The sequence below is a fragment of the Streptomyces sp. Inha503 genome (assembly GCF_047215865.1).
Lineage (GTDB): Bacteria > Actinomycetota > Actinomycetes > Streptomycetales > Streptomycetaceae > Streptomyces > Streptomyces lycopersici.
The window spans coordinates 2,346,280-2,403,950 of record NZ_CP178360.1; the positions used below are offsets into that span (position 1 = coordinate 2,346,280).

46 protein-coding genes (1 of these 46 running past the window's edge) are annotated in these 57,671 nt (G+C 71.2%); 29 read left to right on the top strand and 17 right to left on the bottom strand.

Going from position 1 to position 57,671, the window contains the following annotated elements; translation table 11 throughout:
• Both ACJX2R_RS09695 and ACJX2R_RS09700 read left to right on the top strand, forming a co-directional pair.
• A protein-coding gene (locus tag ACJX2R_RS09695) for a purine-cytosine permease family protein (RefSeq protein ID WP_413099709.1) crosses the window boundary here: on the top strand, positions 1 to 426 show its 3' portion. It extends 1,101 nt beyond the left edge of the window; only the last 426 of its 1,527 coding nucleotides appear in the window; the start codon falls outside the window, past its left edge; the stop codon is at positions 424 to 426.
• On the top strand, positions 413 to 3,268 hold the full coding sequence (locus tag ACJX2R_RS09700; RefSeq protein WP_413099710.1) for a hypothetical protein: 2,856 nt from the start codon (positions 413 to 415) through the stop codon (positions 3,266 to 3,268). The genes ACJX2R_RS09695 and ACJX2R_RS09700 overlap by 14 nt, the downstream gene beginning before the upstream one ends.
• Here ACJX2R_RS09700 and ACJX2R_RS09705 read toward each other — a convergent pair.
• A complete protein-coding gene (locus tag ACJX2R_RS09705; RefSeq protein WP_413105816.1) occupies positions 3,261 to 4,316 on the bottom strand; it encodes an LLM class flavin-dependent oxidoreductase in 1,056 nt (351 codons plus the stop codon). The two genes, ACJX2R_RS09700 and ACJX2R_RS09705, sit on opposite strands and share 8 nt — an antisense overlap.
• A 412-nt stretch (positions 4,317 to 4,728) precedes the next feature.
• Between ACJX2R_RS09705 and ACJX2R_RS09710 the strand changes: the two genes are divergently transcribed.
• From ACJX2R_RS09710 to narI, 5 genes are all read left to right on the top strand, one after another.
• Positions 4,729 to 5,742: a tellurite resistance/C4-dicarboxylate transporter family protein gene (locus ACJX2R_RS09710; RefSeq protein WP_413099711.1), complete on the top strand. Its 1,014-nt coding sequence runs from the start codon at positions 4,729 to 4,731 to the stop codon at positions 5,740 to 5,742.
• Between the two features lie 283 nt (positions 5,743 to 6,025).
• Positions 6,026 to 9,769: a nitrate reductase subunit alpha gene (locus ACJX2R_RS09715; RefSeq protein ID WP_413099712.1), complete on the top strand. Its 3,744-nt coding sequence runs from the start codon at positions 6,026 to 6,028 to the stop codon at positions 9,767 to 9,769.
• Between the two features lies 1 nt (position 9,770).
• A complete protein-coding gene (narH, locus tag ACJX2R_RS09720; RefSeq protein ID WP_413099713.1) occupies positions 9,771 to 11,405 on the top strand; it encodes a nitrate reductase subunit beta in 1,635 nt (544 codons plus the stop codon).
• A gap of 18 nt (positions 11,406 to 11,423) precedes the next feature.
• On the top strand, positions 11,424 to 12,035 hold the full coding sequence (gene narJ, locus ACJX2R_RS09725) for a nitrate reductase molybdenum cofactor assembly chaperone (RefSeq protein WP_413099714.1): 612 nt from the start codon (positions 11,424 to 11,426) through the stop codon (positions 12,033 to 12,035).
• Positions 12,032 to 12,724: a respiratory nitrate reductase subunit gamma gene (gene narI, locus ACJX2R_RS09730; RefSeq protein WP_413099715.1), complete on the top strand. Its 693-nt coding sequence runs from the start codon at positions 12,032 to 12,034 to the stop codon at positions 12,722 to 12,724. Before narJ ends, narI begins: the two co-directional genes overlap by 4 nt.
• A 23-nt stretch (positions 12,725 to 12,747) precedes the next feature.
• Here narI and ACJX2R_RS09735 read toward each other — a convergent pair whose 3' ends face one another.
• Positions 12,748 to 13,938 carry an alginate lyase family protein gene (locus ACJX2R_RS09735; RefSeq protein WP_413099716.1) on the bottom strand — a complete coding sequence of 397 codons (1,191 nt, stop codon included), beginning with the start codon at positions 13,936 to 13,938 and terminating at the stop codon, positions 12,748 to 12,750.
• A gap of 168 nt (positions 13,939 to 14,106) precedes the next feature.
• Between ACJX2R_RS09735 and ACJX2R_RS09740 the strand changes: the two genes are divergently transcribed.
• Entirely contained in the window at positions 14,107 to 14,709 is a 603-nt protein-coding gene (locus ACJX2R_RS09740) for a TetR/AcrR family transcriptional regulator (RefSeq protein WP_413099717.1), read from the top strand.
• 18 nt (positions 14,710 to 14,727) lie between these two features.
• On the opposite strand, the gene ACJX2R_RS09745 is transcribed toward ACJX2R_RS09740, so the two are convergent.
• The 5 genes from ACJX2R_RS09745 to ACJX2R_RS09765 all read right to left on the bottom strand — a co-directional run bounded on the left by ACJX2R_RS09745 (position 14,728) and on the right by ACJX2R_RS09765 (position 17,699).
• Positions 14,728 to 15,585: a class I SAM-dependent methyltransferase gene (locus ACJX2R_RS09745; protein ID WP_413099718.1), complete on the bottom strand. Its 858-nt coding sequence runs from the start codon at positions 15,583 to 15,585 to the stop codon at positions 14,728 to 14,730.
• Positions 15,586 to 15,606: 21 nt separating this feature from the next.
• Positions 15,607 to 15,951: a VOC family protein gene (locus ACJX2R_RS09750; protein WP_262698640.1), complete on the bottom strand. Its 345-nt coding sequence runs from the start codon at positions 15,949 to 15,951 to the stop codon at positions 15,607 to 15,609.
• A gap of 1 nt (position 15,952) precedes the next feature.
• Positions 15,953 to 16,132, bottom strand: coding sequence for a ribbon-helix-helix protein, CopG family (locus ACJX2R_RS09755; protein WP_413099719.1), 180 nt, complete (start codon positions 16,130 to 16,132; stop codon positions 15,953 to 15,955).
• A 73-nt stretch (positions 16,133 to 16,205) separates the two neighbouring features.
• Entirely contained in the window at positions 16,206 to 16,895 is a 690-nt protein-coding gene (locus ACJX2R_RS09760; protein ID WP_413099720.1) for a siderophore-interacting protein, read from the bottom strand.
• Positions 16,896 to 17,057: 162 nt separating this feature from the next.
• On the bottom strand, positions 17,058 to 17,699 hold the full coding sequence (locus tag ACJX2R_RS09765) for a GntR family transcriptional regulator (RefSeq protein WP_262698637.1): 642 nt from the start codon (positions 17,697 to 17,699) through the stop codon (positions 17,058 to 17,060).
• A 287-nt stretch (positions 17,700 to 17,986) separates the two neighbouring features.
• Between ACJX2R_RS09765 and ACJX2R_RS09770 the strand changes: the two genes are divergently transcribed.
• Positions 17,987 to 19,552 (top strand): AbgT family transporter, encoded by a 1,566-nt coding sequence (locus tag ACJX2R_RS09770; protein ID WP_413099721.1) that lies wholly within the window; start codon positions 17,987 to 17,989, stop codon positions 19,550 to 19,552.
• 83 nt (positions 19,553 to 19,635) lie between these two features.
• The gene (locus ACJX2R_RS09775; protein ID WP_413099722.1) at positions 19,636 to 20,715 is read left to right on the top strand and encodes an NAD/NADP octopine/nopaline dehydrogenase family protein; all 1,080 of its coding nucleotides are present in this window, start codon (positions 19,636 to 19,638) and stop codon (positions 20,713 to 20,715) included.
• A 67-nt stretch (positions 20,716 to 20,782) separates the two neighbouring features.
• Here the strand turns inward: ACJX2R_RS09775 and ACJX2R_RS09780 are convergent, their stop codons facing one another.
• Positions 20,783 to 21,898, bottom strand: coding sequence for a M24 family metallopeptidase (locus tag ACJX2R_RS09780; protein ID WP_413099723.1), 1,116 nt, complete (start codon positions 21,896 to 21,898; stop codon positions 20,783 to 20,785).
• A gap of 689 nt (positions 21,899 to 22,587) precedes the next feature.
• On the opposite strand from ACJX2R_RS09780, the gene ACJX2R_RS09785 reads away from it, so the two are divergent.
• The 6 genes from ACJX2R_RS09785 to ACJX2R_RS09810 are packed head-to-tail and all read left to right on the top strand — an operon-like array spanning position 22,588 to position 34,071.
• Complete coding sequence (locus tag ACJX2R_RS09785) at positions 22,588 to 24,066, top strand: acyltransferase domain-containing protein (protein WP_413099724.1); 1,479 nt, start codon at positions 22,588 to 22,590, stop codon at positions 24,064 to 24,066.
• A gap of 2 nt (positions 24,067 to 24,068) precedes the next feature.
• Positions 24,069 to 30,101 carry an SDR family oxidoreductase gene (locus ACJX2R_RS09790; RefSeq protein ID WP_413099725.1) on the top strand — a complete coding sequence of 2,011 codons (6,033 nt, stop codon included), beginning with the start codon at positions 24,069 to 24,071 and terminating at the stop codon, positions 30,099 to 30,101.
• A 17-nt stretch (positions 30,102 to 30,118) separates the two neighbouring features.
• On the top strand, positions 30,119 to 31,147 hold the full coding sequence (locus ACJX2R_RS09795) for a 3-oxoacyl-[acyl-carrier-protein] synthase III C-terminal domain-containing protein (protein ID WP_413099726.1): 1,029 nt from the start codon (positions 30,119 to 30,121) through the stop codon (positions 31,145 to 31,147).
• Positions 31,144 to 32,637 carry a cytochrome P450 gene (locus tag ACJX2R_RS09800; RefSeq protein ID WP_413099727.1) on the top strand — a complete coding sequence of 498 codons (1,494 nt, stop codon included), beginning with the start codon at positions 31,144 to 31,146 and terminating at the stop codon, positions 32,635 to 32,637. The genes ACJX2R_RS09795 and ACJX2R_RS09800 overlap by 4 nt, the downstream gene beginning before the upstream one ends.
• Positions 32,634 to 33,743 carry a Rieske 2Fe-2S domain-containing protein gene (locus ACJX2R_RS09805; protein ID WP_413099728.1) on the top strand — a complete coding sequence of 370 codons (1,110 nt, stop codon included), beginning with the start codon at positions 32,634 to 32,636 and terminating at the stop codon, positions 33,741 to 33,743. The genes ACJX2R_RS09800 and ACJX2R_RS09805 overlap by 4 nt, the downstream gene beginning before the upstream one ends.
• A 34-nt stretch (positions 33,744 to 33,777) precedes the next feature.
• Positions 33,778 to 34,071: an acyl carrier protein gene (locus ACJX2R_RS09810; protein ID WP_413099729.1), complete on the top strand. Its 294-nt coding sequence runs from the start codon at positions 33,778 to 33,780 to the stop codon at positions 34,069 to 34,071.
• Positions 34,072 to 34,165: 94 nt separating this feature from the next.
• Here ACJX2R_RS09810 and ACJX2R_RS09815 read toward each other — a convergent pair whose 3' ends face one another.
• From ACJX2R_RS09815 to nthB, 3 genes are read right to left on the bottom strand one after another with little or no spacing between them, the layout of a single operon-like run.
• The gene (locus ACJX2R_RS09815; protein WP_413099730.1) at positions 34,166 to 34,570 is read right to left on the bottom strand and encodes a nitrile hydratase accessory protein; all 405 of its coding nucleotides are present in this window, start codon (positions 34,568 to 34,570) and stop codon (positions 34,166 to 34,168) included.
• Positions 34,567 to 35,169: a nitrile hydratase subunit alpha gene (nthA, locus tag ACJX2R_RS09820; RefSeq protein ID WP_413099731.1), complete on the bottom strand. Its 603-nt coding sequence runs from the start codon at positions 35,167 to 35,169 to the stop codon at positions 34,567 to 34,569. The genes ACJX2R_RS09815 and nthA overlap by 4 nt, the downstream gene beginning before the upstream one ends.
• Entirely contained in the window at positions 35,166 to 35,837 is a 672-nt protein-coding gene (gene nthB, locus ACJX2R_RS09825) for a nitrile hydratase subunit beta (RefSeq protein WP_413099732.1), read from the bottom strand. The genes nthA and nthB overlap by 4 nt, the downstream gene beginning before the upstream one ends.
• Positions 35,838 to 35,929: 92 nt before the next feature.
• Between nthB and ACJX2R_RS09830 the strand changes: the two genes are divergently transcribed.
• A complete protein-coding gene (locus ACJX2R_RS09830) occupies positions 35,930 to 36,820 on the top strand; it encodes an NAD-dependent protein deacetylase (protein WP_413099733.1) in 891 nt (296 codons plus the stop codon).
• A 43-nt stretch (positions 36,821 to 36,863) separates the two neighbouring features.
• Here the strand turns inward: ACJX2R_RS09830 and ACJX2R_RS09835 are convergent, their stop codons facing one another.
• Positions 36,864 to 38,354: a long-chain-fatty-acid--CoA ligase gene (locus ACJX2R_RS09835; protein ID WP_413099734.1), complete on the bottom strand. Its 1,491-nt coding sequence runs from the start codon at positions 38,352 to 38,354 to the stop codon at positions 36,864 to 36,866.
• 159 nt (positions 38,355 to 38,513) lie between these two features.
• Here ACJX2R_RS09835 and ACJX2R_RS09840 point away from each other — a divergent pair, with 159 nt between their 5' ends.
• The 6 genes from ACJX2R_RS09840 to ACJX2R_RS09865 all read left to right on the top strand — a co-directional run bounded on the left by ACJX2R_RS09840 (position 38,514) and on the right by ACJX2R_RS09865 (position 44,236).
• Positions 38,514 to 39,539, top strand: coding sequence for an AraC family transcriptional regulator (locus ACJX2R_RS09840; RefSeq protein WP_413099735.1), 1,026 nt, complete (start codon positions 38,514 to 38,516; stop codon positions 39,537 to 39,539).
• Positions 39,540 to 39,802: 263 nt separating this feature from the next.
• Positions 39,803 to 40,861, top strand: a complete 1,059-nt coding sequence (locus ACJX2R_RS09845; RefSeq protein ID WP_413099736.1) for a 3-keto-5-aminohexanoate cleavage protein — start codon at positions 39,803 to 39,805, stop codon at positions 40,859 to 40,861.
• A gap of 52 nt (positions 40,862 to 40,913) precedes the next feature.
• Positions 40,914 to 41,885 (top strand): quinone oxidoreductase family protein, encoded by a 972-nt coding sequence (locus tag ACJX2R_RS09850; protein ID WP_413099737.1) that lies wholly within the window; start codon positions 40,914 to 40,916, stop codon positions 41,883 to 41,885.
• A 45-nt stretch (positions 41,886 to 41,930) separates the two neighbouring features.
• The gene (locus tag ACJX2R_RS09855) at positions 41,931 to 42,848 is read left to right on the top strand and encodes a TauD/TfdA dioxygenase family protein (RefSeq protein ID WP_413099738.1); all 918 of its coding nucleotides are present in this window, start codon (positions 41,931 to 41,933) and stop codon (positions 42,846 to 42,848) included.
• Between the two features lie 33 nt (positions 42,849 to 42,881).
• Positions 42,882 to 44,063 (top strand): MFS transporter, encoded by a 1,182-nt coding sequence (locus ACJX2R_RS09860; RefSeq protein ID WP_413099739.1) that lies wholly within the window; start codon positions 42,882 to 42,884, stop codon positions 44,061 to 44,063.
• Complete coding sequence (locus ACJX2R_RS09865; RefSeq protein ID WP_413099740.1) at positions 44,060 to 44,236, top strand: hypothetical protein; 177 nt, start codon at positions 44,060 to 44,062, stop codon at positions 44,234 to 44,236. Before ACJX2R_RS09860 ends, ACJX2R_RS09865 begins: the two co-directional genes overlap by 4 nt.
• A gap of 43 nt (positions 44,237 to 44,279) precedes the next feature.
• Here the strand turns inward: ACJX2R_RS09865 and ACJX2R_RS09870 are convergent, their stop codons facing one another.
• Positions 44,280 to 45,404 (bottom strand): YeiH family protein, encoded by a 1,125-nt coding sequence (locus tag ACJX2R_RS09870; protein ID WP_413099741.1) that lies wholly within the window; start codon positions 45,402 to 45,404, stop codon positions 44,280 to 44,282.
• A gap of 108 nt (positions 45,405 to 45,512) precedes the next feature.
• On the opposite strand from ACJX2R_RS09870, the gene ACJX2R_RS09875 reads away from it, so the two are divergent.
• Complete coding sequence (locus ACJX2R_RS09875) at positions 45,513 to 46,421, top strand: LysR family transcriptional regulator (RefSeq protein ID WP_413099742.1); 909 nt, start codon at positions 45,513 to 45,515, stop codon at positions 46,419 to 46,421.
• A 46-nt stretch (positions 46,422 to 46,467) separates the two neighbouring features.
• On the opposite strand, the gene ACJX2R_RS09880 is transcribed toward ACJX2R_RS09875, so the two are convergent.
• Positions 46,468 to 46,950: a MarR family winged helix-turn-helix transcriptional regulator gene (locus ACJX2R_RS09880; protein WP_413099743.1), complete on the bottom strand. Its 483-nt coding sequence runs from the start codon at positions 46,948 to 46,950 to the stop codon at positions 46,468 to 46,470.
• Between the two features lie 94 nt (positions 46,951 to 47,044).
• Between ACJX2R_RS09880 and ACJX2R_RS09885 the strand changes: the two genes are divergently transcribed.
• The 4 genes from ACJX2R_RS09885 (at position 47,045) to ACJX2R_RS09900 (ending at position 50,948) form a co-directional block, all read left to right on the top strand.
• On the top strand, positions 47,045 to 48,349 hold the full coding sequence (locus tag ACJX2R_RS09885) for an amidohydrolase family protein (RefSeq protein ID WP_413099744.1): 1,305 nt from the start codon (positions 47,045 to 47,047) through the stop codon (positions 48,347 to 48,349).
• 372 nt (positions 48,350 to 48,721) lie between these two features.
• Positions 48,722 to 49,111, top strand: a complete 390-nt coding sequence (locus ACJX2R_RS09890; RefSeq protein WP_413099745.1) for a hypothetical protein — start codon at positions 48,722 to 48,724, stop codon at positions 49,109 to 49,111.
• Positions 49,112 to 49,132: 21 nt separating this feature from the next.
• Positions 49,133 to 49,468: a hypothetical protein gene (locus tag ACJX2R_RS09895; RefSeq protein WP_413099746.1), complete on the top strand. Its 336-nt coding sequence runs from the start codon at positions 49,133 to 49,135 to the stop codon at positions 49,466 to 49,468.
• A 64-nt stretch (positions 49,469 to 49,532) separates the two neighbouring features.
• Positions 49,533 to 50,948, top strand: coding sequence for an amidase (locus tag ACJX2R_RS09900; RefSeq protein ID WP_413099747.1), 1,416 nt, complete (start codon positions 49,533 to 49,535; stop codon positions 50,946 to 50,948).
• 82 nt (positions 50,949 to 51,030) lie between these two features.
• Here ACJX2R_RS09900 and ACJX2R_RS09905 read toward each other — a convergent pair whose 3' ends face one another.
• The 3 genes from ACJX2R_RS09905 to ACJX2R_RS09915 all read right to left on the bottom strand — a co-directional run bounded on the left by ACJX2R_RS09905 (position 51,031) and on the right by ACJX2R_RS09915 (position 56,455).
• A complete protein-coding gene (locus ACJX2R_RS09905) occupies positions 51,031 to 54,168 on the bottom strand; it encodes a discoidin domain-containing protein (protein WP_413099748.1) in 3,138 nt (1,045 codons plus the stop codon).
• 127 nt (positions 54,169 to 54,295) lie between these two features.
• Positions 54,296 to 55,450, bottom strand: coding sequence for a serine hydrolase domain-containing protein (locus ACJX2R_RS09910; protein WP_413099749.1), 1,155 nt, complete (start codon positions 55,448 to 55,450; stop codon positions 54,296 to 54,298).
• 63 nt (positions 55,451 to 55,513) lie between these two features.
• Positions 55,514 to 56,455, bottom strand: coding sequence for a helix-turn-helix transcriptional regulator (locus ACJX2R_RS09915; RefSeq protein WP_413099750.1), 942 nt, complete (start codon positions 56,453 to 56,455; stop codon positions 55,514 to 55,516).
• Positions 56,456 to 56,635: 180 nt separating this feature from the next.
• On the opposite strand from ACJX2R_RS09915, the gene ACJX2R_RS09920 reads away from it, so the two are divergent.
• Positions 56,636 to 57,517: an alpha/beta hydrolase gene (locus tag ACJX2R_RS09920; protein ID WP_413099751.1), complete on the top strand. Its 882-nt coding sequence runs from the start codon at positions 56,636 to 56,638 to the stop codon at positions 57,515 to 57,517.
• Positions 57,518 to 57,671 lie beyond the last annotated feature (154 nt).

Genomic DNA, 57,671 nt, shown 5'->3' on the forward strand with positions numbered 1-57,671 from the left:
ACGTTCCAGTCGTTCCTGTCGCTCATCGCCGTGATGATGGGCACCATGGGCGGCATCCAGCTCATCGACTTCATCCGGCAGCGCCGCATGGGCTGGAACACCGACCTGGCGAACCCGCGCGGCTACGGCGGCCGCGACGGGCGCTGGACGGCGATCCTGAGTCTGATCACCGGAACCGTCGTCGGTCTCGGCCTCGTGACCAGCTCCGACCCGAACTTCGCGAAGATCACGGGATTCCTCCTCACCGAGCAGGGCCGCACCGGCGTGTTCGGGTCGAGCGGACTCGGCATCGTCATCGCCCTGGCGCTCGGCGCCGCGCTCTACGCGCTCCTCACGTTCGGGCTCCGGCTGGACCCGAAGCCCGACTACTCGCTCAGGACCGCGGGAGACGCCGCCCAAGGAGCTGACACCCGTGTCCGCACATGAGGCCGCGCTGCGCCGATTCCGGAACCCGGACCCCTGGCACGCCCCCGCCGCCTACTGGTTCTGGCACCGGCTGCCCGACGAGGACACCATCCGCGCCCAGGTGCGGCAGATGCACGACGCCGGGATCCGGAGCTTCCAGGTGCAGGCGCGGCTGTCGTACCCGATCGAGGGCTACCTGGACGACGACTACCTCGCCGCGTGCCGTACGGCCGTCGAAACGGCCGCCGAGCTCGGCATGATCGTCGGCGTCTATGACGACTACAACTGGCAGACCGGTCACGCGGCGGGCCGGGCCGTGGCCGGACACGACGAGCTGCGCGAACGGCATCTGTTCTGGGTGCGGATCCCCGCGGGCGCGAGCGAGGGTTCGCTCAGCGGGATCCGCTCGGCGACCGAGAACCTCGGCCCGGCGGCGATGGACTGGCACTACGAGGGCGGCGTCGTCGCCTGGGCCGACTGGCGGGTCGAGTACGCGCTCGTCGTGGAAGCCACAGAAACCGAAGAAGCCACGGAAGCCGAAGAAGCCGCGGAAGCTACAGAAGCCGTGGAATCTGTGGAAGCCGCGGAAAGGGAGCAGGGCACGGCCGCCGCCGAGCGGCCCGAGCTCGTCGGCCGCGTGGACGGCGCCACCGACAGCTGCCGTGTCCGACTCGTCGAGCCCGTGCCGGACGGCGCGGAGGCGATCGTGTTCGTCTCCGCCCGCTGCGCGACCTCCCGGCTTGTGAACCCCGTCGACCCGGTCGCGGTCGATCGCTTCATCGAGGCCGGTTACCAGCCCTTCGCCGGCGCCCTGGGCGACTTCTTCGGTTCCACCGTGGCCTACATGTTCTTCGACCAGCCGCACGCCGTGTTCTACGACTGGGCGGAGCGCACGGGAGACCTGCGTTCGGCGATGCCGTTCCACGAGAGCCTGGCCGTCTCGATCCGGGAGCGCTGGGGCGGGCGGACCCCCCAGGTGCTCGCCGCCGTGCTCGACGGGGAAGACCCGGAGCGGCTGGGCCTCCGCGCCCAGTTCTACGAGCACTTCAGCGGCTACGCGATGGAGACGTTCCTCGGCAGGCTGCGCACCTGGAGCCACGCCCACGGTCTGCGTCAGTCCGGCCATGAAGTCCTCGGGCACGTCGGCGGCTGGGCGCTCGACACCGCGTTCGCGAACTGGGACCTGCGGGTGAACTTCGGGCTCGACCACTTCGGCGTGGACGGCTACCGCGACCTGACCGCGGTGGACGCGCAGGACGCCCTGGTGCAGCTCAGCCCCGTGTTCGGCGACTCGGTCGCCCGCCATCACGGCCGCGGCGGGACGATGGTGGAGCAGTACTTCGTCACCCCGCCCGAAGGCGGGACCCCGTGGTCCGGCCACTGGGGGCTCACCTTGCAGGAGTTGCGCACAACGGCGATCAACCACCATCTCCAGGGCATGCGCCAGATGATCTTCCACGGCTTCTACCAGACCCACGGCCATGGAGACGATCACGAGTCACTGCGGAACCCGCGCTTCGACTTCCCCCCGGGCATCAACTTCGAGCCGTGGTTCGCCGAACATCACCCGCGGTTCGCGCTCGAGAGCGCGCGGCTGAGCGAATTCCTCGAACCGGTGTCACCACAGAGCGATGTGGCGATCCTGTACCCGTTGCGTACGGTGTGGACCGCGGGTCAGCTCGGCGAGCAGGCGTCGGCGCTGGGCGGGTGGGCCCGCGCGCTCACCGAATCCCGGGTGGGCTTCCACCTCGTGGACGAACGCGATCTCGACGCCGCCACGGTGGCGGAAGGCGCGGTGTGGATCGGGGACCGCCGGTACCGGGCGCTCGTGCTCCCCGCCGTGACCACGTTGCGCTCGGCGGCGTCGCTGCGCCAACTTCGCCGTCTGGCCGAATCGGGCGTACGGGTGCTCGCCGGTGGCGCGACGCCCACCGTCTACCAGGAGGGCCCACAGACCGCCGCCGAGGACTGGGCGGACCTCGCCCCCGCCGTGGAGACGTTCCCCGCGGTCCCCGACGAGGCGGTCCTGCGCGGGCTCGCCGCACGGCGTGGACGGACTGAGCCGACACTGCGCGTGCCCGCGGGCTCGCCGGTGCGCTGGCGCGGCGGCCCGGACACGGCCGACGGCTTCCGCTTCGCGTGCTTCACCGAGAGCGAAGGGACGGTGGAGCTCCTGCTGCCCGACGGGCCCTGGCACATCGAGGAATGGGACGCCGCCGACGGCACCGTGCGCACCCTCGAAGCGGTCGGGAACCCGGTCGCGCTGCGGCTGGAGCAGAACGCGCTGCGCCTGTTGTGTGTGCGCGGGGACGCGGAGCCCGCTTCCGGCCGGGCGGACGCCACGGAGGATTCCGGGGCCGCGGCCGGTCACGGCACACCGGAGTGGTCGGCGCCGGAGGCGCTGGAATCGGGCTGGCTGCTGGAGGTCGCCGAGGACTCGTACGAGGAGGCGGGCACCCGCCGCGACATCGCGGTGACATGCGGCTGGGAGCGCCAGGGCCTTCCGGCGTTCGCGGGCACCGCCGACTATGTGCGGCGGATCGAGCTCGACACACCGGTCCCCCTGGAGCTGACGCTCCCGGCCGTCGCCGGGGCCGTGGCCGTGGCCGTGAACGGCACGCGGGTGGCGGAGCGCGCCTGGGCGCCGTACCGCGTCACGATCCCCGCCGACGCCCTGCGGCCCGGGGGGAACGAACTCCGCGTCCGGGTCGCGCCGTCGGCGGCCAACCGCTACTACGCCGGGACCGGGCTCCGCGCCGGGCCCGAGCCTTGCGGGCTGCTCGCGCCGCCACTGCTGCGCCACGCGCGCGAGACTCCGGGCCCCGGTGTGTCCCCGGACGGTTTCGGCTCCGGCCTCAGGTGAGGAGTTCCGCGAGCTGGGCCATCTCGGTGGGCGGGTCGATCACCGGCTGGATGAGGAGCTCGTCGATACCGGCCTGTTCCAGGGCGGTGATGCGGGTGAGGAGGTCGTCGCGGGTGCCGACCAGGGCCAGGGTGTTCATCAATGAGGGCAGGATCAGGTCGCGGTCGCGCGGTGCGATGCGTCCGAGGTAGTTGGGGTAGAGCTTGGTGTGCCGGTCCGGTGCGGTGGAGGTGGTGCCGCGCCGGTCGAGGAGCCGCCGCACCGCCTCGCCTTCCTCGGGGCCGAGTCGCCCGGCGAAGGCGGGTGTGTCGGCGGCGAAGACCAGCAGCGACATGACGAGGTGGCCCGTGGCGTCCCGGGCCGGGTCGCCGTGGGGGTCCTCGTCCTCGTCGAGGAGGTGGAGCGAGGTGACCACGTAGGAGTCCGGGTGGGAGTCGGGGTCATGGGGTGTGGCCCGGGCGGCGTGGCGGCGGGCGTCGTGCAGCGCGCGCCAGCCGGCGGGGTCCAGCAGGCCGAAGGAGATGAGGCCGGTGCCGCGGCGGCCGGCGACGGCGGCGGCTTTCGGTCCGCGCAGCGCGGCCACGACGAACTCGATCGGGTCGGCGGTGTTCACATGCGCCCCGGTGTGCAGGAACCGGATGTCGCCGACCCGGTCACCCTCGCGGTACTCCGTCGAACGTCCGGCGCACAGGTCCTGTAGTGCGGCGGTGAACTCCTCCAGCCTGGCCGCCGTGGTCGGCCGCATGCCCAGGGTGCGCCGGGCGGTGTTCCCGGTGCCGACCCCGCAGATGATCCGGCCCGGTGCCAGGGCGTTGAGGCCGGCCAGCCCGCTCGCGGCGGCCGGGGCCGAGCGCAGCGCCGGTGAGGTCACGCCGATGCCGAGCCTGATGCGGCTGGTGGCCTTCGCACACAGGCTCAAGGCGACGAAGGGGTCGCCGTGGACCATCGGGGTGTCGTAGACCCAGAAGCTGTGCAAGCCCAACTCCTCGGCCCGCACCGCGAGGTCTTCCACACCGGGATGCGCCGCGACGATGACGCCCGTACGCATCAAGACCTCCAGGGTGTGCGGTTGGAATCGGTCGTGCTCAGCATGGCAGCTCCCGGCGCGGGGCCGTGTCCGGTCAAGACCCTGCCGGCTCGACGACCTGACCCGCGCACTGATCGGGTCCAAGAAGGAGTCGCCCCCGCCCGGCTGATCGCCGTCCGGGGCCGGGGACAGGTGCTCGGGGTGCGTCTTCACGCCACGGTGGCCCCTTTCCCACGGTCGGCCCGGGGTGGCCCGGGGCCCCTCGGCTATCGGAACGGTCTGCGCTGGTTCAAGCGCGTACCAAGCAGGACCCGCGAGTTTCTCGGGGAACCGGTGGCCGGTGGACTCCTTGCCGCGCGCAGCCCCTTCCCACCACCGCATCCGGACTCCACCGGGGTGGCAGCCTGCTGACGTGCTGCGAACGATGAATCAGGTGACGGCGCGTAACCTGCCGCCCAGTGCCTTCGCCCCCGTGATGGCGACCGGAATCGTGTCCCAGGGACTGGCGGCGGTGGGCGCCCCCAGGCTGTCGGGCGCTCTGCTGGCCGTGGCCGTGGTGCTCTACGGCGGGCTGCTGGCGGGGCTGGTGTGGCGGGTGGCGCGATATCCGCGCGAGGTGGCCGCCGACCTGCGGGATCCCGCACGGCTCTTCGGCTTCTTCACCTTCGTCGCCGGCTCCGATGTGCTCGCCGTCCGGCTGGCCCCGGGGCCCGCGCGGGCGGCCGCGGCGGCCCTGCCGTTGCTGGCCATACCCGTTGCCGTCCTCCTGCTGGGGTGTGTGGCGTTCATGGCGCACCGGCTCGGCGCGGGCGGGATGGTCAGGCGCGCGGACGGGATCTGGTTCCTGTGCGTGGTGGGGATCCAGTCCGCCGTCCTGGCGGTGGCCGCGCTGGCCCCCGGCCGCGCCCGGCCGGCCGAAGCGCTCGGCTGGGCGGCCGGGGTGCTGCTGTACGCGGCGGTGGCCACGGTGGTCGCGTGCCGGCTGGCGCGGTTCGGGGTACGGCCCCGGGAGCTGTCACCGCCGTACTGGATCACGATGGGGGCCTGCGCGATCAGCCTGCTCGCCGGTGCCCGGCTGGTGCACCAGGGGCTCGGCACCCCCCATCTCCGGGCGGTGGTCCACGTCGCCCTGATCGCCCTGTGGGGCTGGGCCACCTGCCTGCTGCCACCGCTGCTGGCCGCCGGGGTCTGGCGGCATCTGCTGCACCGGGTGCCCCTGAGGTACGAGCCGACCTGGTGGACCATCGTCTTCCCCACGGGCATGTACGCCGTGTCCACCAGCGCACTCGGCGAGGCCGAGGGGATCCACCGCCTGGTGCTCCTCGGGCATCTCGCGGTCTGGGTGGCGCTGGGTGTGTGGTCGCTGGTCGCGGCCGGGTTGGTGCGGGCGCGCTGCCATGGGACGACGGCAGCGAATTCAAGCCAGAAACCGGGTCAAGAGAGATGAAAATCCGGCCGACGGACGCTCCTCGCCGAACCGGTGAACTCTCCCCGGTTGCCTACCAGGCAATGATGACGCTTTGTCAAGTTCCGTTCATCGTGCCGCCCCCGTAGGCACACGAGTCCGCCACAGGAAAGGCAAACCCCGAGGAAAAACCAATTCAGGTGATGCTAAACGACTCAAAAGGGTCATACGACACGGCTGATGCGCGAGTGATGCTGTCGCGCGAAACGCAATCAGGGCCCCGGCCGACCGTTCGGCGCGGAGCCACAGCCGAAGGAGCTGGACCGTGGTGCGCCGCACAGCACGAGAGAAGGCCGGAACCGCCGCCTCGGCGGTGACGGAGAGACTGCTCGCGGCCGGGACCGCGCTCCGCCGCCTCCCGACCACCCCCGACCTGAGGGCCGTCTACCGGACCGACCAGGGTGTGGAGGACTCCCCTTACCGCGAACGCTGGGCGCACGACCGGGTGGTGCGCTCCACCCACGGCGTCAACTGCACCGGATCCTGCTCCTGGAAGGTCTATGTCAAGGACGGGCTGATCACCTGGGAGACCCAGCAGACCGACTACCCCTCGGTCGGCCCGGACCGCCCCGAGTACGAACCGCGGGGCTGCCCGCGCGGCGCCTCCTTCTCCTGGTACACCTACTCCCCCACCCGGGTGCGCCACCCCCTCGCCCGCGGTGTGCTGGTCGAGCTCTACCGGGAGGCCCGGGACCGGCTCGGCGACCCGGTGGCCGCCTGGGCCGAGATCACCGGCGACCCGGTCAAGCGACGCCGCTACCAGTCGGCCCGCGGCAAGGGCGGGCTGGTGCGGATCGGCTGGGAGGAGGCCCTGGAGATCGCGGCCGCCGCCCATGTCCACACCCTGCGCGCCCACGGCCCGGACCGGATCGCCGGCTTCTCCCCGATCCCCGCCATGTCGATGGCCTCCCACGCCGTGGGCGCCCGTTTCATGGCGCTGATCGGCGCGCCCATGATCTCGTTCTACGACTGGTACGCGGATCTGCCGATCGCCTCCCCGCAGGTATTCGGCGACCAGACCGACGTCCCCGAGTCGGGCGACTGGTGGGACGCGGCGTATCTGATGCTGTGGGGCTCGAATGTGCCGGTCACCCGCACCCCCGACGCCCACTGGATGGCCGAGGCCCGCTACCGGGGCCAGAAGGTGGTCGTAGTGTCCCCGGACTACGCGGACGCCACCAAGTTCGCCGACGAATGGCTGCACCCCCACCCCGGCACCGACGGGGCGGTCGCCATGGCGATGGGCCACGTCATCCTCAAGGAGTGCTTCGTCGAGCGCCAGGTCCCCTACTTCACCGACTACGTCCGGCGCTTCACCGATCTGCCCTTCCTGGTCGAACTGACGGAACGGAACGGGCGCCACACCCCCGGTGCCTTCCTCACCGCCGCCGCCCTGGCGGACACCGAACCGCGCCTGGGCGCCCACGCCGACGAGGCGGCCCGGCGCTGGATGCCGGTGCTCGTGGACGCGGAGACCGACCGGCCCGTGGTCCCCCACGGCACCCTGGGCGACCGCTGGAGCAAGGGCGGCGAGGGCCGCTGGAACCTCGACCTGGAGGGCATCACCCCCCGGCTCACCCTCCACCGCACCCCCGGTGCCCAGACCGCCGAAGTGGAACTGCCCCGCTTCGACGAACCCGGCGCCACCGTCCGGCGCGCCGTCCCCGTACGACGCCTCGGCGGACGGCTGGTCACCACCGTCTTCGATCTGCTCCTGGCCCAGTACGCGGTGGGCCGCCCCGGCCTCACCGGGCAGTGGCCCACCGGCTATGACGACGCCTCGGCACCCGCCACTCCGGCCTGGCAGGAGGCCATCACCTCGGTCCCGGCCGCGGCCGTGATCCGCGCGGCGCGCGAGTTCGCGGGCACGGCGGAGAAGACCCGCGGCCGCTGCATGATCGTGATGGGCGCGGGCACCAACCACTGGTTCCACTCCGACACCATCTACCGCTCCTTCCTCACCCTGTTGCTGCTCACCGGCTGCCAGGGCGTCAACGGCGGCGGCTGGGCCCACTACGTCGGCCAGGAGAAGGTGCGCCCGTACACCGGCTGGCAGCAGCTGGCCACCGCCGCCGACTGGACACGGCCGTCCCGGCAGATGGCCGGCACCCCGTACTGGTACCTCCACACCGACCAATGGCGCTACGAGCGGTACGGCGCTGACGCGCTCGCCTCGCCCACCGGCCAGGGGCTGTTCACCGGCCGTCACACCGCCGATCTGGTCGCCCAGTCGATGCGGCTGGGCTGGATGCCCTCCTACCCCACCTTCTCCGCCAACTCCCTGGAGCTCGGCCGCCTGGCGCGGCAGAGCGGACGGCCGGCGCGGGAGTGGGTCGCCGAACAACTCGCCGCGGGTGAGCTGGAGTTCGCCTGCGAGAATCCCGACGCGCCCGAGAACTGGCCGCGCGTGCTCACCGTGTGGCGGGCCAACCTCATCGGCTCCTCCGCCAAGGGCAACGAGTACTTCCTGCGCCATCTGCTGGGCGCCCAGGACAACACCACCGCCGAGGAGACCCCACCGGACCGCCGGCCGGCGGACCTCACCTGGCAGGACCAGGCGCCCCGCGGCAAGCTCGACCTGCTGCTCGCGCTGGACTTCCGGATGACCTCCACCACCCTCTTCGCCGACCTCGTGCTCCCCGCCGCGACCTGGTACGAGAAACACGACCTGTCCAGCACCGACATGCACCCCTACGTCCATGCCTTCACCCCGGCCATCAGCCCGCCCTGGCAGGCCCGCACCGACTTCGACATCTTCCACGGCCTCGCCCGCAAGCTCAGCGAACTCGCCGCCGGACGGCTGGACACCGCCCACGACCTGGTCGCCACCGCCCTCATGCACGACACCCCGGACGAGACCGCCCAGCCCGGCGGGACCGTACCGGACTGGCGCGACGGCCACACCCCCGCCGTACCGGGCGTGAACCTGCCGAACGTCACCCTCGTGACCCGCGACTACACCGCCGTCGCCGACCGCCTCGCCTCCTTCGGCCCGCTGGCCCAGCAGTCGGGCATGCAGGTCAAGGGCATCACGGTGATCCCGGACCAGGAAGTCGCCTGGCTGGCCGACCGCTGCTCCACCGCCACCCGCGGCGCCGCGGCCGGCCGGCCCCTCCTCGACACCGACGCCAAGATGTGCGAGGCCATCCTCGCGCTGTCCGGCACTACCAACGGGCGCCTCGCCGCCGAGGGATTCGCCCGGCTCGCCGAGCACTGCGGCCCCGGCTCCGGCCTCACCGAACTGGGCGCCTCGGTGGCCGAACGCCGCGTGGTGTTCTCCGACACCCAGGCCCGCCCCGTCCAGGTCGGCGCCAGCTTCGAATGGTCCGGCAAGGAGGCCCCCGACCGCCGCTACGCGCCGTTCACCATCAACACCGAACACCGCAAGCCCTGGCACACCCTCACCGGCCGCCAGCACTTCTACCTCGACCACTCCTGGATGGCCGAGCTCGGCGAACAACTCCCCGTCTACCGGCCGCCGTTGGACCTCGCCGCCCTCGGCGAGGCCCCGCCCGGGGCGGACGGCGACACCGGGCGCGGCGACACCGGACGCTCGGTCACCGTCCGCTATCTCACCCCGCACTCCAAGTGGTCCATCCACTCCGAGTACCAGGAAAACCTCATCATGCAGACCCTGGCCCGCGGCGGTCCGGTCATCTGGCTCAGCGTCCCCGACGCCGAGGCCATCGGGGTCTCGGACAACGACTGGATCGAGGCCGTCAACGCCAACGGCGTCGTGGTCGCCCGTGCCGTGGTCTCCCACCGCATGCCCACCGGCACCGTGTTCATGTACCACGTGCAGGAACGGCTGGTGAACGTGCCCAAGTCCGAGGCCACCGGCCGCCGCGGCGGAGTGCACAACGCCCTCACCAAGCTCCTCATCAAACCCACCCACCTCATCGGCGGCTACGCCCAGCTCAGCTTCGCCCCCAACTACTACGGACCCACCGGCAACCAGCGGGACGCGGTCACCGTCATCCGGCGCCGCTCCCAGAACGTGGAGTACTGACATGCCGCGCCACCGGCCGCGCAGCCCCCGGGTGATGGCCCAGGTCGCCATGGTCATGAACCTCGACAAGTGCATCGGCTGCCACACCTGCTCGGTCACCTGCAAACAGACCTGGACCAACCGCTCCGGCACCGAATACGTCTGGTTCAACAACGTCGAGACCCGCCCCGGCCAGGGCTATCCCCGCGGCTACGAGGACCAGGACACCTGGCGGGGCGGCTGGCACCTCAAGGGCGGCAAGCTGGTGCCCCGCACCGGCGGCCGCGCCCGCCGCCTCGCCCGGCTGTTCGCCAACCCCGAACTGCCCCGGCTGGACGACTACTACCAGCCCTGGACGTACGACTACGACACCCTCACCACCGCCCCGCTCGGCGACGACGTGCCCACCGCCCCGCCCCGCTCCCTGATCGACGGCCGCCCCACCGCCGTCACCTGGGGCCCCAACTGGGACGACGACCTCGGCGGCGGCCCCGAGCACCTGGCGGGCGACCCGGTCCTCGCGAAGATGAGCGAGCGGGTCCGGCTGGAGTACGAGCAGGCCTTCATGTTCTACCTGCCGCGCATCTGCGAGCACTGCCTCAACCCCTCCTGCGTCGCCGTCTGCCCCTCCGGCGCGATGTACAAGCGGATCGAGGACGGCATCGTCCTGGTCGACCAGGACCGCTGCCGCGGCTGGCGCATGTGCGTCAGCGGCTGCCCCTACAAGAAGGTCTACTTCAACCACCGCAGCGGCAAGGCCGAGAAGTGCACCCTGTGCTATCCGCGCATCGAGGCCGGGGAGCCCACCGTGTGCTCGGAGACCTGTGTGGGACGGCTGCGCTACCTCGGCGTCCTGCTCTACGACCCCGACAAGGTCGGCGAGGCCGCCGCCACCCCCGACGAGAGGGACCTCTACGAGGCCCAGCTCGGCTGCTTCCTCGACCCCGAGGACCCCGGCGTCGCCCGCGCCGCCGCCGACTCCGGCATTCCGCACGACTGGATCGAGGCCGCCCGGCGCTCCCCGGTGCACGCACTCATCAGCCGGTACCGGGTCGCCCTGCCGCTGCACCCGGAATACCGCACCATGCCGATGGTCTGGTACGTCCCCCCGCTGTCCCCGGTCGTCGACGCGCTCACCGCCACCGGCCACGACGGCGAGGACCCCGTCAACCTCTTCGGTGCCATCGACAGCCTCCGCATCCCGCTGGGCTATCTCGCCGAACTCTTCACCGCGGGCGACCCCGGACCGGTCGAGGCCGCCCTGTGCCGGCTGGCCGCGATGCGCAGCCATATGCGCCGGATCAACCTCGGCGAGGAACGCGACCCCGCCATCGCGGCGGCCGTCGGCCTGGACCAGGACGGCATCGAGGCGATGTACCGGCTGCTCGCCCTCGCCAAGTACGAGGAGCGGTACGTCATCCCCACCAGCTACACCGCCCACTCCGGCGGCGACGCCCCCACCGACACATGCAGCCTCGACGGCGACGGGCTGCCCGGCATGATGCCGTACGACGCCGCCGACGCCTTCCACGCGCCCCCGGCACCCGAACCCACCGGCACCGGATCCGGTCCGGCCGGCCGGCTCAACCTGCTGGGCTGGAACGGCCGCGGCCGCCCCGCCGGGCTGTTCCCCGAGCGCGACGGGGACACCCGGTGAACCCGGCCGTCCCCGCCGGTGCGCCAGGCCGCCGCCCTCCTCCTCGGCTACCCCGGGCCGGACTGGCCCGCCCGCCACGCCCTGGTACGGGACTGCCTGACCGAACTCACCACCCCCGCCGCCACGCCGCTGCTGCGGTTCTGCGCCGCCGTCGACGGCGTCCCGGTGCTCGACCTGGCCGCTGCTTACGTGCGGACCTTCGACCGCAGCCGCCGCCGCACCCTGCACCTCACCTACTACACCGACGGCGACACCCGCCGCCGCGGCGGCACCCTCGCCGGCCTCAAGGCCCGCTACCGCGACCATGGATGGGCGCCCCCCGAGGACGAACTCCCCGACCACCTGCCGCTGATGCTGGAGTTCGCGGCCCGCTGCCCGGCCCCGGGCACCGCGCTGCTGCGCGACCACCGCGCCGCCCTGGAACTGCTGCGGATGGCCCTCACCGACCACGGCAGTCCGTACGCCGACATCCTGTGCGCCGTCTGCGACACCCTGCCCGGGCCCTCGCCCGCCGACCGCGCCGCGGCCCTCGCGCTCGCCCGCGGCGGACCGCCCACCGAAAGCGTGGGTCTGGCCCCCTTCGCCGCGACCGCCCCCGCCACCCCCCTCGCGAGAGGAACCGGCCAGTGAACCACCTGCACATCGCCCTGTGGGGCGTCCTCCCCTACCTCGTCCTGACCCTCTTCACCGCGGGCGCCGCCTGGCGCTACCACTACGACCGGTTCGGCTTCACCACCCGCTCAAGCCAGCTCCACGAACACCGACTGCTCGCCATCGGCGGGCCGCTCTTCCACTACGGACTGCTCTTCGTGATCGCGGGCCATGTGGTGGGCCTGCTCATCCCCGAAACGCTCACCGAACGGCTGCGCGTCAGCGAATCGCTGTACCACGCCAACGCCCTGCTCGTCGGCGGCACCGCCGGACTGGCCACCGTCACCGGTCTCGGCATCCTGCTGTACCGGCGGCTGCGCGTGCCCGCCGTACGCGCCGCCACCAGCCGCGGTGACCGCGCCGTGTACCCGCTGCTCGCCACGGTCCTGCTCGCCGGGCTCACCGCCACCGCCACCGGTGCCGGCCACCACTCCTACGACTATCGGCGGGGCGTCTCGATCTGGTTCCGCAGCCTGTTCACCCTCGACCCCGACGTGCCCGCCATGGTCCACGCGCCTCTGGTCTACCGGATCCACGCCCTGCTGGCGATGGTCCTGTTCGCCCTCTGGCCCTTCAGCCGCCTCGTCCACGCCTTCACCGCCCCCGTCGGCTACCTCACCAGGCCCTACGTCGTCTACCGCTCCCGCACCCCGGCCCCCCGGCGGTAGCGGGGGGCCGGGGCGTCGCCCGGTCAGGACGGGTTGTTCGCGTGGGTGAGGGTCGTCCAGGCGTTGAAGTAGTTGTCCGTGCCGGACGGGCGGTGGGCCTCGGTGTACTTCTGGGTGTTGGACATGCCGATGCCGAGGCGGTTGTGGAGGGCGTTGAAGCCGACCTCGGTGACCTGATCCAGGCCCTTCTTGACGGAGCCACCGCACAGCCAGGACGGCACGGCGGCGCCGTTCTCGTAGGCGGTGTGGAAGCCCAGTGCGTAGCGCAGCCGGTCCTGGACCTTCGGGTAGAGGTCCTGGCCCTGGATGCGGCTGGTCTCCGCGATGTCCGCGATGGAGGCGATGCCCCAGCCGGTGTGCCCGAAGTCGCGGCAGGTCTCCTGGGCGAGGCCGTCGGCGAAGGTGCTCTGGCCCTGCCAGTACTTGACGATCTCGGCCTCGGTGTCGATGCCGCTGTCCGCGGGCGGCTTGGGCAGGTCGCCGTCGCTGGTCAGGTAGACATACGCCGGGACGCGGTCGAGGTAGGTGCTGACCGCCTTGTCGTAGGCGGAGCGGTCGTCGAGGAAGACCGCGATGCCGATGGCCGCCTCGGTCATCACCAGTTCCCAGTTGCCGTTCTTGGTGGCGGCGCCGTTGATCACCTCGGGGAGGTACACGTCCCGCAGCATGGTGGCGAAGCGTCCGGCGCCCGGCCAGCCGCCGTCGTAGGTGTACTTGATGATCTCGGCGGCGCGCGGCCAGGTGGCGCCGGACCAGCCGGACTGGAGCGGGGCGTTGCTGTTGGTGTGGTCGGTGATCGTGGCGGACCAGGCGTCCATGATCTCGATCGACTTCTTGGCGTATCTGCTGTCCCGGGTGAAGTACCAGGCGAGCGCGTCGGTGTACGCCGCGATGGCGTCCTGGCGCTCCTCGGTGCACCCGTGGTTGGGGTTGGACGACGAGCCGCACTCCACGACGGCGCGCGGTTGGGGATTACGCGACAGCGAGGCGTAGGAGCTGCCCAACATGTCGTCGTAGGCGGCCTTCCAGGGCTGCTGGCCCGCCTGCACCTTCGAGCGGGCGTAGTCGAGCTGGGCCCGGCTCACCAGCACCCCGGGGTGGGTGAAGGCGGCCGGCGCGGCCGTGGCCCGCGGGGCCGGTCCGCCGAGCTGAAGGCTCAGCAGACCGGCCAGCAGGGCGAGAACACTGAGTAACGCGGTTCTGGTTCGTGCCATCCGATGACCTCTTCTGTTCATGGATGAGAACACAGTTCCCACATACGGACAGGATGGCCTGGACCATAAGGACAGCTCGCGAACATGTCAATGCGAACTCATCACCTCAGCGACGCCGACCCCATATACTTGCCGGTCAGCACGCAAGTTACTTGTTAAGGTATCCGCATGGTCACCACTCGCCGCACCCAGCAGGAGCGCCGCGCCCAGGCCGAAGCCGCGTTGCTCAACGCCGCCGCCGAACTGGTCGTGGAGCACGGTGTGCGGTCGCTGACGCTGGCACGGGTCGGCGAACAGGCGGGGTACAGCCGTGGGATCGTCACCCACCACTTCGGATCCAAGCAGACCCTGATCGAGCGGCTGGCCCGCACGACGCAAACCGGTTTCGTCCCCGGGCTCGCGGACCTCCCGCCCGGCCTCGACCGGTTCCTGCGCCTCGTCGACGGCTACATCGGCGCCTCCGGGGGTGCCGGAACGATGAACCGGGCCTTCCTGCTGCTGTGGGCCGAGGCGGCCACCGCGTCCGAACTGGCCCCGATCTTCCGCGAGCGCGACGAGGCGTTCCGCTCCGATCTGCGCACCGACGTCGCCGCCGGGATCGCCGATGGCGACGTACGCCCGGACATCGACCCCGACGACGTCGCCATCGCCGTCCTCGGACAGCTGCGCGGGATCGGACTGCAATGCCTCCTCGACCCCCACACCGTCGACACCGAACGGCTGCGCCACACCGTCACCGGCTACTGGCACCAGGCGTTGCGTGTCCCCTGACGGGCACGAGTCCACGAGTCACGTGGTGGCCAGCAGCAGATCTTCTCCGCTCGATGGGCGCAGGCCGTCGGTGCGATCGGCGAAGTAGCGCTCGGCGAGCGAGGCTCCCGGCACATGTCGGACGTCCTTGAATCCCGCTTCGCGGGCCAGTTCCAGCATCTCGGGCGGTGTGTAGAAGCTGATGAACGGCGTTCCGGCCGCTTGCGCGCCCTCCTTGCTCGCGCGGAGGCCGGGGCGGTCGGCGGCGTCGAGGAGTTCGGCCGGCAGCAGGAAGGTCATGGCGAGCGTCGAGCCGGGCGCGAGCCCGGCGATCTGGCGCAGGGTGGCCGCGGTGGCCTCTTCGGTGAGGTACATGGTGACGCCGGTGGAGACGATGACCGCGGGCCTGTCTACCTCGAAACCGGCCGCGGCCAGCCGCTTCAGCCAGTCTTCGCTCGCCTCGAAGTCGACCGGCACCAGGCGCAGCCAGTCGGGGACGCCATAGCCGAGTTCGTCCAGGCGATGGCGTTTCCACGCCTGCGGGCCGGGCTGGTCGACCTCGAAGACCCGTAGGCGGGAGGCGGTCTCCGGCCTGCGCTGGGCGAAGGTGTCCAGGCCGGCCCCCAGGATGACGTACTGGGTGACGCCGTGGTCGGCCCGCTCGGCGATCAGGTCCTCGATGAAACGGGCACGGGCCACCATGGCCGCCCGGAACCCCCTGGTGGCGTCCGGGTCCATGTCGGGGCGGCGGCGCCAGTCGGCGTCGGGGGCCGCCAGCCGCAGGCCGATCTCGTCCTCGAACACATGCGGCGGTGGGTCGACCTGGACATGCATCGCCCGCCAGAGGGCGGTCCGTACCGCGGTACCGTCCGGCGCCCCGGTCTGCTCGTCCACCATGGTGTTCCCCTTTCGTCGCGGTCAGTCCTCGCCGGGGGCCTGGAGGTTCCACAGGCGTCCGTCGGGGTCGCGGACGGTCATCTCCCTGGTCCCGTAATGGGTGTCCTCGAACGGCGTGACCACCTCGACGGCGGGGTCGGGACGGAACGCGTCCGCGTCCGCCACCTTCAGCACGATCCGCGTCTGCGGCTCCCGGTCCTCGGGGACCTCGGAGATGAAGACGTACGGCCCGTCACCGTTGCGGAGCCGGCCCGAGTTGTGGTCGGTGGCGAACTCCAGCTCGTACCCCAGCGCCTGGAAGAACCTCGCCGACTTGCCCCAGTTGTGGGTCGTCAGAAAGACGGCCTCGATTCCTTCGGTCGCCATGTCAGCCCTCCTTCTCGGTCGGTCGCTGTTCGCGCTCATGGGCGTCGTCGAGGTAGGCGCGCAGCGCTTCGGCGACCAGCGCCGACAGCGACCTGCCCGACTCGATGGAGTGGTACTTGACCTGCTTGATCAGCTCGATCGGCAGGTACACGTTGAACTGCTTGACTTCCCTGTCACCCACGAGTGCGATGCTAGCATCCTAGCAAGCTAGAAGACGATGGGCGCGGTCACGGCGAACCGTCCAGGACCGGCCCCTACTCCAGCCCCCGCTTCCCCGGCGCCCAGAACGGCTTGGTGAGCACCGCGCGCCGGTCCCAGCCCACCTCCCGGACGAGCACCTGCCGCACCCGCTGCACGGCCCTGGCCTCCCCCGCGACATAGGCGATCCCGCCCGGCTCGGGGGCGAGGCCTCGCACCGCCTCCGGGAGTGAAGTGCCGCCCCTGATAAGCCAGTTGAGGCAGTCCGAGTGGGCCAGCGGCAGCCGGTCCGCGGCCGTCTCCGTCTCCACGCAGCCGGAGACGCGCGCCCCGGGCTCCAGCGCGGCCAGCATCGCGCCGAAGGCGACGGACGCCGTCTCCTCCCCGACGAAGACGTGGTGGGCGGCCCCGGGCCGGAGCGTGAAGGACCCCTCGGGTTTGCCCAGCCGCACCCGCGCACCGACCTCGACGCTCCCGCCCCAGCGCGCCCCCGGCCCCGCTCCGGCGTGGTCCAGCACGCACAACTCGACGGCGCCGGACGGGTCATAGGCCCACACGGAGTACGTACGACGGGTCAGCCCGGAGCCGACCAGGACGCGCACCTGCTGCCCGGGACGGACGTCGAGCCCGGCGAGGGCGTCGCCCTCGATGCGCAGCCGGCGCATCCGGGCGGCGATCGGTTCGGCCTCGGTGACGGTGCCGCGGAGCGTCAGCAGGTCCAGGACCGGATCCAGCAGCGTGGGCATGGGAGTGCTCCTCGGGAACTCGGGGGCGCGCGGGGGGAGTTGGGCGGCCACGACCGACCAGAACGCGATAGTACGCGTTCTTGATAGAATGCGATAGTGCGCGACTTGGCGGTGCCGCGGTCCGGCCGACCGGCCAGTCACGGGCCCGGACCGCGAATCCCGCTACCCCGCCGGGGTCTCGTTCCCACCGGACAGCAGGGTGTCCAGCATGTACTGGCGCGAGCGCTCGATGCCTTCGAGGGCGACCTGCCTGATCTCGTCCTCCGAGCCCCTCCGGATCGTCTCCACCAACCGCCCATGGTTGACGCTTGTGTAAGGGGGCCGGCCGAGTTCACCCCGGAGGTTGAGGAAGCGCTCGATCTCTTCGTGCAGCGTGTTGATCATTGGAATCATCAGCGACACGCGCGCGACTTCGGCGATCGCCACGTGCAGCAGCCGGTTCGCCTCGTTCAGGTCCGGACGTGAGGCGTTCGCCGCCACGGTCGCCGCGCTGAGCGCGTCCAGGCGGTCGAGATCCTCGGCGCCGGCCCGCTGCGAGGCGAGCACGGCCGCTTCCGGTTCCAGGAGCCGCCGCAGGCGGTAGGTGTCCTGGAGGTCGCCCAGGTCCGTCGGCTTGACGAAGGTGCCGCGCCGCGGGACGACGACGACAAGGCCTTCCCTGCGCAGCGCGTTGATGGCTTCGCGCACCGGGGTCTTGCTCATGCCGTAGCGCTCGGCGAGCCACGCTTCGATGATGACGTCGCCGGGGCGGAGGCGGCATCGGATGATGTCGCGCTTGAGGGACGCGTACGCCTGCTGCGCCATCGACGATCCCGAACTCACAGCACAGCTCCTCTTCGAGCACCCGTGTGGCGGCCCTCGTCATCCGGCGACCACCTGCGCGAAGACCTGTTGACATCCTTCTTCCGCAGCGTATCATCCCTGTGAAATATCACAGGGATTGCACGAGTGCCGTCCCCGGACGAGACCCGACTCGTGCTGAACGGAAGCGGAACCCTCCCCGCGAGCCGCCAGAGCCGCGTTCACCGCCGACCCGATAAGGCCCCCAGATGACGCAACTTCGAAGCAGCAGTCCGACCGTGGATGGCTCCATGAACCGGTTGTTCCGGGCTCTCAGCGCCCTGGAACGCGCGGGAAACAGGCTTCCCCATCCGTTCTGGCTCTTCTGGATCTTCGTGGCACTGCTCGGTGTGGTCAGTGCCGTACTCGCCGGGGTGGGCGTGTCCGTCACCCTGCCGTCGACGGGTGACTCCGTCGCCGTCAAGAGCCTGCTCTCGCTTCAGGGAGCCAAGTTCGCCGCGGAGTCCGCGCTGGACAACTTCGCCGGGTTCGCGCCGCTGTCGGTCGTGGTGGTGGTTCTTCTCGGCGTCAGCGTCACCGAGAGGAGCGGCCTTCTCACCGCGCTTCTCCGTGTCACGATCGGCCGTCTGCCCGTTCGGTGGCTGACCTTCTCCATCGCGTTCGGCTCCATGATCGCGCACGTCATGAGCGACTCGGCCTACATCGTGATGATCCCGCTGGGAGCCCTGGCCTTCAGGACCGTGGGCCGCAGCCCGGTGCTCGGCCTGATGGTCGCCTACGCGTCGACGGCCATCGGCTTCAACGCCAGCCCGCTGGTGACCCCGGCCGACGCGGTCAGATCGTCCCTGGCGGCCGAGGCCGCGCACACCGTCGATCCGGACTACGTCATCACTCCGGTGGCCACCTACTTCTTCACCGCGGTCTCATCGGTGTTCCTCGCCGCCGTCATCGCCCTCACGGTCGACCGCGTCCTGGCCCGACGGCCGGAGTTCGTGCCCACGCCCGAGGACGACGCGGCCACCGACAGGCTCTTCAACACCACCGTCCACGGCGAGCCACCCCAGCACGGCGGACCGGCCGGCGGGGCCCCCTCCTCATTCACGCTGAGCGCCGTCGAGAAGCGCGCCATGCGGCTGTCCGGCGCGGTGCTCCTGCTCTACGTCCTGGCGGTCTCCGCGCTCCTGCTGCCGGGATCCCCGTTCCGCGGCGAGGGCGGCAGCGTCGTCCAATCCGTGGTCGTGGTGAACATCGCCGTATTCATCTCGCTGCTGTTCGCGATCCTCGGCATCGTCTACGGCAGGCAGGTGGGCACGATCCCCTCACTGTCGGCCGTCCCCAACGCCATGGCCGACGGGGTGAAGTCCTTCGTCCCCGTGATCGTGCTGTTCTTCGTGGTCTCGCAGTTCCTCGCGTACTTCACCTGGACCGGCATCAGCAACGTGATCACCGTCGAGGGCGCCCGGCTCCTGAAGTCCCTGGACGCGCCCCACCTCATCATCCTGCTCGTGATCATCCTGGCCATCAGCGGACTGAACATCATCATCAGCAGCGGTTCGGCGATGTGGTCCATCCTCGCCCCCGTCGTGGTCCCCCTGGCGATGTACATCGGGCTCTCCCCCCAGGCGGCGATGGTCTCCTTCATGATCGGGGACTCGGTCACCAACACCACGCCCATGAACGCCTACTTCGTCCTGGCCCTGGGATTCCTCCAGCAGTTCCGGAAGGGCGCGGGCATCGGGACCATGCTGTCCTTCACGGTCCCCGTGGCGCTCGCCGTACTCGTCTCGTGGTCGTCCTTCTTCGCCCTCTGGTACGCGCTGGGAATCCCACTCGGCCCAGGAGTGCCCGTCAGATGACGCCACCACCACTTCAGCACTCGCACGGCTCGGCACCGCCGGGCCCACTCCCCCACCACTTCGACACGGAAGAGTCACTCACCATGGGCAGCATCGCCATCATCGGCGCGGGCAACGTCGGCCAGGCCATCGCCGGCCATATGTCCTTCAAGGGACACGACGTACGGATCTTCGACCGGTGGGGCCGCGATCTTGAACCGATCAAGGCCAACGACGGCATCGACATGACCGGAGACGTGGAGGGCCATGGCACGCCCTCGGTGCTGACGACCGAACTCGGGCAGGCCGTCGGCGGCGCCGAGGTGGTCATCGTCGCCGCGCCCGCCTTCGCCCACGCCTACCTGTCCCGGGAACTCGCGTCCGTCCTCGAACCGGACCAGGTCGTGCTGTTCCAGCCGGGCGTGCTCGGCAGCGGCGTCGAGCTCGCGCGCGAGTTCACGCTCGCCGGCCGGCGGCCCTGCCTCATCGCCGAGACGCCGACCAGCCTGTACACCTGCCGGCTGCGCCGACCCGCGCACGTCTACATCGGGGCGATCAAGCACGCCGTGCCGCTGGCCGCCGTACCCAGCCTGGACACGCCACGGGCCCTGGACATCCTGCGGACGTACTTCGGCGACCGGTACGTACCGGGCGAGGACACGCTGACCGTCGGGCTCAACAACTGCAACCCCATCTACCACGTTCCGCCGGCGGTGCTGAACTTCAAGACGGTCGAGGACGCCGACCGCCACCCGCTGCACACCCTGGTGACACCGCGCATCGCCGAGGTCATCGACGCCCTCGACCGCGAACGCCTCGCCCTGGCGGACGCCCTCGGAGTGAAGGCGGCCAGCTTCTGGGACTTCCTCAACACCGCCTACGAGGTGACCGAGGGCAGCTTCGTCGAGCGCATCGTGCGGGGCTACGGCCGTCAGGGATTCCCCGAGCCCGACTCGGTCAAGCACCGGTACTTCACCGAGGACATCCCCTTCGGGCTGGTCACCTGGAGTTCGCTGGCCGCGCAGATCGGACTCCCCGTGCCCCTGACCGACTCGTTCGTCGCCCTGGGCACGGCCCTGTGCGGACAGGACTTCATGGCCGGCGGCCGCACGGCACGGACGCTGGGCCTGCTCGGCTCCGACGTCGACGGCATCCGCGCCGCGTTCATCGACGGCGCGGTGTAGGGCCGCCCGCCGCCCCGGAAGGCATCGCGCCTTCTGGGGCAGCGGCCCCGGACACGGCCCTCGATCGTCAGGGCAGTACGACCAGTTCACGGCTGGTGCGGTTGAGCCGCTCCCCGCCGTCGTCGGTGCAGATGACGATGTCCTCGATGCGGGCTCCGAACCGGTCGGGAAGATAGATGCCCGGCTCCACGGAGAAGGCCATACCAGGCTCCAACGGCAGGGCGGAGCCCGCCACGATGTAGGGCTCCTCGTGCGTTTCCAGCCCGATGCCATGACCGGTGCGGTGGATGAAGTGCGGCCCGAAGCCCGCGTCCGTGATGACGTCCCGGCCGATCGCGTCCAGCTGCTCGGCGGTGATACCGGGCCGCACCGCATCGGTCTGGGCACGCTGGGCGGTCAGCAGCACCTCGTACAGCCGTCGGTACTCCGCGGGTGGCTCGCCGACGACGTAATCGCGGGTGGAGTCGGAGCAGTAGCCGTCCTCCGTGGTCCCGCCGATGTCGACCACCACCGGGTCACCGGGCAGGATCACCCGGTCCGACAGCTCATGGTGGGGACTGGCACTGTGCGGTCCGGAGCCGACGATGACGAAGTCGGCCCGCACATGGCCCTCGGTCACGATGGCGTCCGCGATGTCCCGGCCGACCTCGCGTTCGGTGCGCCCGGCGCGCAGCCACTCGCCCATGCGGGCGTGCACCCGGTCGATGGCCGCCCCCGCCCGGCGCAGCGCCTCGGCCTCGGCCTCGGTCTTGCGGATCCGCAGCCGGCCGAGCACCTCTCCGGCGAGTGCCTGGTCGGCGTCGGGCAGCGCGGCACGGAAGGCGACGACCTTCTCGGCCCACATGTGGTTGTCGACGCCGACCCGGGCCGTACCGGCGGGCAGCCTGGCCGCGACGAGGGCGTACGGGTCCTCGGTCTCGGCCCATCCGGTGATCTCGATCCCGAGGTTCCCCGCCGGGGAGGCGAGCGCGGCAGGCCGCTCCAACTCCGGCACCAGGAGGAAGGGTTCGCCGTCCACGGGGAGCACAAGACAGGTGAGCCGCTCCAGGGGAAGGGCGTGGTACCCCGTCAGATAGCGCAGGTCGGCGCCGGGGCTGATCAACAGCGCACCCAGACCCGCGTCGGCGGCGGCCTCGCGGGCGCGCGCCAGACGGTCGGCGGGGTAGAGATCGGTGAGGATCACGGGAAGTTCTCCATCCTGGTGTCGGGCCGGGCTGAGCTAGCGGGCCAGACCATCCTCGACTGGACAGGGGCCTCCGGCGACATCATTTTCGTCCGCTTGGCACACTTTTTTAAATCCGGCCGGAGCACTAACAGCTAAAGAACTGATTGGCGCACACAAGCACTCGGTCTCGGCCAAACCGGTTCACCGACAGGTGGTCGAAATCCCGGATGTATCACGCTTAAACATCTCAATCACCTTGAATCAAAACGGACACCGCGGACATCGGCACCATAACCGGCCCGGCGCGGCTAACACGAGGCCTTGCCGAGCGACAAGACCGCAATCGCCATCCGGCACCACGTAATTCACTAGTCATGAACGTGATCAGTTTAGGCCGAAACTGAGACCCTGAGCTCGTTGACCCCCCGAAAGGAGCGCAGTTACCTTAATCAGCGAACCCGATCGACAAGGAAATCCCTCTTCGGGGTCGCGCATTTGCGGGAATGGCCACCAACAATGGGTGGCCAGGGTCGAATTTCACTGGACTCGCCGCTCCGATGTACCGCAGCAAGCGGACGTATGCGGACGCATGTCGTCGTTTTCATCGCGCCGTCGTGGCGTTTCAGGGCCCCGGCTAAGCCAATGCAACATCGCCGGCAGTCGGGACGGAGATAAGGGTGATGCACGTGGTGGATTCTGTCTTTGTCATGCCGGGAACGGTTGCCGCCCCGCGCGGAGGCATCCTGTGCGATCTGCACAACCGTTACGAGGCGGTACGTGAAACGCTGTCCCGCATCGACAAGGCGGCCCAGGAAATGGGGCTGCCCAACATCAGTGCCCGGCTTATCGAACAGAACGAGACGAGCGACCGGCACGGCCCCGAGGTGCAATATCTGGAGATCTTCGCGGTCAGCATCGCGACGCACCACATGCTGATCGCCGAGGGCGCCAAGCCCATCGCGATCGTCGGGCAGAGCATCGGGGAGCTGTGGGCCCTGGCCGCCGCGGGGCATCTGTCCGTGGAGGACGCCGCGCGTCTGGCCGTGGCCCGGTCCCAGGTGCTGACCCGGCAGAGCTGGGACGGAAAGATGCTCGCGGTCGGAGTGGACGGCCGCCGGGCGGAGTCGCTCGCCGAGCTGATCAACCATCCCCACCTGGTACTGGCCTGCGAGAACGCCCCCCGGCAGAGCGTCATCAGCGGCCCCGAAGCGTTGATCGAGCATGTGGAGCGGGTAGCCGACGCGCTCGGCTGGCCGAGTCTCCAACTCGACGTTCCCCATCCGACCCACACTCCGGCGATGGCGCAGGCCGCGCGAGACCTGCGGGAATCCGCGCCACGGGTTCCGTACGGCGCCGGGCGCTGGCGGGTGTGCTCGCCATGGCTAGGGCGGGATGTCGGCGACGACGACCCGGTCGACCTGGTCGCCGGCGCGCTCACCTCCCGGGTCCGGATGCTGCACACCATCCGTGAGCTGCACGCGGCCGGCGCCGACGCCTTCGTCGAGTGCGGGGAGTGGCCCGTCGTCACCAAGTTCGTCGAGGCCTCGATCCCCGGGGTGCAGTGTGTCGTCCCGCTGAGCGAGAGCGACCCGGTCGAGGCCGTCCGGGCGCTGGTCGCCGAGTCCACCGGCATTGGCCCGTTCCGCTCGCGCTTGGCGGCCCCGTCGAGCAACGGGCATGGTCCCGTCGTGCGGGTGGATGAGCCCGCGCCGGCCGGGCCGGTCGCGACACTCCCCGTCACGGATCCGCCGGTACGGACCGCGGTGTCCGCGCCACCGGCGGCCCCGGTGTCCTATGTGGCCCCCGTCTCCGCCCCGGTCCCCGCGGCTCCCCCGGTTCCGGCTCCCCCGGTCGCTCCGGCCGCGGTCGCCCCGGCCGTCGTCGCCCCGGCCGCGGCCGCGCCGGTCGCCTCGCCGTCGTCCGCCGGATCTGACTACGAGACGGTGCTGGCAGAGTTGCGGACGCTCTACGGCGACTTCCTGGGCTACCCGCCCGATCTGCTCGGTGAGGACGACGGCCTGGAGGCCGAGCTGGGTGTGGAGTCGCTCAAGCAGGTCGCCCTGCTCGGGATGGTGGCCGACCGGTACGACCTGCCCGATCTGCGGACGAATTCCTCGCTGCTGACCGTGGGCACGCTGCGCCGGATCGCGGAGGCCGTCGTCCAGGCCCGAGCGGGGGCTGCCTGACGATGACCTCCACGGAGAACCTGCGAGGCCGGGTCGCCCTGGTGACCGGGGCCGCGAAGAGCCTCGGCGCGGACATCGTGCGCCGCTTGGCGGGGAGCGGGGCCCACGTGATCGTCAACTACTTCCACTCGGTCGAACAGGCCAAGCAGCTGCGGGCGGAGCTGGAGCAGGCCGGTCACAGCTGCGAGTTCATCCGCGCCTCAGTGGCCAAGACCAGCGAGATCGACCGGATGTTCGACCTGGTCCAGGAGCGCCACGGCGGCCTGGACATTCTGATCAACAACGCCGCGGGCGGGGCCTTCCTGCCGCTGTTCGACATCGATGACACGTACTGGCAGCGGGCGTGGTCCACCAACGTGATGGCGGCCTACCACTGTTCGCGCCGGGCGGCCGAGCTGATGGCGGGACGGGACGGCGCGAGCATCCTCTGTCTCTCCAGCGTCGGGGCGCACCAGCCGGTTCAGGGTTACGGCCCCGGCGGTGTCACCAAGGCGGCCCTGGAGTCGCTGGTCCGCTATCTGGCACTCGAGCTGGTCGGCCAGGGCATCCGGGTCAACACGGTGCTGCTGGGCTCCGTCGCCAGCGAGATCGTCGTCAACCTCGACGCCCCGGCGGCGACGCCAGGCGGCCCGGCCGAGGCCAGCGAGCTGATGAGCCGTACCCTCTCGACGCCGGAGGCGGCCAAGTTGATCGTCCACCTCCTGCACGAGGACGCCGGATTCATCACCGGGCAGACCATCGTCGCGGACGGCGGCATCAGCATCGGCGGGATGCAGGGCCTGCGGCTGCACAGCAGGCTGGCGGACCAGGTGAGCAGGCCCGCCAGACGCCAACCGGCGGCTGCCCGCCCAGCAGCGGCACCAGCACCAGCACCCGCACCCGCGTCGGCACCCGCGTCGCCACCGGTGGCGGCCCCAGCACGGGGCCAAGCGCCAGAGCAACCGCCAGACCCGGCACCGGCCCCAGCACCCGGCCGAGCACCGGAGGCGGACCCCGAAGCCGTCGCGGTGGTCGGTCTCGGTCTGGTCCTGCCCGGCGCGAACAACACGGCGGAGTTCTGGGACCGGTTACGGGAGGGCGCCCTGCTCTCCAGCGAGCCGTCCGCCTTCGACCTCAAGCACTTCTGGGCGCCCACCCGGGAGGAGACCGACGCCTTCTACGTTCGCGAGGCCGCGTACGTCCACGGCTTCGTCCCCGACCCCGCCTCGACCGCCGAACCGGACGGGAACGCCGGCCACCCCGGGTGGCCGCGTACCACTCGCTGGCTGCGGCACTGCGCCGTCCAGGCCCTGGCGGGGGTACACCGGCGCCCGACGGACCGCTGGCTCGCCGCGACCACCGGTATCCACGACCAGACGGGGCTCGGCCCCCAGGGTGTCGTGCTGGGCGACGAGTACCGGCGCATGGTGCGCGAGGCGATCCCCGCCGATCAGGACGGTGACTGGCTGGCCGAGCTGGCCGACCACGCGATCAGCGCGCACTACGGTGGCGACGGCGGGGACCCGAAGGCCTACCTGCCCGCGTCCGTCTCCCGCGACGCGCTGCGCGGGCTGATCCCCGGCGACTCGCAGCACCTGACCCTCGACGCGGCCTGTGCCAGCGGGTTGTTCGCTCTGGACGCGGCGGTCAAGGCGCTGCGCGAGGGTTCCTGCGATGTGGCGCTGGCCGGTGGCACCTCGGTGATCGAGCCGATCGGGTTCACCCTCTTCTGCCGGGCCCAGGGCATCTCGATGAGCGGCAAGGTACGCCCCTTCGACAAGGCGGCGGACGGAACCCTCATCGGTGAGGGCTCCATCATGCTCACCCTGAAGCCGTACGCGCGGGCGGTGGCGGACGGCGACCGGGTGCTCGGTGTCATCCGGGGCACCGGTCTGGCCGCCGACGGCCGGGGGAAGGGCATTCACGCCCCGGCCACGCGCGGGCAGGAACTGGCGATCGCCCGTGCCTGGGCCGACGCGGGCGTCGAGGCCGACGATGTGGACTGGGTGGTGGCCCACGGCACCGGCACACCGGTGGGCGACGAGATCGAACTGCGCTCGCTGCTCTCCCGGTTGGGGCCGCGGGACCGGGCGTGCCTGCTGACATCGAACAAGCAGGTCTTCGGGCACACCGGTGTGCTGGCGGGCCTGGTCTCGGTCGCGCACGCGCTGGTCGCCCTCGACCGCGGGGCGGTCCCCGGTCAACCCGTGGTCACCGATCCGCATCCGCTGCTGGAGGACGGCACACGGCTGACCGTACCGGTCAGGGACGCGCCCTGGCCGGCGGACGACGCACGGCCGCGCGTGGTGGGGGTCTCGTCGTTCGGCCTCGGAGGGGCGGACGCGCACGTGGTCCTGTCCGACCGCGTACCACCGGCCGCCCCCGCGCGGCGGCGGGGCGGACACGCCCCCGCGGACACGGAGCGACTGGTCGTCGTGGGCTGGAACACCCATCTGCCCGGCCTGGACACCGCCCAGGTGCCCGCCTGGCTGAGTGGTGACGGCCCGCTCCCGGAGGCCGGGTTCGGTGTGCCGTACCCCCTGCCGTCCCCGCGTGAGGTGCGCATTCCGCCGCTGACGATGCGGCACATGGACCCCGCCCACCTGATGATGCTCCAGGCCCTCGGCCCGCTGCTGGACCAGCTCGGCGAGCCGGGCGTCGCCCTGCGGCCCACCACGGCGGTGGTCGTGGGAGCGACGCTGCCGACCACGCACAACACCCGGGCCGCGCTGCGGGTGCACGCAGGCGAGTGCGCCACCACCTTCGACATCCTGCCCGACCCGGTGCGGGCGCAGTCGCTCAAGGAGTACCTGGCGAAGGGGATGGCGGAGGCCAAGGGGGTGATCCCCGGCGATCTGAACGAGGACGACTTCACCGGGGCGGTCTCCTGCATCCTGTCGGGCCGGGCCGCCAACTACTACGACTTCCGGGGCATGGGCACCAGCGTCTACGCCCACCGGGACTCCGCGCACACAGCCCTCGACCTGGCGCTGCGTCAGCTCCGGCACCGCGCCTGCGATCTCGCCCTCGTCGGCGCGGTGTGCCAGCGGCCCATCAGCGGCTGGGACCGCCACCTCGACGATCTGGTGCCGGAGGGCCGGTCCATCGCGGAAGGCGCCGCCGTCCTGGCGGTCACCCGGCTCTCCACCGCGCTGGAGCACGGCCTGCCCGTCCTGGGTTCGCTCTCCACCGCGGTCGACGCCGCCGATCCCGGCCCCACGGCCGCGCCCGGGCACGCCCTTCCCGTACTGGCCGACGCCGGACACACCTATCTGTCGCTGGACGCCCTGCTGGCCGTCCTCAAGGCCGTCTCCACCGGAGCGGACACCGTCGTGATGCCCGCCGCCGCCGGATCACCGCTGATCCGGTTCACCCGGCCCGGGGGTACCGCACACGCCGAACCGGACCGGGCCGTACGCGCCGAAGCGGAACCCACCGCGCCCGACCCGGCCGGGCCGGAGCACACCGAGGACTTCACCGGCCGCCGCCAGACCCTCCGATTCGTCCCGACGACCGCACCGCGGAACGGCTCGGCCACGCGACCGATCGCGCCGGGCACCATCGTCATCACCGACGCCCCGGATCTCGCCGAGGCCGCCACCGGCCCGGACATCGCCGTCTGGTCGCCGCGGCCGGGCCTCGGAGCCGCCACCCACGTCCCGCCCGAGGAGGCGCCCGGAGCCCTGGCCGGCCTGCCGTTCATCCCGCGCCACATCCGGGTCCTGTCCCGGCTGCCCGTCCTGGACGACGGATGCGACGACGAACGCGACGACGGCGGCGACGGGAGCGCCGACGCCGAGGCCACCCGGCTGGAGGACCTTCAGGACCTCACCTTCACCACGCTCCAGGCGGCGCTGCCCGCGCTGCGCACCGGCGGCTCGCTCGGCGCGCTCCTGCTCGGCGCGGTGCCGGACGATCTGCCGCCCCCGCTGAGCGGGCTGTTCACCGGCCTCGTCCGCTCCGTACGGGCCGAGGTCCCGCAGTGCGGCGGGGTGACCCTGCTCAGCGACGCGCCGGACGCCGCGACCGCGCTGGAGCAGCTGGCACGGGCGGGCAGCGCCCAGGTGCCGACCCACACACTGGCCTGCCGCGGGGGCGACTGGTTCACCCTGGCCGTCGCCGGCGACCACGCTCCACCGCCCCCGGCGGGAGCCGCCTCGCTGCCGCCCGGCGCGGTCGTGGTCGCCTTCGGCGGCGCCCGGGGCATCACCCCCGAGCTCCTTCACGCGATCGCCCGCACCAGCGACCGGCCGCATGTGTACGTCATCGGCCGCACCCCACTGCCGGAGACCGACGAGGCGCTGCCGCCGCAGGCCGAGTTCATCGCCGCCGAACACCGCCGACGCCCCGGCGCGTCGGTGGGTGAGCTGCGCGCCGCCTACGAGAAGGCCCAGGCGCGCCTGGAGGTACGCCGTACGGTCCGCCGGCTGACGGAACTGTGCGGCCGGGACCGGGTCCACCACCGCGTATGCGACGTCCTCGACGCCGAGGCCACCACCGCCGTCCTCCATGAGGTCGTCGACCGGCACGGACAGATCGACCTGCTCATCAACACCGTCCTCGATCTGCGGTCGCGGGCGCTGCACGCCAAGACCCTGACCGATTTCCGGGCGGTCCGGGCCACCAAGGCGACCGGTTACCGCAACCTCAAACGGGCCCTGGCCGGGCGTCCGCCCCGGATCTGGTGCAACTTCAGCACCCTGGCGACGCTCGCTCCCGCGCCCGGCGACATCGACTACTGCGCCGTCAACGAGTACCTGGCGTACGCGAGCGCCTGGGCCCAGCGGCACGGGCCGGTGGGCCACCGGGAGTTGGCGATCCTCTGGAGCGGCTGGCGGGAGGTCGGCGTCGCCAGCAGCGTCACCATGCGGGAGACCCTCAAACGCAACCAGATGGACGCCTACATCAGCACCGAGCAGGGATGCGCGCAGTTCCTCTCCGCCGTGACCCGGCCACCGGCCGGCGGGGTGGCGTTCTTCATCCGGGAGGACGAACGCGTCCTGCTGGCCCGGCGCGGGATCAGCACCCACGGTCCGGGTGGGATCGGCGCCTACGGTTCCTCCGGCGAGCCGCGGATCCCCGCCCCGGACGAGCCACCGCCCGCCCCGCCGGATCCGTCGCTGACCAGTCCGCTGCTCGACGGTGTGCTGCACCGTGGCAAGAGCTGGGCCGTCTTCACCAAGACCTGGGATCCGCGCACGCTGGCCGAGCGGGACGGCCGGTGGATGCGTCACCACCGGGTCAACGGTGAGTACACGCTGGCCGGTACGTTCACCCTCGAAGCCGCGGCCGCCGCGGCCGGGGCCCTCTGCCCCGACCTCGTGGTCACCGGGTTCCGCGGTCTCGTCTGCCGGACGTCGATCACGGTCAGGCTCGCCGGACCGCGGCGCACCGTCGCGGTGGAGGCCCGGGTCACGAGCCGGAGGCGCGACGGAGCCGAGGTGGCCGTCAGGATGACGGCGCACCGGATCGGCAAGAACGGCAAGGTGCTGCGCTTCAACGACCTGCTGTGCGAGACGACGGTCGTGCTGGCGGATCGCCACCCCGTGCTCGCCGGACCGCCCGACTTCTCGTCCCACGACCCCGAACCCGACTTCGCGATGCCGGTCTACTCCCCCGATCCGCCGATCTCGCTCACCGGCCCGTTCGCCGGCACCAGGGATTACGCCCGCGGGCCGGACGGCAACAGCGCCAGGTTCGCCCTGGACCACGCCGCCTGGGCCCCGGCCCTGGCGGGGATGACCGTACCGGCGATCCTGCTGGACGCGATGGTGCACCTGTTGCTGCTGCCACCGCGCGGTGACCACCCGCCCCTGGTCGGCCCGATGGCCGGCCTCGACACGGTCGAGCTCGCCGGGCCGGGCAACGACTGTCTGCTCAGCGCGGAGCACCCGGCCATCCGGCTGCACTGCGACTACGCCACCGGGGACCTGACCGCCGTGGCCGGTCACGGCAAGGTGCTGGCCCGTATCACCGGGGTCACCGCACACGCCCTGGACCACAGCGGAGAGCTGGTCCGGCCCCGCGCCCGCGTTCCCCAGTCGCCCCTTTCGTGACAGCAGAGGAGACAGCAGTGTTGTGGCAGGACATCACGATCGCCGGGACCGGCGCGTGGATACCCCCCATCAGGCCCGAACAGGAGCCGCGGGGCGGACCGGGCGCCGGGCAGCCCTCCATGATGGCGCTCAACGGCTTTACCTCGGCCGCCGTCTCGAAGGACGACACGGCCACGCAGATGGCGGCACGGGCCGGTCTCAAGGCACTGCGCCACGCGGACGTGCCCAGTGGCTCCCTGAGTCTCCTCGTGCACGCCGGCTTCCAGGACGGGGACCACTACACGCCCTCGGCCTATCTGATGCGGGTGCTCGGGGGAAGGGACACCGCCGGGATCGAGGTCGGTGCCGCCAGCGACGGCGGGGCCGCCGCGCTCGTCGCCGCGGCCGACCACCTGGCCGCCCGGCCGGACGCGATGGCCGCGCTGGTCACGACCGGTGCCCGGTTCCCGAACGAACGGTGGGGCTATTCCCGGGAGTTGGGCTATGTGGCCGGTGACGCCGGGGCCGCCGCCGTCCTCACCCGGGGGACGGGCTTCGCCCGCCTGGTGGCGACCGCCCATGTCACGGAGTCGCGGCTGGAGGCGCAGACCCGGGCCAGGGATGGCCATACCGGTGTCGCCCGGCGGTCCCCCGTCGAGGAGACCGGGTTCATGCCCCATATCGACGTGCTTCAGCGGGCCACCCACCGCTGTATCGAGACCGTCCTCGACGAGGCCGACGTGAAACCGGCGGACATCGCGCATGTGGTGCCCATCGCGATCGGGTCGGTCGTGCTCGACATGCTGCTCACCGGCTCACCGCTCGGCCTCCGTGCCGACGACACCAGCTGGACCTACGGCCGGCACATCGGCCACGCGGGCCCGTCCGACGTCCTGCTCGCCCTCGACCGGACGTTCCGCTCCGGCACGCTGCGGGCCGGGGAACGCGTCCTCGTCGTGAGTTTCGGGGTCGGCTTCCGCTGGACCACCGCGCTGTTCGAGGTCACCCGCGATCCCGTCGCCACGGCACCGGCCGGCCGCTCACACACAGAAGGAGGTCGTTCATGACGGACACGAGTACGGCGACCGCCGCGTCGGTGCCGCTGGCTCCGCGGGCCCTGCCGCTGCTGGGCCACGCACTGCCGCTGCTCCGCGATCCGCTGGCGTTCATCATGTCCCTGTCCGGGTACCGCGAGATGGTCCGCGTCCGGCTGGGCCCGAGCACCGCCATGCTGATCTGCGATCCGGACCTGACCCGGCAGGTGTTCCTGAACGACCGTGTCTTCGACAAGGGCGGCCCGATCTACGACCGGATCCGCGAGGTCATCGGCGACGGGCTGTCCACCTGCCCGTACCCCCTGCACCGGCGGCAGCGGCGGCTGTGCCAGCCGTCGTTCCACCCCACCCGGCTCGCCGGGTACGGGGCGGTGTTCGCCCGGGCGGCCGAGGTGAAGGCGGCATCGTGGCGCGACGGCGACGTCCTCGACATCACCCAGGAAATGATGACGCTGACGACGCGCGCCACCATGGAGACGATGTTCAGCGGCTCGCTGCCGGCGGAGACCATGCGGCGGGCCCTCGCCGACACCTCCACCATCGTGACCGCGTTCTTCCGCCGGATGATGACACCGGCCCTGCTGCGCCGGGTGCCGACTCCGCGCAAGCGGCGGTACGACCAGGCCCGTAACCGGCTGTCGGCCACCATCGCGGAGATCATCGCCGAGCGGCGTGCCGATCCGACCGACCATGCCGACCTGCTCTCCACGCTGGTCGGGGCGGTCGACGAGGAGAGCCGGGACGGCCAGAAGCAACTGAGCGACACCGAACTTGCGGACGAGGCCCTCACGTTCTTCCTCGGCGGGATGGAGACCACGGCCATCACCCTGGCCTGGGCGACGCATCTGCTCGCCACGAACCCGGACGTCCAGCACCGGCTCCGGGCCGAGACCCATCAGGTCCTGGCCGGTGGCAAGGTCGATCCCGCGCATCTGCCCTCGCTCGACCTGGCCGCCCGGGTGGTGACCGAGACACTGCGGCTGTATCCGCCCGCCTGGATGATGACCCGCGCGGTCCGGCAGGACACCGAACTCGGCGGGGTGCGGCTCAAGGGCGGCAGCACCATCGTGCTCAGCCCGTACCTCCTGCACCGCCGGCCCGACCTCTATCCCGAGCCCGACCGGTTCGACCCGGACCGCTGGGCCGGCGGGCAGCCCGACCGGGCCGCCTACATCCCGTTCGGCGCCGGGGCGCGCAAGTGCATCGGGGACCAGTTCGCGCTCACCGAGGCCATCCTGGCCCTCACCGCCATCGTCGCCCGCTGGGAGCTGACCCCCGTCGGCGACCAGCCGTTCCGGCCCAAGGTGGAGACCAGCCTGAGTTCGCGCGGGCTGCGCCTGCGGATCAGTGAGCGGCGGACGAGCGGCACCGGTGACGCCGAACTGCACGCGGCCACGCCGCGGTCCACATCGGCCCAGCCGGCCACGCCCGCCCAGCCATCCACGCCGCCGGGCACCGGCGGCTGCCCGGTGAGGCATGAGGAGTCAGGAGTGATGCCGTGAAGCCTCACCTGAAGCCCCTGGTGAAGCAGCTCCTCAACGCCCGGAGGGTCAGCCTGCCCGGCGCGGCCCCGGCCGACAGCCTGCGGGCTCCTTCCCTCCCTTACCCGAACGGCTGGTTCTGCCTGGCCTTCGCCGACGAGGTGCGCCCCGGATCCGTCACCACCCGTCCGCTCGCGGGCACGGAGGTCGTCCTCTACCGGACGGCCAAAGGCGTACTGCGGGCCGTCCGGCCCCGGTGCCCGCATCTGGGAGCGCATCTCGGGGTCGGCGGATCGGTCGAGGGCGAGGACATCGTCTGCCCCTTCCACCGGTTCGCGTTCGGCCCGGACGGCACCTGTGTGCGCACGGGTTACGACAAACCGCCGCCGAAGGCGTCGCTTGCGCAGTACCCGGTGTGCGAGGCCAACGGCTCGATCTACGTGTGGTGGCACGCCCTCGGCCTGCCCCCGCGGTGGGAGGTGCCGGTCTTCCCCATGGACGACCGGCAGCCGTACAGCCACGACACCTTCGACATCGCCGGTCACCCGCAGGACGTCATCGAGAACGCCTTCGACTGGGGTCATCTCCCGGCGTTGCACGGTCTCAAGGGTCTCGACATCGAGGGCACTCCGGTGGCCGGGGAACCGATCAGCACCGTCACCGCGACCGCCCGCGGCACCATGATGCGCGGGTTCCGCCAGTCCTACACGCTCACGGTGATCGGACTGGCCACCATCGCGGCGCGCACGGTCCTGCCCCGGGGTGCGGGCACCCTCCATGTGATGCTCCACGCGACCCCTGCCGGCCCGGGACGCGTCCAGCTCCGGTTCGGTACGAAGCTGGAGCTGAACGGCGTCCCCGGCCTGCCCGGGCCGGTGGGGCGCGCGGCGGCCGTGCCCGTCGCCCGACTGCTCAGCGCCGTACTCCAGCGGGTGGCGAGCGTCGACACCGGCGCGGACCTGCTGATGTGGCACTACCAGGAGCATGTCGAGCACCCGAAGCTCGCCAAGGGCGACGGCCCGATCGGCCGGTACCGGCAGTGGGCGCAGCAGTTCTACACGGAACCCACGGGCGATCTCGCGCCACCGCGGCCTCCCCGGGCCGGCGCGGGCCGCACGGAGGAGTGACCACCGGGCTCTACGAGTACGAGGGAGAACAGGTATGACCACGTCATCCGACCAGCCGGTGCCACCGGAATCCAGCGCCGTCCAGACGGAGATGCTGGGGTTCCTGGCGAAGCGTACGGGGACGACCTGGGCGACCGACGCGGACGTCTTCGGCTCCGGTGGACTGTCCTCGCTCTTCGCCATGGAGCTAGTGGTGCATCTGGAGAAGTCGTACGGCATCGCCATCCGCGGCGCCGACCTGCGGATGGAGAACTTCCGCACCGTGCGGCGGATGGCCGCGCTGGTCGAACGGCTCCGGCAGCCCACCCCCGGCGGCTCCGGTGCGTGAGCCCGTCGCCGCGGCGGCGGACCGGGGTGGAGCAGCCGGACAACGGCGAGTTCACCGCCCGGTCCTGGTCACGACGCTCACCGACCGCTTGGGATCACACGGTGCGGTGGGTGTGCTGCCGCTCGAGAAACACCGAGGGTCGCTCGGACACATGGTCGTGGTCGTCCCGGTGGTCATGGCCCGGGTGACGTCGCGCCAGGGCGTGGGTGCGTGCGCTCACTTCGTCCGTGGCCACGACGCGCAGGCCGACGAGCACGTCCTCCAGGGCGGCCAGCCAGAGCCGGTAGTAGTGAAACGGCTCGTCCCGTGTCGGAGCGGTCTCCCGGGCCGCGATCCGGGCGATCAGCGCGGCCTGGAACCGCGGCCAGGGGAACGCGCCCGCCTCGTACAGGCTGACGGCCATGGCGAAGGCACGGCCCTCCCAGGGCTCGGCGAACACCAACTCGCCGTTGGAGCGCGGCGGTGCGGCCGGGCCCTCGATGTCCAGCGGCGCGGTCATAGCGCCATCACCTTGGCCACGCCGACCATCGCGTCCCGGGTCACCAGCGGCACGAGTTCTTCCTCGGACAGGTGCTCGGTGCCGGCCGGACGCTCGGGCAGTACGAACCAGCGCACCTCACTGGTGGAGTCGTGGACGGTAATCCGCACGTCGTCGTCGAGTTCGAGTCCCATCTCGGACAGCACCGTACGGGGCTCCTTCACCACGCGGGCGCGGTAGGCGGGGTCCTTGTACCAGCTCGGCGGCAGGCCGAGCACCGGCCACGGGTAGCACGAGCACAGGGTGCACACCACCACGTTGTGGGTGGTCGCGGTGTTCTCCACGACGACGATGTGCTCGCCCTGCGCCCCCGAGAAGCCGAGCTCCTTGATGGCCGCCGTGCCGTCGTCGAGCAGCCGCCGCCGGTACTCCGGGTCGGTCCAGGCCCTGGCGACGACCTTGGCGCCGTTGAGCGGGCCCACCTTGGTCTCGTAGGTGGTGATCACCCCGTCCAGCACCTTCGGGTCGATCAGGCCGCGCTCGGTGAGCAGTTGCTCCAGTGCCTCGGTGCGCAGGGCCGCGGGAAGGGTCTCGCCCGCCCCGTCGTTGGTGGCGGTCATGAGGTGGTCTCCAGGTAGCTCTCGAACAGCTCAGCGGTGAGCGCGAAGGGTTCGGTGTCGGCGCCCCACAGCTCGCGTGAGTCGAATCGCACCGAATAGACGTACTGCGGATGCTCGCCCTGGAAGTGGGCGTTGGTGTCCGGCAGCACGAAGGCGGGCTGGATGAGCTCGACAGTGCCGGTGTGTCCCCGTAGATAGCCCGGCAGCCGGGTGTGCCCGGGCACCGGCACGGCACTGGCCCGTACCCGCTCGCCGACGGCGAAGGCGGGGGCGGTGGCCACGGAGCGCAGCGAGCCCTCGGCGGTCGGCGCGTAGTCGGGTACCGCGGGCTCGGGGACCGGTGGCTCCGCCAGGTGTTCGCCCCGCAGGTTGCGGGCTCGGGCGTCGACGGCACCCGGCGCCAGGATGGCACTGTCGGTGAGCATCAGCTCCGCGCCGTTGAGCCATCGCCCGTAGTAGCCGTCGTTCAGGTAGGCGGCTCGGTCCAGACGCTCGAGCGCGTGCCGGAAGGCGTCCAGGTTGACGCCGCCGTACGCGATGCGGCCGGAGAGAGTCGCCAGCGCGAATGCCCGGCTCTGCCAGGGCTCCTCGAAGACCGGCTCATCACGCCTCGGCGGCTGAACGGAACCCCATCCCGGGGTACCGCCCATATCGGCAATCCCCTCCACGACATCACCCCCTGAATAGGGACATAATGGACTAGATGGCCCAAATCGTATACGCCAGGTGTCATCCGTGTCGCGTTCCGTACGCTGGCGGCATGCGCATGCGCCCCACTTTGAGCTGGACCCCCGCCGAAGACCTGCCGCCGGGCAGCACGGATCTGGAACCGGTCGCCGACGCGCTGCGCACCGGCGGTGTGCTGGTGCTCAGCGGGGCGGGCATCTCCACGGAGTCGGGCATCCCCGACTACCGGGGCGTGGGCGGGAGCCTGAGCCGGCACACCCCGATGACCTACCAGGACTTCACGGCCGACGCCCGGGCCCGGCGCCGGTACTGGGCTCGCAGCCACCTCGGCTGGCGCACCTTCGGCCGCGCCCGCCCCAACGCCGGGCACCGGGCCGTGGCCGCGTTCGCGCGGCACGGCCTGCTCTCGGGCGTGATCACCCAGAACGTCGACGGTCTGCACCAGGCGGCCGGCAGCGAGGGCGTCGTGGAACTCCACGGCAGCCTGGACCGGGTCGTCTGCCTCTCCTGCGGCGCCTTCAGCCCGCGCCGCGAACTCGCCCGGCGGCTGGCGGAGGCCAATGCGGGCTTCGCGCCGGTGGCCGCCGGAATCAACCCGGACGGCGACGCCGACCTCACCGACGAACAGGTCGGGGACTTCCGCGTGGTGCCCTGTACGGTCTGCGGCGGCATCCTCAAACCGGACGTGGTGTTCTTCGGCGAAGCCGTTCCGCCGAAGCGGGTCGAGCACTGCCGCGAGCTGGTCCGTGAGGCGGCCTCGCTGCTGGTCCTGGGATCCTCACTGACGGTGATGTCCGGGCTCCGGTTCGTCCGCCAGGCGGCCCGGGCCGAAAAGCCGGTACTGATCGTCAACCTGGACCCGACCCGGGGCGACCGGCACGCCGTCACCCGGGTCGCGCTCCCGCTGGGAACGGCCCTCACCGCCGTGGCCGACCGGCTGGGTGTCCCCGGGGCGGCGCGGTAGCCGGAGCCGTGGTCCTTCCCTCACGGCCGCGGTCCGGATTTTCCTACTGCCCGACGACGATCTCCCGTTTGAGGATCTTGCCGGTCGCTCCCTTGGGGAGCCCGTCCGTGACCGTGACGATGCGCGGGTACTTGTAGGCGGCAACCCGCTGTTTGACGTAATCGCGTATCTGGCCGGCCGTGGTGTGCGCACCGTCCCGGAGCGTTACCACGGCGGCCACTTCCTCCCCGTGGATCTCGTGCGGCACACCGACGACGGCGGCCTCGGCGATGGCGGGATGTCCGTAGAGCACCTCCTCGATCTCGCGCGGATAGACGTTGTATCCACCGCGGATGATGAGGTCCTTCTTCCGGTCGACGATGAAGTAGTAGCCGTCCTCGTCAACCCGGGCGAGATCGCCACTGTGGAACCACCCGTCCCGGATGGCCTCCGCGGTCGCGTCCGGACGGTTCCAGTACCCCCTCATCACGTTTTCGCCGCGGATCGCGATCTCACCGACTTCGCCCGGCCCGACCGGGGTGCCGTCGTCCGCGACCAGCATGAGTTCGACCCCGCGGACGGGGAGACCGATCGAACCGGCCTTGCGTGGCCGGTCCGGAGGGTTGAACGAGGCGACCGGCGAGGTCTCCGAGAGGCCATAGCCCTCCAGCACGGTGGCGCCGAATTCCCGCTCGAAGCCGTGCAGCACTTCGACCGGCAACGCGGCACCCCCGGAGACGGCCAAGCGCATCCGCGAGAGGTCGTAGCCGTCGGGGACCGCGGTGCGCAGCAGGGCCGTGTACATCGTGGGGACACCGAGGAAGACGGTGACCCCGTCCCGGTCCATGATCTCCAGCGCCTTGGCCGGTTCGAACCGCGGCAGCAAGGTCAGCGTGGCGCCGGCGGCGACCGCGGTGTTGAGAGCGCAGGTCTGTCCGAAGGCGTGGAACATGGGTAGGCCGCCGAACAGTACGTCGTCCGGCCCGATGTGGAGCACCGTCTCGACCGTGGTGGCCGCGTTGGTCATCAGGTTGCGGTGGGTCAATTCGGCGCCCTTCGGGGTTCCTGTCGTGCCCGAGGTGTAAAGGATCACGGCGGTGTCGTTCCCGGCCCGATCGACGATCTCGGGCATCGGCGCGGTGGCCCGCACGAGATGGCCGAATACCGCGGGGTCGGTGACCAGGCACTCGGCTCCGGCCCCTGCCGCGGCCGTCGTGACCTCGTCCGCGAACAGCGGGGACGTCACCACCAGGCGGGACCCGGAATCCCGGAGCAGGAACGCGATTTCGCGGGACTTCGACAGCGGGTTCATCGGCACCACCACGCCGCCCGCGCGGAGGATGCCGTAGTACACGACGGGGAAATGGGTGACGTTGGGCATGACCAGCGCGACGCGATCGCCCGGTCGCACGCCCCTGGCGCGCAACAGCGTGGCGACGCGGGCTCCGGAGTCGTTCAGTTGGGCGTAGGTGAGGGCGGTCCCGCCCTGACGAACGGCGACTCGTCGCCCGTCGGCCCATGCGGATTCCGCCAGGAGCACGGCGAGGTTGTTCATACGGTTCCCCTCCCCGCCGCCACTGCCGGGGCGGTCGGTGATGTGAGCGCCGGGTGGCGAGCTCTCACGGTGGTGCAACGTTAGGTCGCGCCGCACCGCACCGCTTGACCCCGCGTGACAGGTGACTTACCAATTGGGGACAACCCCTGGAGTGCGCCCATGAAGCCCCTCGTCCGCAACGCGGCGCTGAACAGCTACGTCGAGCTCAGCCGGTCGCTCGGCATCGACCCCCGGGACCTGATGAAGCGGGTGGGTCTGGACCCGGTCGGCCTCGCCGTCCAGGACAGATGGATCTCCGGGGTGGCCGTGACCCAGCTGTTCGAGCTCTCGGCGGCGGCCTCGCGGCGCGAGGACTTCGGCCTGCTCCTGGCCGAGCGCCGCCGCCTGTCCAATCTCGGCCCCATCAGCCTGGTCATACGCGAGGAGCCGGATGTCCGTAGCGCGCTCGAGCTTCTCGTCCGCCACGAGCACACGTACAACGAGATGCTCCACAGCCGGCTCTCCGAGGCGAGTGGCCTGGCCACCCTGAAGGTGGCGCTGGAGCCGAGTGGTGAGGCCATGCCCGCCCGCCAGGCCATGGAGCTGGCCGTGGGGGTGTTCCACCAGGTCCTCCGCGGTTTCCTCGGTGCTCGGTGGCAGCCGGTGTCCGTGTGTTTCACGCACGGCGCCCCGGCGGACACCGGAACACATCGGCGCGCCTTCGGCCCCGTAGTGGAGTTCGACCGGGAATTCAACGGGATCGTCTTCTACGCCAGTGAACTCAACGTTCCCAACCCCGGGTCGGACCCGCTGCTCCACACCTACGCGCGGCGGTATTTCGACTCCATCGCGGTCGCGAGGGACACGACCGTACCGGACCGCGTGCGCGAGCTGATCGAGGTTCTGCTGCCGACCGGGCGCTGTTCGATCGAGCAGGTCGCTTCCAGCCTCGGCGTCGACCGGAGAACCGTCCACCGGCACCTGTCGGCCTCGGGCGAGTCGTTCTCCTCCCTCCTGAACGCGACGCGCGTCCAGCTCGCGGAGCAGCTGGTGGCCAACCAACGCCGCTCGTTGACCGAGATCTCCGGGCTGCTGGGGTTCGCCGCGCCGAGCGCCTTCTCACGGTGGTTCAGCCGGCGGTTCGGTTGCAGCCCGAGGGAGTGGCGTAACCGGCGAACGAGGCAGCGGCACTCGGGCGAGCGGTGACCACCAGGGGGTCCGTCGCCGGTCCCCAAGTGATAAGTCGGATGTCACCGACGGTAAAGCGGGCGGCGTAACCGGCCCCTAGCGTTGCCTTACCGCCAGGGACCCCGCTGATCGTATCCGGGTCCCTGGCGTGCCCGGGAATCCCGTCCGCAATCCCGCTTCGGTCCTCGCCGTCCTCCTCAGCTCTCGCATCAGCTCTCGCATCGCGAGCGGTGACGCATATGGCGCGGCGGGTGAGGACCATCCGACAAAGGAGATCGACCGTGCACTTCCTCGATGACTCCCTGTACCCCGAGAACCAGGAGAAGCTGGTCATCCAGGCCGCGCCCTACGGGCCGGAATGGCTGCCCGGTGATGCCGACGACCTCCCGCTCACGATGGACGAGCACGTCCAGGCGGCGATCGACTGCTACCAGGCCGGTGCCACCGTGCTGCACATTCACGTGCGCGAGCTGGACGGCCGCGGCTCCAAGCGCATGTCCATGTTCAACGAGCTGATGGCCCGGCTGCGGGAGGCCGTGCCGGACATGGTCCTCCAGATCGGCGGGTCGATCTCCTTCGCGCCCGAGGACGAGGGCTCCGACGCGAAGTGGCTCAGCTACGACACCCGCCACATGCTGGCCGACATCACTCCCAGGCCGGACCAGGTGACGATCGCGATCAACACCAACCAGATGAACATCGTCGAGCTCTTCGACGACGAGGACATCGAGGGCACCTCGATCGCCAAGCAGGCGTACTACCAGGCCTACCGGGACATGGTGGTCGAGGCCGGGCCGGAGTTCTACCTCGAACACCTCGAGCGGCTCCGGGCCAACGGCGTTCAGCCGCATTTCCAGCTCGCCAACATGGCACAGCTGGAAACCGTGGAGCGGCTGATCCGCAAGGGTGTGTACACCGGCCCGCTGGTGCTCAACTACGTCGCGATCGGCGGCGGGTTCGCCGGCCGGCACCCGGCCGACCTGATCGAGTTCATCCGCCGCGTCCCGGACGGGGCGGTGCTCACGATCGAAGCCTCCATGCGCGCGGTGGCGCCGATGAACGCGATCGGCATCGCCCTGGGCACCCATGTGCGGGTGGGCAACGAGGACAACCTGTGGCGGCACAAGGGCGAGCGGATGTCCTCGGTGGAGCAGGTCGAGCAGATGGTCCGGATCGCCCATGCGCTCGGTCGTGAGATCGCCACCGGGCAAGAGGCGAAGAAGATCTACAAGCTCGGCGAATGGTACGCGGACACCGACGAGACCCTGGCCCGGCTCGGCATGGTGCCCAACCGCCGCCCTGGCCGGCGCGGCTTCATGCTGCGCGACATCGAGAACTGACCCCCGAGAACTGACCCCTCACACCGCGAAAACACGAGCAACGGAGCATTCCATGGCACACGCCACTCGCTTCCACGAAACCGGAGGCCCCGAGGTACTCCGGTGGGAGGCCATGGCCGTCGGCGACCCAGGTCCTGGTGAGGTACGCGTCCGGCATGCCGCCGTCGGACTCAACTTCGCCGACACCTACTTCCGTACCGGGCTGTATCCCGCGCCGCTCCCCGCGGGGCTCGGTGTCGAGGGTTCCGGGGTGGTCGAGGCCGTGGGCGAGGGCGTGGCGCATATCGCCGAGGGTGACCGCGTGACCTACACCGGGAGCCCGCTGGGCGCCTACAGCACGGAACGGGTCATGCCCGCGGACTCGCTGATCAAGCTGCCGGACGGGATCGGCTGCGAGACCGCCGCGGCGATGACCATGCGCGGCCTCACCTCGGCCTATCTGCTGCGCCGGATCCACCCGCTCGAGTCCGGGGACACCGTACTGCTCCACGCGGCGGCCGGTGGTGTCGGGCTGATCTTCTCCCAGTGGGCGAAGCTGCTCGGCATCACCGTGATCGGCACGGTCTCCAGCGAGGAGAAGGCCGAGATCGCCCGCGCCCACGGCTGCGACCACATCATCCACTACCGCCGCGAGAACGTGGCCGAGCGGGTGCGTGAACTGACCGACGGCCAAGGTGTCCCGGTGGTCTTCGACAGCGTCGGCAAGGACACGGTCGCCGGATCCATGGCCTCGCTGCGGCGCCGCGGTCTGCTGGTGTGCTTCGGCACGGCCTCCGGGGTGCCGCCGCTCGACGCCATGCGACTGGCCGTCCACGGCTCGCTGTTCGTGACCCGGCCCGCGCTGGCCGACTACATCGCCGAACCCGCGGAGCGGGATGCCCTCGCGGGCGAGCTGTTCGGGCATGTCGCATCCGGACGCATCAAGATCCAGATCAATCAGCGCTACGCCCTCCAGGACGCGGCACAAGCACATCGCGAGCTGGAGGCGGGACGGACGACGGGGTCTTCCGTCTTCGTCCTCTGACCACGCACATCGACTGAACACGCACATCGGCCAAGGAGTGAGCACATGCCCCGAACCGTCCCCCCGAAGGAAGCCACGCCCGCCCTGGTGCGCCCGGGTGTCCTCCGCACCTCGATCAAGGTTGAGCCCCTCACCCGCACCATCGGGGCCGAGCTCTCCGGTGTGAACCTCGGCGACGCCTCGCGCGACGACGACCTGTTCTCCCAGATCAGGCAAGAGCTGCTGCGGTACAAGGTCCTCTTCCTGCGGGACCAGGACATCACCCGCGCCGAGCACATCGCCTTCGCCACGCGCTTCGGCCCACTGGAGGACCACCCGGTGGCCGGCAGCGACCCGGACCACCCGGGACTGGTCCGCATCTACAAGGACCTGGACAGCAAGCCGGAACACTACGAGAACGCGCTCCACTGTGACGGGACCTGGCGCGAGTGCCCGTCCATGGGTGCCGTCCTGCGCTGCGTGGAAACGCCGGAGGTCGGCGGTGACACGATCTGGGTCAACATGGCCGAGGCCCACCACCGGCTGCCCGAACACATCAAGGCGCGGATCGCGGAACTGCGGGCACGGCACACCATCGAGGCGACCTTCGGCGCCGTCCTGCCGATGGAGCAGCGCCACCAGCTGAAGGCGCGGTACCCGGACGCCGAACACCCGGTGGTGCGCGTCCACCCGGAGACCGGCGAGCAGATCCTCTTCGTCAACAGCTTCACCACACACTTCGTCAACTACCACACGCCCGAGAACGTGCGCTTCGGCCAGGACTACGCGCCCGGGGCGAGTCACCTCCTCAACTACCTGATCAGCCAGGCGGCCGTCCCCGAATACCAGGTGCGCTGGCGCTGGCGGAAGAACAGCGTCGCCATCTGGGACAACCGCTCCACCCAGCACTACGCCGTCCAGGACTACTGGCCCGGCGTCCGCAAGATGGAGCGCGCGGGCATCACCGGCGACAGGCCCATCTGAGCCGCGCGGCCAGAGACCAGAGAGGTGATGTCGATGAGACTTCACACGTCCGGTACGGTCCTGGCGGACACGTCTCCCGCCGGACCGGCTGTATCCCGTGGGTACGCCTGGGTGGTGTTCGGCCTGAGTTTCGGGCTTCTGCTGTCCGACTACATGTCGCGGCAGGTGCTCAACGCCGTCTTTCCCCTGCTGAAGGCCGAGTGGCTGCTGTCGGATGCCAAGTTGGGCTCGCTCAGCGGCATTGTGGCCCTGATGGTGGGTGTGCTCGCCTTCCCGTTGTCGCTCCTGGCGGACCGCTGGGGCAGGGTCAGGTGCCTGGTGATCGCCGCGACCGTGTGGAGTCTCGCGACCGTGGGCTGCGCGTTGTCAGCGAGCTACGACCAGATGTTCCTGGGCCGGCTCATGGTCGGTGTCGGCGAAGCGGCCTACGGGAGCGTCGGGATCGCGGTGGTCCTCAGTGTCTTCCCCGTCGGGCTGCGCGCCACGCTCTCCGGAGCGTTCATCGGAGGAGGCGCCTTTGGATCCGTGCTGGGCGTGTCGATCGGTGGCGTCGTGGCCCAGCATCTGGGATGGCGCTGGGCGTTCGGCGTGATGGGGATCTTCGGGCTGGTCCTGGCCGCGCTGTACGGCATCGTGGTCACCGAGAAGAGGCTGCGTTCGGCCGCTGACGCCACGCATGGCGCGGCCGCTCATGCCACGCATGGCGCGCCCGCCGAACCGGTCCCCATCCGGGCCCTGCTGCCGCGGCTGGTCTCATCCGTCTCCGTGGTCTGTGCCTACATCGGCAGCGGGCTCCAGATGTTCATCGCGATGGCCCTGCTCGCCTGGATGCCCACCTTCCTCAATCGCTACTACTCCATGCCCACCGCGAAGGCCGGCCTGGTCGCCGGAGTCTTCGCGCTGATCACCGGCGTCGGCATGATCGGTGGCGGGATGGTCGCGGACCGCGTCAGCCGACGGGCCGGCGCGGGTAAGTGGACCGTCGCGGCCACCAGCAGCCTCGGATCGTTCGTGCTGCTGACGGCCGGATTCCAGTTGCCGACGGGCGCGCCGCAACTCGTGCTGGTCGGGGCCGGGGCCCTGCTGTGCAATGCCACGGCCGGACCCGCGGCGGCCATGGTGGCGAATCTGACCCCCGCGGCCATCGCGGCGACGGCCATGGCCACGCTCACCCTGGCCAACAGCTGCTCGGGCTCGCCCCCGGGCCCGCGGTGACGGGCGTCCTCGCGGACCACGTGGGGCTGCTCGGCGCGCTGCGGGCGGTCCCACTCGCCGCGGTCGCGGCCGGCGCCGCCTTCATCATCGGCAAGCGCTTCTACGAGAGGGATCTGCGCCGCTTGGGCCTGCTGTCCGAGGTGGCACTCCGGAACCCGGAGCCGCGGTCATGAACCCCACCGGCCCCCGCGGTCGTGATGGTCCCCGGGCTCCCGCTCACAAGGAACCGGTCAGGAGTTGGAGAACGAGGCTGGTCGCCGAGACCACCACCCACAGGCAGGCACCCAGGATGAGTGGCCGGGGGCCGGTGCGGCGCAGTGCGGCGAGGTCGGTCGACAGGCCCGTCGCGGAGAGCGCGGCGGTGATGAGGAAGACCGAGAGCTCGCCGAGTCCGTGGTGGGCGGCGGCCGGGATGAGACCCAGGCTGTTCGCCGTGGTCATCAGCAGGAAGCCGACCAGGAACCCGGGCACCAGCTTGACCACCTGAAGCCGGGGACGGGCCGTGGCCTCCGCCGCGGCACGGTCGCGGCGTCTCACCAGCCAGGCCAGTCCCAGGCAGATGGGGATGATCATGAGGCTGCGGGTGAGTTTGACGACGACCGCGTAGTCCGCCGCGGTGCGGCCGTAGCTGGTGGCGGCGGCGACCACTGAGGACGTGTCGTTGACCGCCGTCCCCGCGAAGAGGCCGAAGCTGTGCTGGCTCATCCCCAGGAGGTGGCCGAGGAGCGGGAAGGTGAGCACGGCGGCGACGTTGAACAGGAAGATGGTGGAGACCGCGTAGGCCACCTCGACCCCGGCCGCGCCGATGACCGGGGCGGTCGCCGCGATCGCCGACGCGCCGCAGACGCCCGTGCCCACGCCGATCAGCGTCCGCAGGTCCCCGGCGATGCCGAGCCACCGGCCGATGCCGTACGCGGCGGTCAGACAGATCACCAACGAGCCGGTCATCACCGGAATCGAGTCCACGCCCACCTGGACCATCTGGGCCAGCGACAGCTGCGAGCCCAGGACGACGACCGAAACTTGCAGGACCCACTTGCTCGCGAAGCCGATGCCGGGACTCCACCGCGCTCCTGGCCTCTTCAGGGCGGCCAGCAGCGCACCGAGGACGATCCCGGCCACCGGGCCGCCGACGAGCGGGAACGTCTTCCCCACCGCCGTGCCCGCCACCGCGAGAGCCAGGACGAGGGCCAGACCGGGTACGAGAGGGGCCACGGCGGTCCGGGACGCCCGCGCCGGTTCGGCCGCCGGGCGGGCAGGGGCATCCGGGCGGGCATCGGCCTCCGGCCGGACATCAGCCTTCGGCCGGGCATCGGCCGGACGGTCCAGATCTTCACTCATGGCCTCGACTCTGATGCGCTCCGGACCACGGTTGTAGCCCCGAGATCGTGAGGAGGTCATAGCCAAAGGGCATGACTGCCGACCGGGTCCGGGCCATACCCTGGGGCTATGAGCCAGTTGCCGGATCCGGAATCGCTGCGGCTGCTCGTCCTGGTCGGAGACGCGGGGAGCTTGAGCGGTGCGGCGGCGCGGCTCGGCCTTACGCAGCCGTCGGCGAGCAAGCGGCTGTCCGTGCTGGAGCGCAGGCTGGGCCTGGTACTGGTGGACCGGACGCGGCGGGGGTCGCAGCTCACCGACGCGGGCCGGGCCGTGGCGGGCTGGGCGCAGCGGGTCCTTCAGGAGATGGAGGGGCTGCTGACCGGCACGGAGGCGCTGCGTACGAAGCGGGACGCCGAGCTGAGGGTGGCGGCCAGCATGACGGTGGCCGAGTGTCTGGTGCCGGGCTGGATCGGCGAGCTGCGCCGCACTCGGCCGGAGTTGTACGTCGGTCTCCAGGTGACCAACAGTGAGCAGGTTCCGGAGCTGCTCCGCAGCGGAGCGGCGGACCTGGGGTTCGTCGAGTCACCGCGGGCCCCGGCAGGGCTGTCCGCCCGGCAGGTCGCCCGCGACCGGCTGCTCGTGGTGGTCGCCCCGGGGCACCCCTGGACGCGCCGCCGCCGCCCGCTGGGCGTCGCCGAGCTCGTGGCCGCGCCGCTGGTGCTGCGCGAACGCGGATCGGGCACCCGCGAGACGCTGGACCAGGCCCTGCGCAAGGCCGGCGTGGGCGAACCGCAGCCCCTCCTGGAGCTGGGGTCGGCGACCGCCGTGCGCAACGCCGTGATCGCCGGAACCGGCCCGGCGGTGATCAGCGAGCTCGCGGTAGGGGCCGATCTCGCCGATGGCCGCCTCGTGTCGGTGGAGGTCGAGGGCATCGAACTACGCCGTGCGTTGCGAGCCGTCTGGGCTTCGGGACGCGTCCCCGTCGGCCCCGCGGCGGACCTTCTGGCCGTGACGCGACGCCGCGGAAAGAAGGCATGAGGTCGGGCCGCTCCCACCCGGCCCGCAGCCGGACCGGGTGACACCGTCACGGTCGTCGGGCGGAGACGTCGCCGTGCGATTCGATGCGCTCGATCGTCTGCTCGCTCCATGCCCGGATGGCATCGGCCTGCTGCGGAGTGAGGGTGTCGAAGAAGTGGCGGCGGATGTTTCCGGCGTGCCCGGTGATGGCACTCTGCACGGCACCGCGCCCCTCGGCGGTCAGCTTGGTGCCGGTACGGCGGCCGTAGGCACCGCTTTCGGTCCGTGCCACGAAACCGCGCCTCTCCATGCGGGTCAGCTGGTGCGAGACGCGGCTCTTCTCCCAGCCGAGCGACTCGGAGAGCTCGCCGACGCGCAGCTCGCGCCCGGCCGCGCGCCACAAGGCCATCAACACGCTGAACTCGGCCTTCGAGATGCCGAAGTCACGTTGGAGTGCACGGTCGAGCTCCTGGGCGAGCAGCCGCTGCGCGCGCGTCCAAGCGCCCCAGAGCTCCCATTCCTCGGGGTCCAGGTCGCGGGTCTCCGTCATGGCGGAAATCCTACCCGCCGGAGCCATGCAGTTGACGCATCAACTCGACGGAGCCTAGAGTTGATGCGTCAACTGCGTGAGAGGGGCCCATCCGATGAGGACATTGGTGCGCGGCGGCATGGTGGTCAGCATGGACCCGGCCGTCGGCGATCTCCCGCAGGGCGACCTGCTCATCGAGAACGGCCGGATCGCGGCGGTCGCCGCCGACGTGGAAACGGCCGACGCGGAGGTCGTCGACGCCCGCGGCAAGATCGTGATGCCCGGTTTCGTCGACACCCACCGGCACACCTGGCAGACCGCCTTCCGCGGCATCGGCGCCAACTGGACGTTCCGCGAGTACGGCGCCGCCATGCACGGCACGCTCCGGCCGCACTACCGGCCGGAGGACGTGTACCTGGGCAACCTGCTGGGCCGGATCGAGGCACTGAGCTCGGGCGTCACGACCATGCTCGACTGGTTCCACTGCTCCGACCGCCCGGAGAACGCCGACGCCGCGATCCAGGCGCTGCGTGACGCGCCCGGCCACTCGGTGTTCTGCTACGGCGCCGGCTTCGCCGACGACTCGATCGCCGCCGAGGTCAGGCGCGTGCGATCCCAACTATCGGACGACGGCATGGCGTTGGGGCTGCGCGGTCCGCAGCTGACCTCGATGGACACCACCGCCGCCGATGTCGCGCTGGCCCGGGAACTCGGGCTGCGGGTGAGCGTCCACGTACACGCCGCCACGGGCTGGCCCAGCGGTGAGCGCCCCGTCGCGGACATGCGTGACCGCGGGCTGCTCGACGACCGCACGACCTTCGTGCACGGCAACGGCATCTCCGACGACCAGGTGGCCATGATGGCCGACGCGGGCTGCTCGGTGACGATCAGCCCGGACGTCGAGCTGAAGATGGGCTTCGGCTGGCCCGAGACCGGCCGCATGCTGGCCGCCGGAATCCGCCCGTCGCTGTCCATCGACGACTGCCCGTCCGCCGGCGGGGACATGTTCGCCACCATGCGCACGGCGTTCGCCGTCCAGCGCGGTCTGAACGGCGGCCTCACGGCGCGGGACTTCGTCGAATTCGCCACGGTGGACGGCGCCCGCACCTGTGGACTCGACGCCCGGACGGGCAGCCTCGGCGTCGGCAAGGACGCCGACTTCATCCTCCTCGACGCCGAGGACCCCACGGTCTTCCCGGTCACGGATCCCGTCGGCACGGTCGTCTCCGCCGGTCACCCCGGGCTGGTGGACAGCGTCTTCATCGCCGGAAAGCCGGTCAAGCGAAACGGCCGGCTGCTCGACGTCGACCTGCCGGCGTTGCGCACCCGGCTGCTGGCGTCCCGCGCCCGGATCGCCGAAGCGGCGGGCGTGACGCTCGACGGGTCCTGGGCACCGGCCGCGAGCGCGCCGAGGCGTTGATCAGTCCCGGGTCCGTCCGTCCAGCATCGGCGCCACCGCCGCGGCTCTTCGGACTTCTTCCCGAACGTCGGCCGGAGCCCGTAATTCGTCTTCGTAACCTACAATTCCCGGCCAGATGGCGAAAAACGCGTGGTCGACACGCATGGGCGGGGAGGAACCGCGATGGCAACGGGGGGATGGGGTCTGCCGAACGACCCCGGACAGGGCGGCAACCGTTGGGGACCGCCGCCGGTGCCGGATCCGTACGGACCGCCGCCGACACCGGCCCCCTATGGGCCGCCGCCGACGCCGAACCCCTATGGACCCCCGCCCCCACCCCCACCGCCCGGGCCCTACCGTCCGGCGCCCAGGGGCCGGCGCTGGTACCGGCGAGTGCCCTTCCTCTCCATCCTCGTCCCCCTGCTCCGCCTGGCGCACCGGCCCGCGCGGAAACTGTTCGACCAGGATGGCGGCGCGCGCGTCCACGACCCCGTGGTCGACCGCGTTCAGATCACCCGCACGGTGCTCGGTGTCCTCGCGACGCTCGCCCTCTACTACGTGTACGGATCGGACGGCGACCTGAAGGACCAGGCCAGCGAGAGTGCCGCCCAACTCATCGTGACCCCGGTCCTGCTGCTCATCGCCGGACCGGTGGTCATCGCCCTCTTCATCCGCTACGCGCCCGCGGAGCGGCGGCGGTTGCTGCGCTCCCGGCTCGGTGTCCCGGCCAAGACCGTCGGCTGGTACGTCCTGACGGTGGCCGTCCTCGCCGCCACGTTGTGAGGGGTCTCGGCCAACCCCGAGGTGCTGGAAGGGCTGCACGGGGTGTGGCTGTTCGTGGCCGCGGTCCCGGCGCTCGTGTTCGTGCTGTGGGGGCTGCCGTTCTTCTTCCTGGCCTCGGCCTACGTCGCCCGCTCCGCCTTCAACACCGCCTATGTGCACGCCGCGCTGCCTGCCGTGCTCACCGTGGTGATGGTCTGGATCATCGCCGTCTTCAACCTGACCGGGAGCGGCATGCCCAACGGGCCGATGTGGGCCCAGTTCTGCTCCCTGTTCGGCGGGCCGCTGTCGGTGACCGGGCTCTCGCTGTGGGAACTGCACCGACTGCGCACACTCCACGGCGTGACCATACGCGGCTGAGCCGTCCCTTACGCTGCGGATATAGATGCGTCGCGCATCTTGTTGACGGCGGAAGGACCGGCCCATGGGCGAGAGTGAGCTGTACTACCGGGATGCGACCGAGCTGGCACAACTCATCGCGGGACGGCAGGTATCCGCCGTGGAAGTGGTGCGGGCGCATCTGGACCGTATCGCGGCGGTCGACCCGAAGGTCAACGCCGTGACGGTGACCGTCGATCGGGCACTCGACGCGGCGCGCGCCGCCGACCGGGCCGTGCGGGCGGGCACGGCGCCGGGCGCGCTGCACGGCGTCCCGTTCACGGTCAAGGACTCGCTGGATGTGGCGGGGGTGGTCACCGCACGCGGCTCGGCCCTGTTCCGGGACCATGTCCCGGCCGGAGACGCGACCGCGGTGGCCAGGCTCCGGGCGGCGGGCGGGATTCCGCTGGCCAAGACGAACCTGCCGGAGTTCTCCTACTGGACCGAGACCGACAACGTCATCACCGGCAGGTCGCTCAACCCCTGGGACCGCGAGCGGACTCCGGGCGGATCGAGTGGTGGGGAATCAGCGGCGATCGCCGCCGGGATGTCCCCGCTCGGGTTGGGCAGCGATGTCGCCATCTCGGTGCGGGGGCCGGCCCACGACACCGGCGTCGTCGCGCTCAAGGCCACCCGGGGCCGCGTCCCGATCACCGGCCACTGGCCCGAGGTTCCCCGGCGCTACTGGCATGTCGGTCCGATGGCCCGCAGTGTGCGGGACATCGCGGCCGCGCTGAGGATCCTCGCGGGACCCGACGGTGTCGACGGTTACGTGCGGCGGCACCACCCGCACCCTGCCGACCCGACCGGGCCGGGGGACGTGGCCGGGCTGCGGGTGGGCTGGGCGACCGAGCCCGCCTTCGGCCCGGTGGACCGCGAGGTGGCGGCCACCGTCACCGCGGCGGCCGACGCCCTGCGGGACCTGGGCTGCGTGGTCGAACCGGCGCCACTCCCCGAGCTGGAGACCCTCGACGCGACCGAGTTGAGCGCGGTGCTGCTCCCGGCCGAGGTCGTGCCGTACTTCCGGCAGGCCGTCGCCGGACGCGAGTCCGAGCTGCACGGCGTCATCCGGCGCGCGCTGACCGCGCCGGACGTGACGGTGACCGACTATGTCGCCGCCCAGCAACGGGTCGAGGCGCTCAGTTCGATGTTCTCCGGGTACTTCGAGCGCTACGACGTCCTGCTGTGCCCCGTGTGCCCCATCCCCGCGCCGCCGCACGCCCGACCGTCATTCGAGGTCGGCGACGTCACCGTCCCGGCGCGCGGCATCATGCGCGCGACGGTCCCGTTCAACCTCACCGGCCTGCCCGCGCTCTCGCTCCCCTTCGGCGCCACCGGCGGGAAACTGCCGATCGGCGTCCAGCTCGTCTCCCGCTGGTACGACGAGGCGACGATCCTGCGGCTCGGCGCGGCCCTCGAGGAAATCAGCCCGGTCCGCCACCGCCACCCCGACCTCAGCTGACCCGGCCGCCGATCCATCCGGAGGGCCCCCTTCGCTCGCCTGTGGGCCGCCGTCCCCGCATGGCCCGGCGGGCACGAAGCGGTCAGCGCACCGTCAGGCGCCGCAGGCGTGACACCGCCGCCTGCGCCGACCCGTCGACCTCGATGCTGACGTAGCGGGCCGTCGCTGAGGCGGTCAGCCGGCGCATCCGGCCCCGGCCGGTGAGGGTCCCGGCGTCCCGGTAGGTGATGCCGTCCGTGCTGAAGCCGGCCTTCGCGCCCGGCGCCGTGCCCGCCGTCCACTCGGTCTCCACCAGGCGGACCGGGCGGGCCGCGCCGAGGTCCACGACCATGCGGCCGCGCGCACCCGGCTTCCAGGCCGTGTGGGCGTCGCCGTCCACCGCCGCCGCGGGGTCGGACATGCCCTCCGGCAGCGGGCTCGTGGGGAAGACGGTCCTGCCGAGGGCCAGGTCGTCGTGCGGGTGGGCGGCCGCGCCCTCCAGGACGACGGTGATCGTCCGGTCCGCTCTGACGACGGCGACCTCGCTGTGCCCCTGGGCCCGGACGCGCAGGGTGCAGGAGGCCCCGGACAGGCGCACGGTCGCGCCGTCGACGACCTCGACCCGCAGGCCCGTCGGCAGGCGCCGGCTCGTGAGGGGGGTGAGCGTGAAGCGCGGGGGCAGCACGACCGCCGTGGCGGCGGGCAGCGCGGCCTCGAAGGACGTGCCGTCGGCGGTCAGCCGCTGGGTGCCCTCGAAGACCACCGTGTCCGTGCCGGTGCGCGGGATCGTGATCCGCGTCCTGACCGACTCGCCGGAGAGGTTGAACAGGGTCAGGTGCCCGTCCGTCAGCGTCGTGCGCACCTCGGTGGCCTCCGCCGTGGGCGCGGTACTCCGGGCGATCGCGCGCAGCCTCCCGGCCGATGTACTGGGGAAGCCCTCGACGAGGAGCGGTGCCGCCGGGCCGTCGCCGAGGACGATCGTGTCGTCGTAGACGCCGATCGGGTTCCGGCCGTCCCGCACCACGAGCCCGGCGCGGCCGTCGACGTCGAGCCAGCCACCGCGGCTGCTCACCGCCGGCCTCGGCCCGGTCGCCAGGTCCCGCCAGTCCCGGCCGTCCGTGGAGCCCTGGACGCGGTAGGCGCGGCCGGCCGCCGACTCCCAGCGCAGGGTGACCCGGTCGATCCGGCGCTCGGCGCCGAGGTCGACGGCCAGCCAGCTGTCGGCGCGCGGACGGTCGGCCCTCGACACCGCCCAGCGGGTGGCCGCGTCGCCGTCGACCGCGAGCGGCGCGCCCTTCCCCGCGTCGGCCGACGAGGCGGTGGCGGACCCGCCGCGCGCGAGGTCCGGGCCCTGGGCGCCGTCGCACACCTCGAAGGCGTACAGGGAGTATCCGTAGGCCGGGTCGGGCCGTACGCCGAGCATGCGGACGTGGCGCACCGTCGTGGGTGTGAAGCCGATGTCGTCGACCCGTCCGGCGGGTGTTCCGGTGGAGGTGTCGCGGGCGCGGACGGTCGCCTCGCCCTCCTCGAAGCGGTAGGTGCGCGCGCCGTCGAGCCCCGGCATGCCGGGCATCGTCAGGTTGTGCACCTCGAGGTGGCCCTCCGCGTCGGCGGTGCCGCCGCTCGCGTAGACGATCGAGCCCGTCGGGAGCGTCGCGAACCCGGCCCAGCCGCCGTCCAGGCGCAGCAGCGTCGCGCTGCCGTCGAAGCCGTCGCGCGGGGACTCGTACACGCGCACGGTACGGCCCTGGACCTTCGCGGCGGTGGCGGGCAGGAACATCGGGGTCGCGCCGCTGACCCGGAACAGCCAGTCGTCATGGGCCGGCTGCCAGGCGAACTTCACGAACCCGGGCTTCGTCACGGCGCCGGCCCACGCCTTCGGCGACTGGTGGGACACCAGTCCGGGGCCGGTTCCGAAGTCCGTGACACCGGAGGACCGCGCGAACAGTTCCTCGCGCGACAGCGCCGTGACGGGCCGCCCCGACGCCGCCGCCCACACGTGCAGCAGATAGCTGATCGCGATCTCGGCGCGTGCCTCCGGCTCGTACTTCGGCTCCCCCGAGAACTTCGCCATCCGGTGCTCGGGCGGGTACTGCTGGTACGCCTCCAGCCGTGCCGCCAGCTCCTGCTCCGCGCGCGCCGCGGCCCGGTCGCGCATCACCTGGGAGAGGAAGGCGAGCGGGATGACGTCCCTGCCGTAGAGGTGCTCGCGGTCGTTGACCATCGGCATCAGCGGTTCGCCCGCGTCGCTCATGACACCCAGCAGCGTGCGCCACAGCGGCTGGGCGTTCGGCTGCCGCGTGAGGACCTGCGGGAGGGGGCGTCCGGCGGCCAGGAAGTGCGCGGCGTTGCGGCCGGAGGTGCGCCACAGCTCCTCCTGGTAGTGCGGGCCGAAGGAGCCGTGGTTCTCGACGATGAAGGTGTCGTACAGGTTGCGGGCGGTGTTCTCGGAGACCGCGACGCCGTCCACGCGGGCGGGGTTGGCGAGGTCGGCGGGCGGCAGCCCCGCCTCGTTGCGCGACCAGACGCCGTACCACCTGGCCCAGTCGGCGGCGCGGCGGTCGTCGTGGGCCCACGCGAGCGCCGGTGCGAGGGTCTGCGCGTACAGGCCCATCTCCTCCAGCTTGGTGTCGCCGACGTGTCCGCCGGTCAGGCCGTTCGGTGTCCAGTCGCCCGAGGCGGGGTCGTCGCCGCTGCCCAACGAGGTGGTGTAGGCGGCCTGTTCGCGGACGATGGTCTCGACGTTCCGCCGCGTCGTGGTGTCGAGGTCCTTCCACAGCAGCCGGGCGGCGAGGACGAAGTACGACTGGAAGGTGGTGTCGAAGAAGAGCGTACGGCCCCATGCGTCGCCGCCGGTGAGCCGGTTCGAGGCGGCGAAGTGGCGGATGGTGGCGAGCGTGCGCCGCTCGAGGGTGTCCCGGTCGGTGCCCGCGCGCTCGGCGTCATAGGTGCCGTGGGTGAGCAGGACCGCGTGGCCGAGGACCACGGCGAACCCGAAGTCCTCGGCCCGGTAGTGGCCCTGGGCCTCGTCCCACTGGGTCTCGGACCACCGGGTGTGGTCCAGGAGCACCCGCAGGTAGGTGGCCGCGACGGCGTCGGGCAGCGGGTCCGGGTCCGTACGGCCCTGCGCCGCGTGGGCGCTCGCGGCTCCGGTGAGCGGGGGCAGGGTGGCCAGCGCGCCCGTGAGACCGGCGAGGTGCAGGAAGCGGCGGCGGTCGAGGGGCAGGGATCGGTGCGACACGGAACGACACCTCGGAGGCTGGACAACGTTGTCAGAGCGCGTCGCACATTCTTCGGCGGTCCCGGTCCGCGCGTCAACAGGTGTGACGTGAGAGCCATTCACCGGTTTTCGATCCGCGGGGCGGAATTCACCGCTGGGCGTTGGTCCGGAGCGCGTCGTAGATGGCCGTGACATAGGTGCCGCTTCGGTCGGAACCGATGATGCCGGGGGCCATGCCGTTCATCATGTAGGAGATCGTCATGCGCCGATCGAGGTCCATGATGATCATTGACCCGCCCCAGCCTCCCCAGAAGCAGATCCTTCCGTCGGGGATCCAGGCGATGGTGTCCTTCTTGGGCAGCGCATAGCCGACACCCCAGCGCACCGGGATGCCAAGGACCAGGTCCACACCGTTGGCCTGCTCGTTGAAGATGAGATCGATCGTGTCCGGGCCGAGCAGGCGGATGCCGTCGACCTCACCACCGCGGGCGATCGCGGACAGCATGCGTGCGACGGAGCGGGCGTTGCCGTGCCCGTTGGTCGCACCCATGTCCGCGCGGCGCCAGTCCGGTGTGTTGGCGTCGTCCGCCTCCAGATAAGGTCCGGTCGCGGCCTTGACGCCCGGGTTGTCCGTCCCCAGGGCGTCGGCGTCGATCCGCATGGGGGGTGGCGGACTCACGTTCGCGATCCGGCCCCAGTCCTCCTCGGCGGCGCCGATCTGGAAGTCGGCGCCCAGCGGGCCGGCGATCTCCTCGGCGACGAACCGCTTCAGGGGCTTTCCGCTCACGCGGCGGATGACCTCGCCGAGCAAGTGACCGAAGTTCGTCAAGTGGTAGCCCGACGCCGTCCCCGGCTCCCACCACGGGGCCTGAGCGGCCATCCGGGCGGTGGACCTCTCCCAGTCGTAGAGGTCCTCGAGCGCGGCGGGCTGGTCGAGACCGGCGACCCCGGAGGTGTGCGAAAGAAGGTGGCGGATTTCGACGCCCTGTTTGCCGTTGGCGGCGAACTCGGGCCAGTACTCCGCCACCGGTGCGTGGATGTCGAGTTCGCCACGGTCGACGAGCATGAGCGCTGCCAGACTGGTGACGGCCTTCGTGGTCGACCACACATTGGTGATGGTGTGTTCGTCCCACGCCACGGTGCGAGCCGGGTCGCGGAAGCCGCCCCACAGGTCGATGACGACGTCGCCGTCCATGTCGAGGACCAGGGACGCGCCCAGTTCCTCGCCGGAGGCCACGTTCTGTTCGAACTTGGCGCGGACGGTGTCGAATCGGGCGTCGTGCCTTCCATCTACGTTGCTCATGGCGGCTCACGCTAACACCTGACGTGGCGTCAAGGAGCGGGACAAAAGCGGGCGGCACACGGATTAATCGAGCCGGGTGGCTCGCTCGTCGCCGATCAGCAGCTGGAGGCGGCTCAGGCGGTCCGTGGTCTTCGTGCCCGGCACGGGTTGGAGCAGCAGAAGCCGTTGCCTGGACAGTGGGCTGGCGAGGATGACGCAGTCCAGATCGAGGCGCCCCACCCGCTCGTCGAACACGGACTTCGTCGAGCAGCGCAGCGTCGACACCCGGTGCCGCTCCCACATCTCGGCGAACTCGGCACTGGCTTCTCGCAGATCGGAGACCAGTGTCGCGGCGGCGGGATCGTGGCCGCGCTGGGTGACCGTGGCCCTGAGGTCGGCCACGTACGACAGGCTGGTCGCCTCTTCCTCCTCCGGCGACGCCGAGCGCAGTACGGAACGCCAGTGCGCGGAGGTGAACCAGTGCCAGGTCAGGTTCCTCCCGTGGCCCGGCCGGTCGGCGAACGTGCCGAACAGGGCGACGTTCAGGGGGTTCTGTGCCAGGACGTTGGAGAGGTCGTCGGAGATGAGCGCGGGTGTGGTGGCCGCCACCGCGTCCAGTGTGTACGACAGTCCCGGGTCGAGGTAGTCCGGGGGCTCGGCGGGAGTCGGCGGCGCGTGCCCGGCCAGCAGGTACAGATGATGCCGTTCGTCGGGTGTCAGCCGCAGGGCGGTCGCGATGCTCGCGAGTATCGCGACCGACGGCTGGGGGCCACGCGCCTGCTCAAGACTCTCGTAGTAGGCCGTGGACATGTTGGCCATCGCCGCCACCTCGTCACGGCGCAGTCCGGGGGTCCTGCGCCGGGTGCCGGGGGCGAGGCCGAGATCCTCCGGGCGCAGGGCCGCACGGCGACGGCGGAGGAAGTCCCCCAATTGGATCCGGTCCGTCATCTGGGTCCCCGGGGTGGGCCTCCAGCCCGGGTCCGCACTGGCGATCGGACCGTGGGCCGCGTCGAGAGGGCGCTTCATGAGGTGCATCGTCGCATTGGGCCCCCGCCCCGTGCACATGGGCTGACCGGGGCCCCGGGTGCCGCCCGTTTTATCCACTGGTCGTCAGTACGTGGCTGAGCTGTTTGCCCGTCTCCCGCGCGTGTCTATGGTCCTGCTGTCCCAGTTGGTCGATGAGTTGCAGGATGAAAGAGGAAAAGCGTGGAAGCCACGACCCCTGTCGTTCTTGTTCACGGTTTCTGGCACGGCAGCTGGTGCTGGAGCCCGGTCGGCGAGCACCTCGCGAGCCGTGGTGTCGCCTCGGTCGCCGTGGACCTCGACGGACATGGTCTGAAGGGTCGCTCGCCCCGGTCGCGGTGGGGGCGTCCGTTCGATGCCGACGCGTTCGCCGTGGAGCCCTCGCCGGTGGCCGGGATCACGGCGTCCTCCGCGGCCGCGACCCTGGTGGAGCAGGTGCGGCGGATCGGAAGCGGCCGGCCGTGCCTGGTCGTGGCGCACAGCATGGGCGGCACCGTGGCGACCGCCGCGGCTGAACGGGCGCCGGAACTGTTCGCCGAGCTGATGTACGTAACGGCGTTCGCCCCGGTCGGTGGGGCGTCGGCGGCGCGGTACCTCCGCATGCCGGAGAACGCGGGCGAGATGGTGGCGGGCGCGCTCTCGGCGGACCCGGCGTCGGTCGGCGCGCTGCGCTACGACACGGGCGACATCGATCGCCGGGCCGTCATCCGCGAGACGTTCTACAACGACGTCACCGACGACGTGACCGCCGAGGCGGCCATCTCGCTGCTGACCACGGACGCGCCCGCCGGCGTCGTCTCCGAACCGATCACGGTGACCGCCGAACGGTACGGTTCGATACCGCACAGCTACGTCGTCTGCACCAGGGACAACGCCATACGGCCCACGTTGCAGCGCCTCATGGTCCGGGAAATCGACGCCATCTCCGCCCAGCCGACGACGGTCGTGGAAATGGATTCCTCGCACTCACCGTTCCTCTCGCGGCCGGGCGCCCTCGCGGATGTCATTCACGTGGCGCACAAGGCGATACACCGGCCTGACCGGGCGCGGGCCGCCGGGGCCTGACGCGGTCCGGGCACCCGTGGACGCGCCGTCTCGTAGACCCACAGCATTCCCACAAAGTCGCCCTCTAGCCTCGCGGGCCACAAGCGACCGGCTCACCGGCGTCCTACCCGCGTCACAGGTACGTCCAAAGACACGGGTGCGTTCAAAGACACGG

Coding starts and splice junctions, on each gene's coding strand:
- ACJX2R_RS09830 (WP_413099733.1), top strand. CDS start 35,930: ATGCGCATGCGCCCCACTTTGAGCTGGACCCCCGCCGAAGACCTGCCG.
- ACJX2R_RS09745 (WP_413099718.1), bottom strand. CDS start 15,585: ATGGTGGACGAGCAGACCGGGGCGCCGGACGGTACCGCGGTACGGACC.
- ACJX2R_RS09775 (WP_413099722.1), top strand. CDS start 19,636: ATGGGCAGCATCGCCATCATCGGCGCGGGCAACGTCGGCCAGGCCATC.
- ACJX2R_RS09900 (WP_413099747.1), top strand. CDS start 49,533: ATGGGCGAGAGTGAGCTGTACTACCGGGATGCGACCGAGCTGGCACAA.
- ACJX2R_RS09770 (WP_413099721.1), top strand. CDS start 17,987: ATGAACCGGTTGTTCCGGGCTCTCAGCGCCCTGGAACGCGCGGGAAAC.
- narH (WP_413099713.1), top strand. CDS start 9,771: ATGCCGCGCCACCGGCCGCGCAGCCCCCGGGTGATGGCCCAGGTCGCC.
- ACJX2R_RS09815 (WP_413099730.1), bottom strand. CDS start 34,570: ATGACCGCGCCGCTGGACATCGAGGGCCCGGCCGCACCGCCGCGCTCC.
- ACJX2R_RS09885 (WP_413099744.1), top strand. CDS start 47,045: ATGAGGACATTGGTGCGCGGCGGCATGGTGGTCAGCATGGACCCGGCC.
- ACJX2R_RS09785 (WP_413099724.1), top strand. CDS start 22,588: ATGCCGGGAACGGTTGCCGCCCCGCGCGGAGGCATCCTGTGCGATCTG.
- ACJX2R_RS09870 (WP_413099741.1), bottom strand. CDS start 45,404: ATGAGTGAAGATCTGGACCGTCCGGCCGATGCCCGGCCGAAGGCTGAT.
- ACJX2R_RS09835 (WP_413099734.1), bottom strand. CDS start 38,354: ATGAACAACCTCGCCGTGCTCCTGGCGGAATCCGCATGGGCCGACGGG.
- ACJX2R_RS09765 (WP_262698637.1), bottom strand. CDS start 17,699: ATGGCGCAGCAGGCGTACGCGTCCCTCAAGCGCGACATCATCCGATGC.
- ACJX2R_RS09910 (WP_413099749.1), bottom strand. CDS start 55,450: ATGAGCAACGTAGATGGAAGGCACGACGCCCGATTCGACACCGTCCGC.
- ACJX2R_RS09735 (WP_413099716.1), bottom strand. CDS start 13,938: ATGGCACGAACCAGAACCGCGTTACTCAGTGTTCTCGCCCTGCTGGCC.
- nthA (WP_413099731.1), bottom strand. CDS start 35,169: ATGACCGCCACCAACGACGGGGCGGGCGAGACCCTTCCCGCGGCCCTG.
- ACJX2R_RS09840 (WP_413099735.1), top strand. CDS start 38,514: ATGAAGCCCCTCGTCCGCAACGCGGCGCTGAACAGCTACGTCGAGCTC.
- ACJX2R_RS09790 (WP_413099725.1), top strand. CDS start 24,069: ATGACCTCCACGGAGAACCTGCGAGGCCGGGTCGCCCTGGTGACCGGG.
- ACJX2R_RS09915 (WP_413099750.1), bottom strand. CDS start 56,455: ATGAAGCGCCCTCTCGACGCGGCCCACGGTCCGATCGCCAGTGCGGAC.
- ACJX2R_RS09880 (WP_413099743.1), bottom strand. CDS start 46,950: ATGACGGAGACCCGCGACCTGGACCCCGAGGAATGGGAGCTCTGGGGC.
- ACJX2R_RS09850 (WP_413099737.1), top strand. CDS start 40,914: ATGGCACACGCCACTCGCTTCCACGAAACCGGAGGCCCCGAGGTACTC.
- ACJX2R_RS09740 (WP_413099717.1), top strand. CDS start 14,107: ATGGTCACCACTCGCCGCACCCAGCAGGAGCGCCGCGCCCAGGCCGAA.
- ACJX2R_RS09860 (WP_413099739.1), top strand. CDS start 42,882: ATGAGACTTCACACGTCCGGTACGGTCCTGGCGGACACGTCTCCCGCC.
- ACJX2R_RS09855 (WP_413099738.1), top strand. CDS start 41,931: ATGCCCCGAACCGTCCCCCCGAAGGAAGCCACGCCCGCCCTGGTGCGC.
- ACJX2R_RS09810 (WP_413099729.1), top strand. CDS start 33,778: ATGACCACGTCATCCGACCAGCCGGTGCCACCGGAATCCAGCGCCGTC.
- ACJX2R_RS09705 (WP_413105816.1), bottom strand. CDS start 4,316: ATGCGTACGGGCGTCATCGTCGCGGCGCATCCCGGTGTGGAAGACCTC.
- ACJX2R_RS09800 (WP_413099727.1), top strand. CDS start 31,144: ATGACGGACACGAGTACGGCGACCGCCGCGTCGGTGCCGCTGGCTCCG.
- ACJX2R_RS09875 (WP_413099742.1), top strand. CDS start 45,513: ATGAGCCAGTTGCCGGATCCGGAATCGCTGCGGCTGCTCGTCCTGGTC.
- ACJX2R_RS09750 (WP_262698640.1), bottom strand. CDS start 15,951: ATGGCGACCGAAGGAATCGAGGCCGTCTTTCTGACGACCCACAACTGG.
- ACJX2R_RS09760 (WP_413099720.1), bottom strand. CDS start 16,895: ATGCCCACGCTGCTGGATCCGGTCCTGGACCTGCTGACGCTCCGCGGC.